This window comes from Marinifilum sp. D737 (assembly GCF_026672275.1).
Classification (GTDB): domain Bacteria; phylum Bacteroidota; class Bacteroidia; order Bacteroidales; family Marinifilaceae; genus Marinifilum.
This window is the reverse complement of sequence record NZ_JANQCD010000037.1, coordinates 1-43,415: the sequence shown is the minus strand read 5'-3', so window position 1 is coordinate 43,415 and position 43,415 is coordinate 1. Positions and strand designations below refer to the sequence as shown.

General features: G+C 35.2%; 29 protein-coding genes. 8 read left to right on the top strand and 21 right to left on the bottom strand.

What is annotated here, in order from left to right; all coding sequences use genetic code 11:
- Positions 1–192 precede the first annotated feature (192 nt).
- The gene (locus NQ163_RS17445; protein WP_268191615.1) at positions 193–744 is read right to left on the bottom strand and encodes an RNA polymerase sigma factor; all 552 of its coding nucleotides are present in this window, start codon (positions 742–744) and stop codon (positions 193–195) included.
- A gap of 396 nt (positions 745–1,140) precedes the next feature.
- On the opposite strand from NQ163_RS17445, the gene NQ163_RS17440 reads away from it, so the two are divergent.
- A complete protein-coding gene (locus tag NQ163_RS17440) occupies positions 1,141–1,842 on the top strand; it encodes a DNA-binding domain-containing protein (RefSeq protein WP_268191614.1) in 702 nt (233 codons plus the stop codon).
- Between the two features lie 575 nt (positions 1,843–2,417).
- Here NQ163_RS17440 and NQ163_RS17435 read toward each other — a convergent pair.
- The 4 genes from NQ163_RS17435 to NQ163_RS17420 all read right to left on the bottom strand — a co-directional run bounded on the left by NQ163_RS17435 (position 2,418) and on the right by NQ163_RS17420 (position 9,838).
- Positions 2,418–3,953: a RagB/SusD family nutrient uptake outer membrane protein gene (locus NQ163_RS17435; RefSeq protein ID WP_268191613.1), complete on the bottom strand. Its 1,536-nt coding sequence runs from the start codon at positions 3,951–3,953 to the stop codon at positions 2,418–2,420.
- Between the two features lie 10 nt (positions 3,954–3,963).
- A complete protein-coding gene (locus tag NQ163_RS17430) occupies positions 3,964–7,659 on the bottom strand; it encodes a SusC/RagA family TonB-linked outer membrane protein (RefSeq protein WP_268191612.1) in 3,696 nt (1,231 codons plus the stop codon).
- 177 nt (positions 7,660–7,836) lie between these two features.
- The gene (locus tag NQ163_RS17425) at positions 7,837–8,991 is read right to left on the bottom strand and encodes a FecR family protein (protein WP_268191611.1); all 1,155 of its coding nucleotides are present in this window, start codon (positions 8,989–8,991) and stop codon (positions 7,837–7,839) included.
- Positions 8,992–9,286: 295 nt separating this feature from the next.
- Entirely contained in the window at positions 9,287–9,838 is a 552-nt protein-coding gene (locus NQ163_RS17420; RefSeq protein WP_268191610.1) for an RNA polymerase sigma-70 factor, read from the bottom strand.
- A gap of 333 nt (positions 9,839–10,171) precedes the next feature.
- On the opposite strand from NQ163_RS17420, the gene NQ163_RS17415 reads away from it, so the two are divergent.
- The 5 genes from NQ163_RS17415 (at position 10,172) to NQ163_RS17395 (ending at position 18,453) form a co-directional block, all read left to right on the top strand.
- Positions 10,172–13,438, top strand: a complete 3,267-nt coding sequence (locus NQ163_RS17415; protein WP_268191609.1) for a S41 family peptidase — start codon at positions 10,172–10,174, stop codon at positions 13,436–13,438.
- A 188-nt stretch (positions 13,439–13,626) separates the two neighbouring features.
- Positions 13,627–14,694 (top strand): glycoside hydrolase family 53 protein, encoded by a 1,068-nt coding sequence (locus NQ163_RS17410; protein WP_268191608.1) that lies wholly within the window; start codon positions 13,627–13,629, stop codon positions 14,692–14,694.
- Positions 14,695–14,831: 137 nt separating this feature from the next.
- Positions 14,832–16,322, top strand: a complete 1,491-nt coding sequence (locus tag NQ163_RS17405; protein ID WP_268191607.1) for an acyl-CoA dehydrogenase family protein — start codon at positions 14,832–14,834, stop codon at positions 16,320–16,322.
- Positions 16,323–16,504: 182 nt separating this feature from the next.
- On the top strand, positions 16,505–17,596 hold the full coding sequence (locus NQ163_RS17400; protein ID WP_268191606.1) for a carboxypeptidase-like regulatory domain-containing protein: 1,092 nt from the start codon (positions 16,505–16,507) through the stop codon (positions 17,594–17,596).
- A 41-nt stretch (positions 17,597–17,637) separates the two neighbouring features.
- On the top strand, positions 17,638–18,453 hold the full coding sequence (locus NQ163_RS17395) for a peroxiredoxin family protein (protein WP_268191605.1): 816 nt from the start codon (positions 17,638–17,640) through the stop codon (positions 18,451–18,453).
- A gap of 281 nt (positions 18,454–18,734) precedes the next feature.
- Here NQ163_RS17395 and NQ163_RS17390 read toward each other — a convergent pair whose 3' ends face one another.
- Entirely contained in the window at positions 18,735–20,075 is a 1,341-nt protein-coding gene (locus tag NQ163_RS17390; protein WP_268191604.1) for a hypothetical protein, read from the bottom strand.
- Positions 20,069–20,638, bottom strand: coding sequence for an RNA polymerase sigma factor (locus NQ163_RS17385; RefSeq protein WP_268191603.1), 570 nt, complete (start codon positions 20,636–20,638; stop codon positions 20,069–20,071). Before NQ163_RS17385 ends, NQ163_RS17390 begins: the two co-directional genes overlap by 7 nt.
- A 278-nt stretch (positions 20,639–20,916) precedes the next feature.
- On the opposite strand from NQ163_RS17385, the gene NQ163_RS17380 reads away from it, so the two are divergent.
- Complete coding sequence (locus NQ163_RS17380) at positions 20,917–21,627, top strand: hypothetical protein (RefSeq protein ID WP_268191602.1); 711 nt, start codon at positions 20,917–20,919, stop codon at positions 21,625–21,627.
- 195 nt (positions 21,628–21,822) lie between these two features.
- Here the strand turns inward: NQ163_RS17380 and NQ163_RS17375 are convergent, their stop codons facing one another.
- The 14 genes from NQ163_RS17375 to NQ163_RS17310 form a co-directional block, all read right to left on the bottom strand.
- A complete protein-coding gene (locus tag NQ163_RS17375) occupies positions 21,823–22,545 on the bottom strand; it encodes a hypothetical protein (RefSeq protein ID WP_147375976.1) in 723 nt (240 codons plus the stop codon).
- Positions 22,546–22,710: 165 nt separating this feature from the next.
- Positions 22,711–23,445, bottom strand: coding sequence for an MIP/aquaporin family protein (locus tag NQ163_RS17370; RefSeq protein ID WP_268191601.1), 735 nt, complete (start codon positions 23,443–23,445; stop codon positions 22,711–22,713).
- Positions 23,446–23,864: 419 nt separating this feature from the next.
- Positions 23,865–25,364 carry a glycerol kinase GlpK gene (glpK, locus tag NQ163_RS17365; protein ID WP_120240152.1) on the bottom strand — a complete coding sequence of 500 codons (1,500 nt, stop codon included), beginning with the start codon at positions 25,362–25,364 and terminating at the stop codon, positions 23,865–23,867.
- Between the two features lie 345 nt (positions 25,365–25,709).
- Positions 25,710–27,272, bottom strand: coding sequence for a glycerol-3-phosphate dehydrogenase/oxidase (locus NQ163_RS17360; protein WP_268191600.1), 1,563 nt, complete (start codon positions 27,270–27,272; stop codon positions 25,710–25,712).
- A 23-nt stretch (positions 27,273–27,295) separates the two neighbouring features.
- Positions 27,296–27,472, bottom strand: coding sequence for a hypothetical protein (locus NQ163_RS17355; protein ID WP_165836001.1), 177 nt, complete (start codon positions 27,470–27,472; stop codon positions 27,296–27,298).
- A gap of 392 nt (positions 27,473–27,864) precedes the next feature.
- Positions 27,865–29,205 (bottom strand): OprO/OprP family phosphate-selective porin, encoded by a 1,341-nt coding sequence (locus NQ163_RS17350; protein ID WP_268191598.1) that lies wholly within the window; start codon positions 29,203–29,205, stop codon positions 27,865–27,867.
- A gap of 36 nt (positions 29,206–29,241) precedes the next feature.
- Positions 29,242–30,552 (bottom strand): glycerophosphodiester phosphodiesterase family protein, encoded by a 1,311-nt coding sequence (locus NQ163_RS17345; protein ID WP_268191597.1) that lies wholly within the window; start codon positions 30,550–30,552, stop codon positions 29,242–29,244.
- A 57-nt stretch (positions 30,553–30,609) separates the two neighbouring features.
- Entirely contained in the window at positions 30,610–31,947 is a 1,338-nt protein-coding gene (gene glpT / locus NQ163_RS17340) for a glycerol-3-phosphate transporter (protein ID WP_120240156.1), read from the bottom strand.
- Between the two features lie 524 nt (positions 31,948–32,471).
- On the bottom strand, positions 32,472–33,968 hold the full coding sequence (glpK, locus tag NQ163_RS17335; RefSeq protein ID WP_268191596.1) for a glycerol kinase GlpK: 1,497 nt from the start codon (positions 33,966–33,968) through the stop codon (positions 32,472–32,474).
- A gap of 30 nt (positions 33,969–33,998) precedes the next feature.
- On the bottom strand, positions 33,999–34,352 hold the full coding sequence (locus NQ163_RS17330) for a PadR family transcriptional regulator (RefSeq protein WP_207784624.1): 354 nt from the start codon (positions 34,350–34,352) through the stop codon (positions 33,999–34,001).
- A 96-nt stretch (positions 34,353–34,448) separates the two neighbouring features.
- Positions 34,449–36,641: an AsmA family protein gene (locus NQ163_RS17325; protein ID WP_268191594.1), complete on the bottom strand. Its 2,193-nt coding sequence runs from the start codon at positions 36,639–36,641 to the stop codon at positions 34,449–34,451.
- A 167-nt stretch (positions 36,642–36,808) separates the two neighbouring features.
- Positions 36,809–37,624, bottom strand: a complete 816-nt coding sequence (locus NQ163_RS17320) for a mechanosensitive ion channel family protein (protein WP_268191593.1) — start codon at positions 37,622–37,624, stop codon at positions 36,809–36,811.
- Positions 37,625–37,645: 21 nt separating this feature from the next.
- A complete protein-coding gene (locus NQ163_RS17315; RefSeq protein WP_268191592.1) occupies positions 37,646–39,163 on the bottom strand; it encodes an OmpA family protein in 1,518 nt (505 codons plus the stop codon).
- A gap of 600 nt (positions 39,164–39,763) precedes the next feature.
- Positions 39,764–41,545, bottom strand: coding sequence for a DEAD/DEAH box helicase (locus NQ163_RS17310; RefSeq protein WP_268191591.1), 1,782 nt, complete (start codon positions 41,543–41,545; stop codon positions 39,764–39,766).
- 1,202 nt (positions 41,546–42,747) lie between these two features.
- On the opposite strand from NQ163_RS17310, the gene NQ163_RS17305 reads away from it, so the two are divergent.
- Positions 42,748–43,415: hypothetical protein (locus NQ163_RS17305; protein ID WP_268191590.1), on the top strand; the 668-nt coding region annotated here is incomplete at its 3' end.

The following is a 43,415-nucleotide window of genomic DNA, read 5'->3' as shown; positions in this document are numbered from 1 at the left end:
GAATGAGTGAATGAGTGAATGAGTGAATGAGTATGCAAAGTTCGAAAATTGAATTTACAAAACGTAATTCGTAATTGACAATTCGTAATTTTATTTCTATTGAATGTAGAAGCTGACAGGTTCACAAATGCTTTCAAGTAAAACAACTTGAATCATTCAGCTATCCGCTGATAACTTATAACTGATAACTGATTAAGGTAGTAGAATCATCACCAATACATCCAAATTGCTTCGCAACTGCTTTAAAGCTCTGGAGTAATGTGTTTTTACTGTATTGATGGAAATATCCATTTCTTCAGCAACTTCGGCATATTTCATTTTCTCGAAAGCGATGGCTTCGAAAACGACTTTGCATTGGTCGGGCAAAAGAGCAATCTCTTTATATAGGCTTTCTTTTCTTTCTTCCAATTGCTGACTTTCGTATTTGTCTTCGATGATATTGTAGGCCTTATTCTCCATTTCTTCGAATCGAAATTTTAGATCTTTCTTTATCTGATTGATGGAATTGTTGCGAACAATACTAAAAAGGTAAGATTTAATAGAACCAGTAAAATTGATCATTCGATTTTTCTCCCATAGGGTAATAAAAGCTTCCTGTACAATGTCTTCTGCTTTCTCGTAGGAATCGAAATATTTATAGGCAAATACACAAAGGGGTGTATAATACAAATCGAACAACATGCGAAGACCAGATTGATCTCCATTCTTGAATTTTTGAATGATATCTTGTTCGTGTTGCTCCATATTTACTGCGGTAAAAGTAAAAAAGCTTGTGGAAAATACAAAAGTCTGTAAGTTTCAAGTCATGCTTAAACATGATCCTGATCAATTAATCTACACACCAGTAAAAATTGCATCTGTTAAATTAAAGTTAAATCTACTGAGTTTAAAAAAACTTAACACACTTGATAAGTGGAATTGTCATAACATTTATTTAACTTGGCTTGTTCTTAGTGAACAAAAGACATACAATGTCTTTTTTATTAGTTAACGAGATACCCTGGATCTTTTAAAAACAGGTGAAACTTTGGCGAGCCGATCCTGTGAACAAAAGCTCCGAGGGTATTCTCTAGTTTTAAACCATCGCAATTGTAACACAAATTACTTTAAAAAGCAATTGTGATAAAAACTTATCTTATCATGACAGTACGTTATGGATTAGGTTTGAATTATCTGACTGAAGATCCAGATGATTACCTGGCAGTTGTTACAGAGTGTACAACTTCGAATGTTAAAAAAATCATGGAACGCATGATTGGCAAGGGTTCAACCGTAACCAAAGCCGAAGGCTTATCGGTTATTGAAGAATTTGAATATGCCGTTGTGGAAGAAGTGAAAAATGGAAATATTGTATCCACTGATCTGTTCAGGATTAGTCCAAGTATTTCCGGAGTTTTTAAAGATGAGAATGACTCCTTTGATCCTTCTCGCCACACCATTAAGCTGAATATCAGTGCAGGGCCGAGATTACAGGAAATCATCTCAAAAATTGAGTTGAAGAAAGTGGCATTAAGCACTGCTGAACCTGTGATTGAGAAATTTGTGGATTTAAAAGGCAAAGCTGTGAACGAATCCTTCACTCCCGGACAGATGGCATCCATTCAAGGCTCATTGCTTAAGTTCGATGAAGAAGATACCAACCAGGGTGTGTTCTTTATTGCTGCCAATGGTACTGAAACCAGAGTGACAGATTTTGTGAAGAACAAACCTTCTGAATTGATGTTCTTCGTTCCTGATGGTTTAACTAGCGGAAGTTTTCAGCTTGAGGTTAGAAATACACCTCATAAGCTAAAAAACATTAAAAAAGCTAGATTATCCGTTGAATTGGTTCCTGCAAGTTAAGTTGTAGGAATGCTCAAAGGGAACTCTTTCGAGTTCCCTTTTCTGTATTATTTTTTCCAAACAGTTTGGAAAGCTAGTTCCAAGGTGTTTGGAACGGTAATTCCAAGATACTTGGAACACTAATTCCAAAACGCATGGAAAGGTAATTCCAAGACAGTTGGAAAGCTAATTCCAAACAAATTGGAATAAAAAAGCACAAGCTCTATCCTAATATTCTATATCACTCAAAAATATTGATTGTAATAAAGGAAGACAGGCCTAATTCTGTCTCTACTATTCTACTATCTCATAAAAAAAAGAGCAAGCCATCACAGCTTGCTCCATCAACTAATCTAATGAAATACTTCCTGTATTCAATTTTTATCCGAATATTACACAAGTATTATAGTACCTTTAAACAATCAAACTTGTAGTTCTTTAAGATATTCTTTTCTACAAGAAATAACTTAACAACAGAGGTTTAAATTAAAAAGATTGAACTCAATAATCAGAGTTCAACTCTTTAATTATTAGACCTTATATAAGTTCTATTTGAATATATAAATATTTTTATAGCATTTTAGATTAGGACATAGTTATTGCTTTACAATTCCAGCATAATCATTTTGCTTCCACCCTAATATTCTAATCTCTTTTTCTGGAATTGGCAATGCATATGCCGATGCTTGAGGCTCTAAAATGTAAGTTTTCAAAGATGATGCTGTATTGTATACATCATCAAAAGACTTTTTAGTTACCGTAATTTGTTCGTTTGCATATTGATTATATCTTTTCAAATCATACCATCTTATAACAAAAGGCAATTCTCTACGTCTCTCATTTTTCACATCTGCAACAGTTCCTCCAATGTTGTTAACAATGCTAATATCTTCAGCTTCGAATCTATTAGCTCGCAAAATACGCAATTCAGAAATGGCCTTTGCAGCCTCACCCTTACGAGCAAAAGCTTCTGCTTTTATTAAGTGCATCTCCGATACGGTAGGTCCAATAAGAAATGCTATTCCTCCATGATTAAAACGATAAAAACTATGAGCATCAATATCTTTAATTCCTTCAGCTGTTAAATCAAATGGCAGGCCATTAACGGAAATGTAATTATAGTTATTTTGTATAAACTTCAACTTTCTTAAATCCTTTTCAGAATACAAATTATATAATGATTCAGATACAGGACAAACTTCAGTATAATAAGATGGCATTGACACTGTGTAAGGAAAATAGCACTCTTTATATTCTCCTGTATTAGATCCATTCTTAACAAAGTTAAGTTCTTTCCAAAATTTAGAACTGCCTACAATTTCCTTCTCTTCGACTGAGAAAAGAGGATCTGTAGCAATATTTACCATTTTATTATAACCTTTCAAGGCTTTATCTGCATAAGCAGCTGCCTTATCAAAATCGTCTTGATTTTTTGCAATATACATTTCTACCCTAGCACGAAAGGCTTGAACTGCCGGTACGGTAATTCTCCAGTTGGTTGAAATATCGAAATTATTTAAACCAATCTCTTGTAATTCCACTTCGGCTTCTGTTAAATCCTGAATAATCTTATCAATAGTATACCTAACTGTTTTTCTAGAAAGGTCAGCTTCTCCATTAGTATTATCTCGATAACCAATACCAGGTGTTTCTCCGTTATCAACAGAAGGATGTAAACAAAATTCTACAACACCTAAAAAATGTAGAAATGCACGATGAAACTTAGCCTCTGCAGCTACTTTCTTACGTTCCACTTCGTTACCATTAACTTTTGGGGCAGATTCAATAATAGTATTAATTCGGAACATCTCGCGCCATAAGCTTTCCCAACCAACAGAAAATAAATTTTCATACGTCTCTTTATTCCATATTCCCAATGCAACGCGAGTACTAAGTGATGTATGAATTTTATACAATTCTGGCCTAATATCAGAATCATCACTGGCAAAAAAAGTAGCCATCCAAGCAGATCCAGCACTTTTCGATAAGGAAATACTATTTAATAAAGCATCCAATTGTTCCACTTCCAATATGGGATCATTTCCGCTTTTATTAGGGTTCTCTTCTAAAAAGTCATCACAAGAATAACATAGTAATAGTAATAATATATTTAGGAAAGTTATTTTTTTCATATCAAAAAAATTAAAATTTCATTTTTACTCCAAAAGCATAAGTACGAACAGGCTTAAAAGCAAATCCAGGCAAAAACTCAGGATCAATTCCTTTTTTATTAGCAGTCCACAAAAGTCCAACATTTTTAACTTGACCAAAAAGATTTACAGACATTACATTCCCTTTAGCTGACAATTTCACATCAGGAAGTTTATACCCTAGGTATACTTCATCAAATCTAATATGACCAGCATTTTCTGTCATATGAGAACTATTTACAAGAACATTATTATACCATGCATACACGTAAGATCCTCGTAAAGTAGGCGCCGATTCATTATTAGGTATTGGTTTACCTACAAATTTATCAAGAGCATCGCCCTTATCCCAAGCTGTTTCTAATGATTTAGAATAATTTAAGGAGTTAATATTTCGAACAATAAAATCATCATTTCTTCTAAAAATGTGCCCAAATTTACCACTAAACATCATTCTTAAATCGAAATTCTTGTACGTAAAAGATGTTGTAAAATTAACCAATGACGATGGCGTTAATTTTCCTTGATAAAACAAATACTGATTATCGTCTGCAGTTTCGCCTGGATTTAATAAAGTAAAACTCTGAATTGGATTCTGAGAAGGACTATTTAAAATTTGTTCACTTCCATCCTTTTTTCTAATTTTCATAAAACCTTCCGGACTGTATCCTACTAAATTCAAGCCATATACACCATCAAGAGGTCTTCCTACATTATAAGTTCCATTAATATAACTGGTTAAATTCGTAGCTTTACTATTGTATGCCAATACCTCATTCTTATTGTATGAATAATGTAAGCTTCCATACCAATTTATATCCTTAGTTATCTTAAGCTTAGACGATAAGGACACCTCTATACCTTTATTTAAAATTTCGCCGTTGTTTAATGTTATTTTAGACGTTGATTGATTTACGTATGAAGTTTCAGTATCAGATAGAACATCATAGGTATAATTCCTATAACAATCAATAGAACCATATAGCAATCCATTTTTTACAGAGAAATCGACACCTACATTAAAGGCTTTTGTTTTTTCCCAAGTTAAAGAAGGATTTCCACGAGTATTGATATCGTTTACTGGCAAATACCCTGTGTAAGAAGATGGTGAACTAACCCGAATTGTAGTAAGAGTAGAATTTCCTTTTTTCCCTGCCGACAATCCACTTTCTCCAACAGAAGAACGAACAATCAATCTATCGATCCAATTTACATCAGCCATAAAACCTTCCGATTTGATATTCCAGTTAAAACCCAGAGACCAAAATGGAGAAACTTTATTCTTTACTTCATCAGAAACAAAGTTTGATGCATCAGCTCTTAAGCTAAGAGTAGCAGTATATCTATCATCGTAGGTATAAGCTGAGTTAAAAAATGCCGAAACATATCTATCTTCATAGGTTCTATCCGAAAACATCTTACTATCCTGAAAGTAATAAGATGACCAACTATTATCTTCATAAGGGTAATAACCCCAAAAAGTATATTTTGTATCAAAATATTTATATGTTCCTGAAGCGGGTGCATAATTAAAAGCAGGAGCAGATTGAGATCTTTCATTATATCCAAATCTCAAACCATCTTTAAAGGCAGTGCGCCTTTGCAAAAGAGCTTCTCCCCCAAGAAGAGTCACAAGATTATGCTTGTTGGCAAATGTTTTATTAAAATTCATTTGTACTTTACCATGATGTGATAAATACAATGAACTCTGATCTTTTATTATTGCTCCTTTAGGAAATTGTGAAACATATTTTTCGGTATCCGAATTGTATGTAGAAAACACATTTATAAAATTTCGAGTAAAGAAAGTATTCTCATTATACAATTGCTCATTGCGACTACTACTTCTTTCGTACTGATAAAACGCACTTACGTTTAACGATTTCGTAATCTTATAATTTAGGGAATTTTGAATTCTTAAATCAAAACTATTCGAAGTATACTCTCTCTCTCTAGACTCCTGTAATAAATTATATCCCATATCATTATAAGGCATTTTACCTTCTAATTGAGACATATAAGGAATATAAATAGAACCTGGAGCAGACATCTTGGTATAATTTCCATTGTCATCTACTAAACGAGAGTACGCAGAGGTGACAGCCTTAAGAGATGCTAATGTTGGGGAATTATTCTCACCCGATTTAAAATTCGCATTTACATTAACATTGTAACTAAATTTATCTGAGAATATAAATTTGTTGTTTAGGTTCAATAAAATCTTGTCATTGTTATTAAACTCGAACGAAGTTTTATCGTTCTCATACATTATACTCAATTTTACCGCATTACGCTCTGTTGCATTAGAAAGAACAAGATTGTGTTGTTGAACAATTAGATTTCGCAACAAGTATTTTTTGTAGTCGTCCTTGTAATCTTTACTAATTAAATCTGCTCTTCGAGAATCATATTCTGCTTGTGAAATAGCCCCCCTTTTTAATTCGGCTATATTTTGCATCGATTCGCTTAATTGAAATCTATAGCGTCCTTGAGAATTCACGACTCTTTCTCCAGCATTAAAGTTAGGCTCAAACAAATCATAATATCTCTCATCAAATTCAATCTGATTCTTGGAGTTTGCAATATTAAGACCATAATCTAAGTCAAGTTTTTCACCAATCTTTATAAAAGAATTTACTTCAACATTTAACTTGTTACTTTTCTTAGGCGCTTTGGTAGTTACAACAATAACACCATTGGCAGCTCGAGCCCCATAAATCGAAGTTGCCGAAGCATCTTTCAAAACATCAATACTTGCAACATCGTTAGGATTAATGGTAGAAAAATCTCCATCAATAGGGAAGCCATCAACAACAACTAAAGGAGACGTTTCTTCTGAAAATGTACTAACACCTCTAATTATTAATTTTCCATCTGATTTTCTTTCCACTCCTGTACTAGCACCCGAAAATACCTCTGACAAATCAGTAGTAACTCGCTTCGAAATATCATCTTCTGATATTTTATCATAAGCTCCTGTAACTCTCTCTCTCGAAATCGTTTGATATCCAGTAACCACAACCTCATTTAAGGTGGCTGCATCTTCTTTTAAAACCACATTTATCTGAGATTGGCCTTCATATTTAATCTCCTGTGGCTCCATACCAACAAAAGTAAACACCAACACCTCTTTATCGCCACCTATCTCAAGAGAATACTCTCCATCAATATTCGTAGCCACACCGATATTGGTTCCTTTGATCACAACAGACACACCTGGCAATGGAATACCCTGATCATCGGTGACTTTACCTTTCAGTTCTTTCTTTTCTTGCTGAACGGAAGTATCTACTTTTTCTTCAACTTTTGGTTTCACTACCTCACGTGGAAACAAAACGATCATTTTGTCCTCAACACGGTAGTCTAAATTTGTATTTTTCAATACTTCGAACAATACTTCGTCTAAGGATGCTTTATTAAAATCAACAGTAACATCCTCTAATTCCTTCACATACTCGTAGTCATAAATAAAATCATAATCGCACTGTTGCTTGATCTCTTCCAGAACTTGTTCAAGGCTGGCTGAGTTCATTTGTATACTCAATGAGGTTTGCGAGAACAACTCATTGGCTTGCACACTAATGATTCCGAGTAAAAATAGAAATACACTTAGTTTCATGGTTAAGAGTATTTTTCGCAGCGGAGTGAATGCACGCTCTCTACTGCCGGTAACACAATTTTTTTTCATACATTTGAAATTGGGTTAGACATTTAGTTTAACTTGTCACATTTGAGTCGTGAGACTCTGGTTTGCGGGGAACGGTCCAGGTTCCCCGTTTTTTTATCCACCTGCTAAAGTAGGTGGTAATTGATGTTTTTATCTATTAGCCGCAAGGCCTTGCGGCTCTACTTTTCTACTTTTCTACTATTTTACTTTTCGACTTACTAATAAGTGATCATCCTCCAGTTCTAAGTCGATTGGCGATATTTCTTCAATCAAATTAATCAGCTTGTCAATATCTTCATACCTGTCGGTTACTCCTGATATTCTTCTTTTCAGCACTGCTTCATCATCACAAATCACCTTTACGCCGTACCAACGAGACATTTTTCTCAATACACTCTCCATGGGTTCACGGTTAAATACAAACTTTCCGTCTTTCCATGCGGTGTAGATACTAGTTCTCACCTCTCTTACTTCCATTTTATTTGAGGCAAGGTTTAATCCCACTTGTTCACCGGGCTTAAGAATCACATCTTTTGATTCTTTTGAAAACTGCACACTACCTTCAACCAGCGTGGTCTGTATTTCGGATTCATCCTGATAAGCCATCACATTAAACTCAGTTCCCAATACTTCCACTTTCGAACCATCATTCAGATATACATCAAAAGGTCTTTCCTTTTCTTTGGCTACTGCAAAATATGCTTCTCCACTTATCAACTTCACCTCTCGTTTGCCTTTGCCAAACTTTTCAGGAAACTGAATTTCCGTTTGGGCATTCAACCAAATCCTGGTTCCATCGGACAATTGCATATAATACTCTCCTTGAATTGGTGTTTTAATGGTGTTGTACTTTAACACTTTCTCTATCGCATCTCCTTGTTGATACACCAACTCGTTATTTGTATTACTTGCCAGTTTTTCCTTACCTGATGTAATATCTTTTCCCTGATAATCTTCCAGGTAAATGGTTTTTCCATTCGATAACTCAAGAGTTGCCTTAGAACTTCCGGCTTCCACGATTGCAGAGTCTTTAGTCCAATACACCTCATTAAGCATATAAGTAGTCGCCAATAATGGCAGCATGATGATAGCGGCCCATTTCATAACAGTTCTTAGCCTGATTACTTTCGTTTTCAATTCCGGAACTTGACTGGCTATCTTCTCCCAGGATTTCTCCTGATCAATTCTACCGTATAGTTCATGCTTCTTCTGAATTTGCTTCAAATCAGAAGCCAGCATGTAACTGCTTTCGTTTTTCAATTTCCATTCAGCAAGTTCTTGCTGTTCGTCAACAGTCAAGTCCCCCACTTTCTCTTTGGAAATTAGTTTTGCAATGTAGTATATCTCTTTCATAGCTATGGTGTAATTCTTTTTTCAAGACAGAGTGATCAATTCCATCTTTCTTAAATCTTTTTATAAGTCAAGCATTAATCTTGTATTTAAAATACCGTTCTTTTTACCTTATTTTATTAAGAGACCACTAAGTTGAAAAAGGGTGTTAGTGGATTTTTGTATTTTTTTGAAAAAAGTAGAATGGTAGAAAAGTAGAATAGTAGAAAAGTTAATAATTTATGCAAAGTTCGGAGTTTCTGTACATTCTTGCAACCAGAGGCTTGAAGCTTGATCTTGAAAGCTGACTGCTTGTAACTTATAAATTTATCTCCAACAAAATCGCTACCAGGTAGGCATGCTTGCCTAATTTTTCACGAAGTTCTTTGTAGGCATGCATTTTATGAGACTTCACAGTATTAACGGTTAATCCCATTATATCCGCAATTTCCGGGTTCTTTAATCCCAATAGACTGTAACGAATAATCTGCTGACGTTGTTTGGGCAATTCACCAATGAATCTGTAAAGTAATCGGGATACTTCTTCTGACAAAACCTGATCCAGAAAAAACTCCTCAGTTTCCAATTTGGGTATGGATTCAGCAATGTACTTGTTCTTCACTTGTTCATGTTTGATGTTGTTCAAGCACTTGTTACGAACCGCACGGTACAAATACACTTTCAGGCTAACTTCATTCTGATACTCATCCTGTTTTTCCCACAAGCTAACAAACACCTCCTGCACCAAATCTTCACTCAGTTCGATGTCAGAAACAAAAGTATTGGCAAAACCAACAAGGCTTGCAAAATACTGATCGAATATTTTGCGAAAATTATCTCTGGTAAGTTTTATTTTATCGGGTGCGGTCAATGGTTGTGGGTTAAGAATTCGGCACTAAAATAAATAGTTTTATTTGAATCGGAAAAACTTTATATGATTTCCTTTTATCCAAATCAATTTATCTCAACACGGGTATTGTGTAACATACCAACATTCATTTCACAATTATTTTCAATATCAACAATTATACTTATGTTTGTGAAGTGCATACACCAGCACAACTTTTACACAAAGGAAAACCTCTAATATTTCTGTAAAGATCAAATCTCAGGTATAATTTTTTACCTATTTTTACCACCCCTAAGAAAATTTAACAATACCGATGCTTTTGCATCATTTTTTAAACAACAAGTACATTAACTAATGAAGAGATTATTTATTTTCTTAATGGCTGTGTTATGTAATGCTTATGCATTTGCCAATGGCAATTCTGAATGGATTCGTTACGCAGCAATTTCACCAGATGGAAAACAAATTGTTTTCACCAACAGAGGAGATTTGTATCTGGTATCGAGTAAAGGTGGCGAAGCTCGCCCACTAACCTTCCATAAGGCTCACGATTATATGCCTGTTTGGAGCCACGATGGAAGCAAAATTGCATTCGCGTCAAACCGCTTTGGAAACTTTGATGTGTACATTATGGATGCCAAAGGTGGTGCAGCTACACGTTTGACTTATCATTCGAACAAGGAAGTGCCTTACACATTTACCCGCGACAATAAAAACATCTTATTTGGAGGTATTCGTTTGGATGATGCAAATCACAGACAGTATCCACATCGTTCGCAAACAGAATTGTACCAGGTTCCTGTAAATGGAGGTCGTGTTGATCAAGTTTTTACAATTCCTGCTGAAGATATAAAAATCAGCAAAGATGGAAAACAGATGATTTATCATGATGTTAAAGGTGGCGAAGATGAATTTCGCAAGCACCATGTTTCATCAGTAACAAGAGATATCTGGACCTATGATGTGGTAAGTGACAAACACCAAATGATTAGCTCATTTAAAGGTGAAGACAGAAATCCTGTTTACAGTACTGATGAAAAAAGCATTTACTACCTAAGCGAAGAAAGTGGGTGTTTTAATGTGCACAAAATGGACCTTGCTACACCTAAGAAAAACACTCAGGTTACAAGCTTCAAAATGCACCCGGTTCGTTACCTAAGCATGGCTAAGAATGGAATACTTTGCTATACTCACAATGGAGAATTGTTTACCATGACCAATGGCAAACAAGAAAAAGTGAATGTAAATGTTCGTACTGAAGACAAAGCCAATAACGAGCAAATTATTTCGGTTCGTGGTAATGTAAAAGAAATGGCTATCTCGCCTGACGGAAAAGAAGTTGCCTATATTGTTAGAGGTGAGGTTTTTGTTTCTTCGGTTGAAGGTAAAATGACCAAAAGAATTACAACAACTCCTGCTCAGGAAAGATTTGTAAGCTTCTCGCCTGACGGAAAAAGCATTCTTTATGCAAGCGAAAGAAATGCAAAATGGGGAATCTACGCAAGTAAAAAAGTAAGCGATACAGAACCTTATTTCTATGCTTCAACTCTAATTAAAGAAGAGCCAGTAATTGTTAATAACAACGACAACTACGAGCCTGAATATTCTCCTGACGGAAAAGAGATTGCTTTTATTGAAAACAGAAGTTCATTGAAGATTTTCAATATCAAAAGCAAAAAGATCCGTACCATTATGAATGGCGATCAATTGTTTTATATGGGTGAAGGAGATCAGTATTTTACCTGGAGTCCTGATAGCAAATGGTTGTTGGTTGATTACTCTCCTGTATTGGCAAATGGCGAAGTTGTAATGATTTCGGCTGATGGCAAACAGAAAATGATTAACCTTACCGAAAGTGGTTATGGCGACAGCTACGCCAAATGGGTAAACAAAGGGAAGCAAATGTTGTGGTTTAGTGATCGTCATGGATTACGTTCATATGCCAACAGCGGTTCTCGCCAGATGGATGTATATACCATGTTCTTCACAAAAGATTCATGGGATCGTTTCAACATGAGCAAAGATGACTACGCTCTTCTGAAGGAAATTGAAAAGAAGGAAAAAGAAGAGAAAGAAAAAGCTAAAAAAGAAGCCGATAAGAAAGACAAGAAAAAATCGAAGAAGGACAAATCTAAAAAGGAAGAAGCTAAAAAAGACAGCTTGCTGACTTTTGATTGGGATGGCATGAAAGATCGCAAGAAAAGATTGACCATTCACTCTTCCAGATTGAGTGATGCTGTTCTTTCTAAAGATGGTGAGACTTTATATTACATTGCAAAATTCGATAAAGGATATAGCATTTGGAGTACCAAACTACGTACAAAAGAAACCAAGAAATTAATTCCTATCGGATCCAGAGGTGGAAGCTTGCTTTGGGATAAAGAGATGAAAAAGTTGTTCTTGTTATCAGGGGGAACAATGTCGAAAGTTGACTTGGCAGGAAAATCTACAAAAGCAATTTCTGTAAATAGCGAAATGATTTTGGATGTTGCTGCAGAACGTCAGCAGATGTTCGATCATGTTTATGCTCGAAACAAAGGCATGTTCTACATTTCGGATTACCACGGAGTTGATTGGGATGCTTTAAGAGATAATTATGAGCCTAAACTAAAATCGCTTAGTAACGATTTTGAATTTGCTCAATTGCTTTCTGAAATGTTAGGTGAATTGAATGTTTCACACTCTGGTGCACGTTACTACGGAGGAATTTACAATGGTGACAAAACCGCTTCTTTGGGAATCTTTATCGATTACAAACACAAAGGAGATGGTATCAAGATTGCTGAAATCATTAAGAATGGTCCATTGGATAAGAAAAAATTCAATGTAAAAGCAGGTATGATTATCGAGCAAATTGATGGAATCAAAATTGGTAAGGATGTTGATTTTGCGAAATTCTTAAATCGTAAAGCTGGTAAATTTACTGCTCTTCACATTTTCGATCCTTCTGCAAAAAAATATCAAGACATTACGGTAAAACCTGTTTCATTAGGTACCGAGTCAGACTTGATCTACAAGCGTTGGGTGAAAAAGAATGAGGAGGAAGTTGACCGTTTGAGTAATGGTAAACTTGCCTATGTTCACATTCCTGGAATGAACGATGGTGCTTACCGTAACACTTACGAAAAAGTAATGGGAAAATACTACGACCGCGATGGTATCATTATCGATACTCGTTTTAATGGTGGTGGTGATTTGGTTGGTGACATTACCATGTTCCTGACTGGTGAAACTTTTATGGAATATGCCATTGAAGATCGTACAGTTGGCTACGAACCTGGTTACCGTTGGACCAAGCCTTCTGTAGCGATGATCAATGAATCAAACTACAGTGATGGTCACTGTTTCTCATGCGCTTACAAAGACTTAGGTATTGGTAAACTAATTGGTATGCCTGTTCCTGGAACTTGTAGTTTTGCTGGTTGGGAAATGCTTCAGAACGATCGCGTACTATGGGGATCAATTCCTGTAAGTGCGAAGAACAAAGCAGGAGAATGGTTGGAAAACAATCAGACTGTTCCTGATATTCAGGTTAAAAACATGCCTAAAACCATTACCAAAGGTGAAGACGAACAGCTGGAAGCAGCTGTTAAAGCCTTAATGGAAGAATGTGCTGAATAAGCAATATAAGATAAAAGTAAAGCCGCTGAATGTTCAGCGGCTTTTTTTATACCACATATATGGCTCTCCAAGAAAAACAAACATTTAATAAAAACTTTGGTTCCCGCATGCATTTGGTATTAATCTAACTGATATTAAAGATGAAAAACAATTCTTTATAGATTTGTACAGATCAAATTTCAACTTCGATGAAACAGGTAACATTCCAAATAATTTTTTTAATCATGCTTTTCTCATCCTGCAGCAAAAATGAGAATGAAACAAATTTTCCAATACAGGAAGATGATTTTATAAAAGGAGCAGATTTGTCTTTTTTACCACAATTGGAAGGTCTATCTATTCCATTCTATGATGAAGGAATACAATCAGACGTTGTGAGCATCCTTAAAAAACATGGTATGAATACAGTTCGAATAAGATTATGGCATACTCCTAATACCCAAAGCTCTTCCTTTAATGAAGTTAAGAAGTTTGCAGAACAAATTAAAAAGCAAAAGCTTAAAGTTTGGTTAAGTATTCATTACTCTGATACTTGGGCAGATCCTGCACATCAACAAATACCTGAAGCTTGGAAAAACTTAAGCTTCGAGAAACTTAAGGATAGTGTATATAATTACACTTCAAAAATAGTTAGAGAAATAGAACCTAAATACGTGCAAATTGGAAATGAAATTAATCCCGGCTTCCTACTTCCCAAAGGAGATCGCTTCGATAATCCTAATCAGTTTATCGAACTATTATACACAGGAATTAAAGCTGTTCGTGATACCGATCCCAATTGCAAAATTATGATTCATCATGCCGGTTATTCCAATGCTTTATCTTTTTTTAATGATTTAAAACAACTTGATTTTGATATTATGGCCCTCTCCTACTATCCAATTTGGCACGGGAAAAGCCTTTCTGAATTGAAATCCAGTATAAGAAATTTACAAATTAAATTTTCCAAACCAGTTGTTATTGCCGAGACAGCCTATCCTTTTACTCTTGATTGGAACGATTGGACCAATAATATTGTTGGTCAGGATAATCAACTAATTCTGCCTGATTATCCGGCAACACCTGAAGGACAAAAGAATTTTCTACTCAAAATAAAAGATATTTGTAATGAAGTAGATGCTTTAGGATTTTGCTACTGGGGTGCAGATTTTGTCGCATTTGAAGGGAATGAGTCAAAAAATGGATCAAGTTGGGAAAATCAAGCCTTATTCGATTTTAACAATGAATTACTACCTACAGCTAACGCGTTCAATTGAAAATAATAAAACTCCATATTCAGGTTTAGCATTCTAAATAAGGAATAAAACACAAATAAAGACTTATTTGTCTTATTTAAGAGCTATTTTTATCGTGTCTAAATTAAATTAGATCAATAAAAAGAAGATTGAATAAGATGATTAAGAATTTTTCTGAGTACCTGAAAGAGTTTGAGCAAACCCTTAAGTCAGTATTTTACGAACGAGACGACATTAACAAATTCAGCCTGAATAGAGGTTTCCCTCCATTGGTAATGCGTGAGATAATGGCCGGAGCTCCTTTATCGGTTGCCATTCCAGAGAACTATGGAGGAAGAGGAACTAAAGTGAAGGAATGTTTAGGCATACTCTCTTCTGCTGCATATGAATCGTTGCCATTGGCATTAACATTAGGAATTAATATCGCACTATTCCTTGAGCCTGTTGCAAAATATGCGAACAACACAGTAAAGGGAGGTATCTTCAAACGCTTTTTGGAAAAACAACAAATGGGTGGTTTAATGATTACCGAACCTGATTTTGGCAGCGATGCTTTAAACATGCAAACTCATTATACGCAAAAAGATGACCTATACCATATTAAAGGAACTAAGCATTGGCAAGGTTTAACCGGATTGGCAGATTTTTGGCTGATTACTTCAAGACAGAAAGATGAGCAAGGCAAGTTGGATCGTGATATCGATTTTTTTATTTGCGATGTAACTCAAAAAAACCAAAAGGTTGTGGTCGAAGAGTATTTCGATAATCTGGGCCTATACATGATTCCTTATGGCACGAATAAACTTGATGTGCAAATACCAAAGGAATATAAATTAACTCCTGAAAGTACCGGAGTTAAAATGATGCTTGACATTCTTCACCGTAGCAGAATGCAGTTCCCAGGCATGGGATTGGGCTTTATCAAGCGACTAATGGATGAAGCAATTGACCAATGTAAAACCAGAATTGTAGGAGGAAAAAATTTACTCTCGTTTGATCAGGTTCAGCACCAAATTTCTAAAATGCAGAGTGCTTACACCATATGTTCTGCTCTTTGCGTTAGAAGTAGCGATAAAAGTGGATTGGAAAACAATTTGGCAAGCGATGGTGTTGAGGCCAACAGCATAAAAACTGTGGTTACCGATTTAATGCAAGAATCGGCTCAAACCCTTGTTCAATTATCTGGAGCTAAAGGATACCGCCTAAGCCATATTGGAGGGCGTGGAATTGTGGATAGTCGTCCATTCCAAATATTCGAAGGAGCAAATGAAATGCTTTATACTCAAATTTCGGATATGATTCTGAAATTGATGAAAAAGAAAAAAGAAAGCAACCTCTTTCAATTTTTGAAAGATTTTAATCTAACAGAGAAAGCATCCGAATATTTCAAGAAGGAAATTAATTTCACAATTGATTTTAACCTTCCGCAGCGCAAACAAGTTGATTTGGGAAAAGCTTTAAGTAGAATTGTATCGGCTGGTTTCGTTCTAAACCTGGAAGAAAAAGGTTTTAGAAAAGATTTGATAAGCAACTGCATCAAGTCTTTACAACATGATATCAGCAACCTGATTAACTCCTTTCAAATCAACAAAGGAGTATCAAGCATTGAAGATTATCAGGACGGAAGCTCTTGGTTAGAAATGGCATAGGATGTACCAAATATTACTTCAAAACCACCTTCATTGTAAGGTGGTTTATTTTATCCCTCTATTTACATTCATTATATTTTACGAAATAAATCGTACTTTATATAAATATATCATAAGTATTATTTAAATTTGATAGGATTCATATTCAAAAAGAATAAATTACCAATTGCCACCTATTCATCATGAAGAATCTTATCTGTATCATATCCTGTTTATTAGTAATTATCACAAGCATTCATGCTCAAAATAAACAACAACAAATATCAGGAAAAGTGGTCGACTCAAAAACAAAAACACCACTAATAAATGTCGAAGTTTTTGTTTCGGGAACTACCATTGGAACCACAACGAACGATAAAGGAGAATTTAAACTGAATTCACCTGTAGTTCCATGTCATATCGGCTTGTTACATGTTGCCTATCAACCATTAGTCTTAACCATTTCAGATAATTCGTTTTTAAATATTGAACTCACTAAAAAAACAAGAAATATTCATGAAGTTCAGGTAAAGGCAAAAAACAAGCGACGCGCAAACCTCAGAATATTTAATAAGTACTTCTTGTACCATGCCGAAAAATCGCAGGTAAAGATTTTAAACGATAGTGTTCTTCGGTTTAAAAAAGATGAATATGATTTTCATGCTTTCTGCAACTCACCACTTATTATCGAAAACAAACATTTGGGCTATCAGATTAAAATACTGATTAAAGATTTTCATGTTTGTAAAAAAGATAAGGTTGGAGGCAAAAAAATTAGTTTAAATAAATTTACCGAGAATGCTCTTTTTAAACTACAAGCCTTTTATTACTATCAGGATATAAATACAAGAGATACAATTGAACGAACTTTAATTAAAAAGAATCGTCGTAAACATTATTATGGTTCATTAAGACATTTCCTTGGTTCTCTTTACTCTAACGAACTTGGGAAAAACGGATTTAGCCTACAAAGTATTCCAAATTCTGGTAAAGATGCATTCACTCTAACATCGGGAAGTGATCAAATGAAGCGATTTAAATTCATGGCAGAGAAGGTAAAGGTAACCTATCATGAAGATTTTGCGCATCGCCCAGTACATCCGGAACAAATTCAAGGAAGCTATGCAACTTGGCCAACCACTTTTATTTCTTTGGGTCACGAGTTTGAAATACTTCCTAATGGCACATCAACCAATTTGAACTTTGAAATTCATGGTTCAATGGGACAAAAATCCTTAGCTAATACATTGCCAGATAACTACATTCCAGAATCGAATCCAGACTTTAACTTATAACAACAATTCAATTATAAATATGAACCTTTAAAAATCCTAAAATGAAATTCAAAATTACAATCCTATTAATCCTTTCTTTTCTAACAGTATTTGGAACTTTTGCTCAACAGAAAAAAGTAATCAAGCCTGAAACCATTTATATCGTAGATAACGAGATCGTGAGCCTAGAGTTTGTAAAAAAACTAAATACTTCTCACATTAAGGAAATGAAAATGGGAGTATCAGGTAAAGAAAAGGAAGCACTTAAAAAAAAGTATGGCGAATCAATAGAGGATAACCAAATTATTGTTTTTGTAATGAAAACAGAGAAGGAAATCAAAAACACCAATGACTCCAAAACAATAACACCTGAAGAGACTGCAGAAATAAATCGCAAAAATGCTGAAGAGCGTGCTAAAAAAATAAAAGAATCTACCTTGGTAAATAGCGGCGATATGTCTAAAGATTTCTCCTTAGAAATGCTTGATGGATCAAAGGTTAAATTATCCGATTTTAAAGGTAAAGTAGTTTTAATCAACTTTTGGGCAACCTGGTGTGCTCCTTGCATGAAAGAACTTTATGAATTTCCAGAAAGAATTATCGAACCATTTGCTGACAAGGATTTTGTTTTGCTGGCAATCTCTCGAGGGGAAAAAGAAGAGGTAGTTCGTAAAAAAATGGATAAGCTAAAAAGTAGAGGCGTTGAGTTTAATGCCGGATTAGATCCAAAGGAAGAAATTTACAAACTATATGCTACCAACTTAATTCCTCGCAACTTCTTGATCGATCAAAATGGGAAAGTGGTGTATACCTCGGTTGGTTACTCGGATGAAAAATTAAACGAATTGGTAAATAAGATTGAGGAATTATTGAAATAGAAATACAATCGTATGTCCATGTGACTATTGAAAGAAAATATAAATAGCTAAAAACAGGACCTTAAAGAGGTTCTGTTTTTGTTTTAACAGCATGTTATACAACACACAAATGTTTGTGGAACTTACTCGAGACACTTATCTAACTACCTAAAACAAGTTAGTAGACCTACTTAAGGCACTTAACCAAGTTAACACCCCACTCAAAATAATAATATGATGCCTTAAAAGGAATGATTGTTTTGTACAAAGCACTACAAGATGAAAGATTCCATAAAATGCACCTAAAAATTATAGCGAATCCCAGTGTGTACACCAATTGAGTATGGTTTATAATCAAATCGTCCACTCTTGTTAATGGAATTCAGGTAATATTTAAAACTAGGTTCAAGACCAATTCTTACTTTCGGACTTAACTGATATTCGAATCCCAAACCAAATAAGGAGCTAAAATTGGTAGTTCTTAAATTCTCTATTTCACCAATTTTTTGTCTAGACCCTGAAGTTCGATAAACACCATTCTCAACAATCCAGTTGGCACCAATACCTCCACTAAAATAAACGCCCAATCTCTTTTGTGTTAAATTGTATCGTAGTAAAATTGGTACCTCTATGGTTTCGAAGCTTTGCATTAAATCATCCGATGAACTGTAAGTAGAAGCAACCATATATTCAGCATTGGTTTTATCTTCTATATTCCCTCCTGTATACCTAATGTTCCCGGCAGATGTATGCGATGGTAGAAATGTTCTCTCTTGTCTGTTAATATCATTTGTTTCACCTTCTCCTATAGGATCTGCAAATGCCATGCTCATACTTGAACCACCCATATCCTGACCAACACGATTATACATGAATCCGGTTTGCAAAGCCAACTTCTCACCCAAAGCATAGTTCACTTTTACTCCTCCTCCAAAACTTACAATTCCGCTATTTGCACTTGAAGCCGATTCTTCGTTAGAGTAAGCTGAAGAGATTTGCCCAATAATGGCCCAACGATTCTTTCTTAACTCATCCTTTTTAGATTGTTCCATTGCCAGAAGATTATTCATAACAATCAAATCTTCGGCACTTAATTGGATGGCTTTTGATTTTTCAGCCTGTTGATATTGCAATCTCTCAGGAACTTGATTGGCCCCGTTAAGCAATAGTTTAATTCCTTCTGGTATGCTATTCAATAAAGATTCTTTCTCAAACTTGTTCTCTTTGCTGGTTATTGCTGGTTGAACGATATTCTTTGCAAAATTTGATGCATTTTCAGCAATAAATACACCATTCCCCTTCTTCTCGCTAATTATTTTATTTTCAGTAGCATTGTTTTCCCTAATATCACCCAATGTTTCTGTCTGATTCAATTGATTAACTGATGAAGTATTATCGCTCAATTGTTCGATATGAACACTTCCGGGTTGAGAATTAAACAAGCTACGATTTGCAATTCCAAAAAATAACAGCACCGAAGCCGCTAATGCAGTAGAAACAAAAATGATTACTCCTCTCCTTTTTCTACGAGCAGCTGCCATCTTTCCATTAATTGCATTCCAGACTTCAGGATTTGGTTCAACACTCATTCCTTTCAACCCATCGGCAAACAGACTATCGATATGTTTGTTCTCGTCTAGCATATTTTCAGCTTGTTCTCTTTTTCACTTAAATAATCATTCACTTTTTGTTTTAAAATTGCTCTTCCCCGAGCCAGATTCGATTTTGAAGTTCCTACGGAAATATCCATTACCTCAGAAATTTCGTTATGGGTGTATCCATCTAAAACATATAAACTAAACACCATTTGGTACCTATCGGGCAAGCCCTGAATCATCTGCAAAAGAACTTCCAATGGAATGTCTGAGTTTTGAATTGATTCATCGGCTTCTGAATCAGGATCAGGTTCCCAAACCTCATCAACCACTTGCATATTTTTCGATTTGCGGAACTTTTCCAAAGCCGTATTAACCATTATTCTACGTATCCAACCTTCGAATGATCCTTTGAACTGATAAGATTTAATACTTTGAAAAACCTTTATAAATCCATCCTGCAAAGTATCCTCGGCCTCACTTAAATCATTGGAATACCTCAAGCACACCCCTAACATTTTGGGTGCAAACTCCCGATAAAGCAATTCTTGCGCTTTAGATTTACCTTTCGAGCAGTCTTTTACTATTTGTTCTAATTCTCGGTTTTCCAAAGTGGTTAACGTCTTTTACGATCCTGATTTATTAAATAGTTGTACAAAGTGCGATAAGGTTGCGCTAAAATTACAACTTTTTTATTTGACATTTAAAATACACTGGTTCTAAGACAAATAGAAAATTCATTATTTAAAATTTATAAAATTAAAGCAACCATTTCAAAGTTTCATCATCAAGCAATTGTAAAAACTTTTAAAAGAGACATACCCGGGATTTTGTCTCTACAATTTATTAAAACAGAAAAATCAGTATTACTGATAAAAACTAAAAACAAATGAAGAATTTAAAAAGCATAGGGGCATTGCTAATTATAGCAGCAAGTATTGTGGCATGTGATAGTAGTGTTGACAACACACCAAATTTACAAGCAATTGGTGATGTATATGTAAGAGTGAAAAAAAGTGGTGATGAAACAGTTTATGCACCAGTATTTTACACCTATTCAAATTTCTCGATGAGTAAAGTTAATGTAGAAGGCCCAACCGATAGCAATATTGAAAAGGATTTAAGCGATTACAATAATAAAATGGCTTTTAGAGCAGTTCCTTCCGAAGATGATTTTACAACAGAGGACATAGAGAATGGAATTTATCAATTTGACATTACTGCCGAAGATCTTGAAACCTACACCGTAAGCGATAAATTACTAGAAGCTAGACTTGAACCAGTTAAAATTACAGAATTTAACTACGATAAGACAACACACACTATCGATATTAACTGGGATGATGTAGATGACAAAGATGTTTATGTAGTAAAAATTCACAATGAAATGGATGGAGAAATCATTTATGTTTCTGATAGAATGCTTTCATCAAATCATAAAGTAATTGAAGATGATACTAACAACTGGTCTGATTTTGAGACTATAGAAGGTGCAACTTATGTTGTTGGGGTTTATGCCTACAAATTTGAACTTCCTTCCGCAACATCTGGCTACGATATCAACTGTGAATCGGTTGAGTACCGCGAGATTGAATGGTAATTAAAGTTGTTTACTAAATGATTAAGATACAAGCATTATTAATGCTGAAAACTTACTATCTGGCAGATAGCTACAGAACAATTTTCAACGAAAAAACTCGCTCTTCTTTCGAAGAGCGAGTTTAATCGCTAATAATAGAACTAGATGTTCTGCTTTTATGGAAATTAATGCAAAGGTTTAATCAAACATTGATGATTAAAAACCAATACCTAAAATTAGGTTCGCAGTTTCTGCTTGTGGGTTAATCGCAACTTTAGCCCAAGCATTTAAAGAAAAACTCTCTGTAATTTTAATCTCTCTGGTAGCTGTAGCTCCGATATTTACAAAACCAAAACTCTCACCATAAACCTGGTCTTCGAAAGCGTTTAAGCCTGCGAATAAAGAAATCTTTTCTCCACCAATGGTTACTGGATATCCAAACTCAACGTAAGTTGAATAGTTTTGGTCACCATTCTCATCTAAATCGCGACCATAAAGCATAGTGCTTACCGAAAGACTTAAAGGAAATTTCTCAGTAAAATAGAAGTTAAAACTTGCATCAATCAAGTGATTCGTTGTAGCTCTATCTAAATCAAGATAGTTGTAATCGTCAATTGAAGCTCTATCGCGGTTTGCAAATAAGTCCCAAACTGCTATGTTAAAATGATCGTTAAACTTATATCCTACATGAAAATCGAATTCTGAATATGTATTATCGAATGCATATCCACCCCATGCACCAAAAGTAAAGTTGTTATTGGTATAAGCAAGGTCCATTTCGAAATTGGCAGTATTACTTACCATGATACCTCTCCAGTAATGGCGAGTAGTTACCGATGGACTAACTGTTACTTTTCCTTGTGCATTTACGTTCATATTCGACGCAAATAATATTATAAGAGTAAATAATACTGATAGCTTTAAAACTGATTTTTTCATTAGATTAATATTTTATGGGCTGTAGAGATCCTGAAGGTCTCAATTTCAAGATCTCCACAGGGTTTAAAAATGTAGTCGTGTTATTTAATTCTAAGCGTAGCTTAGATCTACTATCGAAAACCTTTCAAGCATAAACTTGTTATTGGCAGATAGCTTTAGGTTTATTTATAAGCTCATAAACAAGAATGCTGCAACTGCTGCTCCTACGATAGGAGCAATAACCGGAACCAAAGAGTATCCCCAGTCGCTACCACCTTTATTGTTCATAGGAAGAATAGCATGCATAATTCTTGGACCAAGATCTCTTGCAGGGTTAATTGCATAACCAGTAGTTCCTCCTAAAGAAAGTCCGATAGCAACTACTAACAGAGCAACTGGCAAAGCACCTAAAGTACCCAATCCAACCTTGGCACCCTCAACACCAGCAGCTTCGAAAGAAGGACCTGCCAAATAGAAGATTACAAACATCAATACAAATGTTCCGATAACTTCACTGATAACATTGCTTCCAAAGTTACGGATAGCAGGACCAGTAGAGAAACATGCTAATTTCGCTCCACCATCTTCAGTAGAATTAAAGTGATCGCGATACATTAACCACACAAGGAATGCTCCGAATGCAGCTCCTGCCATTTGAGCAACGATAAAAAGACCTACTTTTGACCATGCAAACATACCTGCTACAGCCAAACCTACGGTTACAGCCGGGTTAATATGTGCTCCGGAAATTGGGCCTGCAACAGCTACTGCTGTAAATACTGCTAATCCCCATCCCATTGTGATTACGATCCAACCACTGTTATTTCCTTTGGTATTATTCAATACAACGTTTGCAACTACTCCATTACCTAAAAGGATTAGTAACATTGTTCCTATAAATTCTGCAATAAATTCACTCATGACTTTATGGTTTTATTAATGTGAGTTCGACGTAAAATTCTATCCACAGAAAGTTATATTTGCGATAGATTTGCATTAAAAATTTTGAAAAAATAGTGGACTATTTTAAGGAATTTTTAATGTGAAGATGTCGTAAAGAGAACTCTCCCTTATTGGTTCGCCTGCTTTTGGCATAAATCCCCCAAATCCATTTAAAATATCCCGATATTTCTTCACGAATTTGTGAAAATTTCTACTCAAAATCAGGTCAAACTGTGACCGAATTCTACATCGATCTCACGTTATTTAGTAATTGTTAATAAAAGAATGCCGGAATCCATTCTCCTTCCGTTCCTTCATCTCATTTCCGGCATTGGTTTAAAAATATTAAACCCGAGATCAATCCTACCAACCAATCTCAGGTTGTTAGATGTTGAAAATTAAGCTTCTGTATCCCAATCTTTCGAACGACCAAGGGCTTTATCCCAACCTTTAATCATCTTCTCAGATTTTTCTTTAGGCATTTCTGGCTCGAACTTGCGATCCATTGCCCACTGGCTTTTAATTTCATCAACACTATCCCAATATCCAACTGCTAAACCTGCCAAGTATGCAGCACCTAGTGCAGTAGTTTCAAGAGTTTTCGGGCGATAAACTGGTGCGTCTAATACATCCGACTGGAATTGCATTAATAAGTTGTTAATTGCAGCACCACCATCAACACGTAATTCGTTAATTTCTATTCCAGCATCAGCTTCCATAGCTTTCAATACGTCTCTGGTTTGGAAAGCGATACCTTCTAAAGCAGCTCTTGCGATGTGAGCAGAAGTTGATCCTCTTGTTAAACCAACAATTGTACCTCTTGCATACTGATCCCAATGTGGAGCTCCTAAACCTGTTAATGCAGGCACAAGGAATACACCTCCATTATCTTCTACCGAACCAGCCAATTCTTCTACTTCCGGAGACGACTTGATAATTCCTAATCCATCGCGTAACCATTGTACGATAGCTCCTCCCATGAAAATACTTCCTTCCAGGCAGTAAGTAGTTTCACCATTAATTTGCCATCCAATGGTAGTTAATAAGTTGTTGTTTGATTTTACTGGCGTAGTTCCGGTATTACAAAGCATGAAACATCCTGTTCCATATGTGTTCTTCACCGAACCTGGCTTAATACACATCTGGCCGAAAGTAGCAGCTTGCTGGTCACCTGCAATACCCGCGATAGGTACCTCGTGAGCGAAAAGAGTAGTTACCGTATGTCCATATACTTCTGAAGAAGATTTAACTTCTGGAAGAATACTGGCAGGAATGTCAAGAAGTTCCAACATGTCCTTATCCCACTCCAAAGTTTTGATGTTGTAAAGTAAAGTTCTACTTGCGTTGGTAACATCTGTTACGTGTACTTTTCCTTGAGTCAATTTCCAGATTAACCAGCTATCGATAGTACCAAATGCCAATTTACCTGCTTCTGCTTTTTCGCGAGCACCTTCAACATTATCAAGAATCCACTTTACTTTAGTTCCCGAGAAGTAAGAATCGATAATCAAACCAGTCTTATCCTGAATCATATCAGCATGACCTTGTGCTTTTAATTCATCGCAGTATTTAGATGTACGACGATCTTGCCAAACGATTGCGTTGTAAATTGGTTCGTTGGTTTCGCGGTCCCAAACAACGGTTGTCTCTCTCTGGTTAGTGATACCAATCCCCGCGATGTTTTTACCGTTAGCTCCAGCCTGAGTAATCGCTTCAGCTGCTACACCTGCTTGTGTAGACCAAATCTCATTCGCATCATGCTCTACCCATCCTGGCTGAGGGAATATTTGGGTAAATTCCTTCTGTGCCACGCTCACCATCTCGCCTTTTTTGTTGAAAACGATTGCTCTCGAACTTGTAGTTCCCTGGTCTAAAGCTAAAATAAACTTGTCTTCCATAATTCAATTAATTTGGGTTATTGTGTTATTAAAATTATAGTCTTTCCGAGTACTCAATTGCTATTATTTACAAATTGTAAACGATTGCAATTTTGCGATAAAAAATTTTTAATCCTTCGGATTAAACGCACAAATCCATATTTATACAGATTTGATTAGGGTTTTAGGTAGTATTTAACACATCACATTCAATAGAAAATGTAGGACTATGCGAGCAAGGCAATATCGTGCCAAAACTAACAAATTGATTAATAATATTGTAACAATTAATAAAATCAGTAGTTATAAATAACAGACTAAGAACTACCTTTAATAAAACTCTTGCTCAATTTGTCCTACATTTCTTTATTTCAATATGTACTGGGCTGCCAAATCATTAAATTTCTTTATTTGATCATCCTCCCATACTTTATCGTATTTAAGCTCTTTTGCCATTAATTCAGCAACTTTTGGAGCCATTCTAACACTTTCTTTTGCATCAAGAAGTAAAGCCCTGGTTCTACGCGATAAAAAATCTTCTACCGTTCTGGCCATTTCATTTCTGACTGCCCAAACAACCTGTGCGTTCAATACTTGAAGCTCTTCACTTAAATATTCGTTTAAGCCATTTTCTTGCTTTGCCAAATCCAAAATCTTCTCCTCATCGGAGCCATAGAAATACATCGGATTGCTTAAATCCGGATTTTCTTTATATCCGTGAATTCGTAAGTTTCTTGTTACTGATTTTTTTTGTTCCAAACCGGCAGTCTTAGCAACAGTATTCATTACATCTTCAGCCATTTGGCGATAGGTTGTCCATTTTCCACCTGTTAAAGTCACCATACCTGATTCAGATACAACAATCTTATGGCCTCTTGAAATCTCTTTGGTCTTCGCCCCATCTTGAGTTGGAGCTGCTAAAGGTCTTAATCCAGCAAATACACTTCTTACATCTGATCTTTTAGGTGGTTTTTCAAGGAACCTACCTGCAGTTTCCAATATAAAATCAACTTCCTCTTCCAACGCCTTCGGTTCTAGTTCTGCTTTATCTTTGTGTACATCAGTAGTACCAACCACTACTTTGTTGTGCCATGGTACTGCAAATAACACACGGCCATCACTTGTTTTAGGAATCATTACAGCATAGTCGCCAGGAACAAATTCCTTATCCAATACCAAGTGAACACCCTGACTCACCCTTACGATATCTTTCGCTTTAGGTTCGTCCATTTTGATAATTTCATCAACAAAAACGCCTGTGGCATTTAAAACAGCCTCTCCTTCAATGGTATAAGTTTCATTATTTTCAAGGTCAGTAGCCTTTACTGCAGTGATTTTGCCATTATTTTTAACCACTCCTGTAACTTTCATATAATTGATAGCCACTCCTCCATTTTCTACAAATGTTTGACACATGTTTATTGCCAATCGGGAGTCATCAAACTGTCCATCATGATAAACTACTCCACCACTAAGCTTTTCACTTTTAAGAGTTGGTATGTATTTAAGTGTTCTTTTCTTTGAAAATGGTAAAGATCTTCCATAACCTAACTTTCCTGCCATTAAATCATAGAGAGTTAATCCTAAAGTATAATATGGAGTTCCCCACCAAGTATAATTTGGAATAATAAAGGATTGATCTTTTACCAAGTGAGGAGCATTCTTTTTTAATAAGCCTCTCTCACGTAAAGCTTCAAGAACCAATGAGATATTTCCTTGAGCAAGATATCTTACGCCACCATGAACCAATTTTGTACTTCTGCTTGAAGTACCTTTAGCGAAATCATCCTGTTCAAGAAGAAGGGTTTTGTAACCACGTGTCGAAGACTCAATGGCTGCGCCCAACCCCGATGCACCACCACCAACAATAATCACATCCCATTTCTGTTTTGCACTCTTAACTTCTCTAAGCATCTTTCCTCTATCCATGACTGCACAACCTATTGATTCTTCTACAATTCTTTTTCCCAATACTCCCAAATACTTCCTTTCGCTTCTTCTTCATCCTGAGTAGCCAATTCTTTTTGTCCAGACAAAATGTCTAAGAAAAAAGAATAAAGGCGATTTCCCATTTGCATATCAAATCTTACATCTTCCATAGTAGTATTAAAATATAAATCTGAATACACAGTACATTGCTTTACTATGTACCTTTATCAAAAAAAACGGAAGCATTCTTCCTATCAATTACCAAGTTTAATAAAGTTGTTTCAAACTTGATACTTACAAAGCTAAATAAAATACTTAGTATTGCAAGGTGCTTTGCAAAGAAATAGTCTGTTTTAATTTAGTCTAAAATACAAAAACCTCACACAAAGACTATTTTTACTGATAAAGGAGAGTATCAGTATTTTTGAAAGATCAAAGAAAAAAAATAAAAAAAGAGACCTATTTCACTTAGAAATGGTCTCTTTTAATTAAAAAAATCTATTTAAACAGGTCTGATATTTCCCTTAGATTTTATACAGAAAAACTTGCTTAGTTATAGCAAGCAAGTTTTTCCTATATAATATGTAATCTCTTAAAAATTAACTTGAATTCTTCCTTTAAGAACTCCAATGTTTTTATCTAATGGGTGTTTCTGATTATCAACATCCATATAGTCATAATTCAAGCGGAACATTACATTAGAACTTACGTAGTAATTTACAGCCAAGCTATAAGTATCAGCTTTTCCACCTTGAATACTCATGTTACCAGCTCCACCCAAAGCAGCATTTAAATCTGCAGGACCATAAGCTCCGTTAAAATAAGTACCATCAATATCGTTCAAATCTGTATGATCGTAACGAACAAGGAATTCAAAAGCACCAGCTTTAGGTCTTTTAATGTATGCAGTTGATGAGTTGTACTTGTAGTTGTCTCCTAATAAGAACCCAGCTTGTACATAGTATGCTTTGGTTTCGATATCACGAAGCTCACCATACCAATCAGGATAATCCTGAGGTTTTACAGGCCATGCATAAGTAACGTAATACAATGGACCGTCTTTCATTAATCTTGACACATAATCATCATCACGAGTTACTTTTGCTTGAGTATATTCAGCTTGTAACATGAAAGGGCCTTTCAATGCCAAAGTTTGGAAGTTAAATCTCATATCAGACTGTGCTCCATTCATTGTAGCATTTAAAAATTTGTGCTCAGGACCAGCTGCAAATTCAACTACACGATTGTAATCATCATCGTTGAAACTATCGCTAAAACCATTAGCTTCAGGCTTTCTATAGGTAAATGATCCTCCTACCTGGAATACGAAATCATCGTTTTGAATTGGAGTATAAGCAACTTTAGAAGTCGTAGAAAAACCTTGATCACCCTTACTGTTATTATCAACAGAACCAGCAAAAATACCAGTTGAACCATAGAATTTCTGAGTATAGTAGGTATATCCCAAACCGACTCCACGGCCAATACCCATAGCCTGAGTTGTATTGGAAGCGCCAATAAATCTTAGGTTTTTGCTTGATTCAGCAGCCTCAATTCCGAATGGTTCAAAGAAGTTACCTACAGTAAAAGTACTGTTCTTTTTGTGGTGATATCTTAAGAAAGCATCCTTAATCTTCACCTCATCGTTACCAAAACCAACATTCACTTTAGCGCTCCACTTTCCCCATCTTACACTTGTTCCGAAGCGAATATCACTTACTGAAACATCAGAACTTAAATCAGTAACATCATCAAAATAATGAACACCATCCATGTAAATTCTACCATTAATACTTACCTGGTATTCTTTATCAGCAGAAGTCAATTTAATTCCTCCGTTCGGATTATCTACTGAAATTTTATTTTCCTGAGCATTTGCTCCTAAAGCTAACACTCCTGTTAATAAGGCAGCTATATATAATTTTTTAAACATATTACTTTTGCTTAATAATTTGTAAATAGAAATTGATTAGTATCCTAAAGCGTCTAATACTTCTTGAGCAGTTCCCACTACTACACGCTTCTGGTAATTCATAGAAAGATCTGTTAGGTTAGTAAATCCACCATCGATAAACATGTTTGAATTTACATCGTAATTAAAGTTTCCTTGTACAGTTCTATTTGGGTCTTCGAAACGTGATACTCCACCGTAGAAGTAATCTCCATTATACTTTCTTAACTGATCTTCAGTATCGAATGAGTATGCATGAACAAGCATTCCTGCTCTGTGATACATTTCACACATCCATGGTTCTGTAAGGTCTGGATATTTATTAGGCTTACCTTCGATTGAAGGACCTGCAATATGACAATTGTATTCTACTGAGAAATTAATGAATTCAGCTAAAGACTCAATTGTATTAGATGGTCTTACATATGAAGCACTTTCATCTTCCCATAATAACATACATTTTGGTACTCCTGGTAATTCTCTTTCAAGATTAACGATTGATTGTCTTGAGAAAGACTGTAAAATGAATCGTCCATTTGTGTTCGCTACATCAACTTTTCCTGGGGTTGTAGGAATTGTTTTTGGAGAAGCAGTAACATTCCAACCTTCAGCAGTTAAGAATGTTGCCAAGTCAGCTTCCATTCCTGAGAATAGGTAAGGCTCTTTGGTTTCTGCATAAACACCTGGGCGGTTACCATTGTCTTGTGGATCCACTTCAAATTCATAATATCCTACCCATTCACCAGCGTCATTAAGTCTGGTCATATCTTTTACAGGCTCACCATTTACATCTCTTTTGATTCTGTATCCTTCTGCAATTTTCATTACTTCTTCAAGAGTAGAAATTTTCTCTCCTACAAATGACTCTCTTGCATTTTCAGGTACATCAACATTAAACCAAGCACCTGCATCAAGTTTTCTCAATTCAGCCAATGTAAAGTAACTTACTGGATAATCTTCTTTACCTGGGAAAACACTCTCAATATTTGATGTTCTTCTTAAGTTATTATCATGAAGAGCTAACAAAACACCATCTTTTGTTCTTTGTAAATCAATTTCAAGATAATCTGCACCCATATTTCTTGCCCAACGGAAAGCTGCTTCTGTTTCTTCCGGAGCCCAGAAAGTTGACCCTCTGTGTGCAATCACGATATCTTTCTTAACGTAATCTCTAACTATCTTAGCTTCTGCACTTAATTCTTTAAGTGGATAAGTTTTGTAGTAGTTAAATTCATTGTAATCTGGTGTATCATCTTCACACCCTGCTAAGCCTATAGAACATAAGGCCATCGCACCTAATAATAGGTTCTTAAGATTAAATTTTTCCATATGATTTAAATTTTGAAGGTTAATTTCTATTTATGATTAAATCTTTACTTCCGAATTTTAATGATGAATTCCATTGTGTCCTCTTATTTCTTGTATCCACGAAACGGCAATAAAAAGAATCGATAACACACAAGCTCCAAGAAGAACCATAAATCCACCTGTCCAACTCCATTTGTCAACAACCGCGCCCATTGCAATATTTGCAAAAAGAGCACCTCCCATATATCCAAACAAGCCAGTTAAACCAGCAGCTGTACCAGCAGCTTTTTTAGGTACCAAATCAAGAGCATGAACACCAATAAGCATTACCGGACCATAGATTAAGAAACCAATACATACTAATGCGATTGAATTTGCTACAATAGAGTCACTAGTCCAGTACATGAATACTGAGACAGTTACAAGCACCATATAAATAATACTTACAGGAGCACGTTTCCCCTTAAATACACTATCACTTAAATATCCACACAAAAGAGTTCCAGGTATTCCTGCCCATTCGTAAGCAAAATATGCCCAACCAGTTTCTTCAATAGAGAAGCCTTTAGCCTCTTCAAGGTATAATGGAGCCCAATCTAAAACACCGTAACGTACCAGATAAACAAAAGCATTTGCGATTGCAATCATCCACAAAAGTCTGTTCTTAAGAATGTATTCAAGAAAAATTTGCTTTGCAGACATTTCTTCTTCAAACTTTTCTGAATATGAATCCGGATAATCGTCTTTATATTTTTCGATGTTTGGTAAACCACATGATTGAGGTGTATCTCTTATTAATAGCCAGGCTATAAATGCAACAAGCAATGCTACCAAGCCAGGGAAATACAATTTGGCCTGCCAGTCAACAAAAATTGCTACACCTAAAATTGCCAAAGGACCAATAATACCTCCACCAACATTATGAGCTACATTCCAAACAGACATTTTTGTTCCACGCTCTCGAATAGAGAACCAATGCACCATTACACGGCCACAAGGAGGCCATCCCATTCCCTGAAACCATCCGTTCAATAATAAAAGAACAAACATGATGGCTATTGACGATGTTGCAACTGGCAGTATCCCCATAGCAATCATTGTAATTGCTGACAATACCAACCCAAGAGTTAAGAAACGACGAGCATTACTTCTATCCGAAACATTACCCATTATGAACTTACTCAATCCATATGCAATAGATACTCCTGATAATGCAAATCCTAACTCAGTTTTAGAATATCCCAAATTCACCAAATCAGGCATTGCTAATGAGAATACCTTTCTAACAAGGTAATAACCTGCATACCCCAAGAATATCCCTAAAAACACTTGCAGACGCAATCGTTTGTAAACTGGGTCAATTTTGTTCTCAGGCAGCATCTCTTTATGAGCAGCTGGCTTTAAAAATCCAATCATTTTAAAATAAATTTATGGTTATTGTAATTTTGAATATTATTATTTCCTACACGTGTATTATTTATAACTCACACTCCCAGAAATCCCAAATACTTTTATAAACAGCATTTTCATGTTTTATTGATATACTTTTATTCGAGTCAATTATCTCTGAAAAAAATGTATATAAACAATCCTCTAGTTGTTCATCAAATTTGACATCTTTCATAGTAGCATTGAAAAATAAATCCTAATACAAAGCACATTGCTTAACTATGTATATAGTGTAAAAAAAATGTTCACTCTAAATCTCTAAATTAACTTTTATTACCCGTATGTTAATTTTAATACTATGTGAATGCGACAAAACTAAATAAAATACTTAGCAATGCAATGTGCATAGTTAAAAAAGATACTATTTATAACTATTCCAAAATACCTTTCCACCCTAACAACCTATACTACAAATAAATACATGTATCTAGAAAAATAAAAAGGGTCATTTCAAATATGAAATAACCCTTTTTATTTTTAATTATACTTTTTTATTCATCCGCATCTATCCAATTTTGAGATCTGCTAACAGCCTTCTCCCAATATTTTTTATGATGCTTCACTATTTCTTCATCCATTTTCACTTCATATTCTTTGTCCAGTTTCCAATGATCTTGGATCTCTTCTACACTATTCCAAAATCCTACACCTAAACCAGCCAAATAAGCTGCTCCAACAGCGGTAATTTCTTTAATTTCCGGTCGTACAATTGGTATACCTAAAAAATCGGCTTGATATTGAAGCAAGGTATCGTTTGCCATTAATCCTCCACCCCTTAATTGCTCTACTTTTATACCAGAGTCAGCCTCCATGGTTTTCAAAACATCAGATGATCGATGAGCAATACATTCTAACGATGCACGCGCAATATGTCCAATGCTAGTGCCCATATTTAATCCCCAGAAAGTACCTCTTGCATATTGATCCCAGTAAGGTGCGCCTAATCCAGTAAAAGAAGGAACAATGTAAACTCCTCCATTATCTTTTTCCGTTAGTGCAAGTAATTCAATTTCCTCAATGGAGTGTATTAGGTTTAAACTATCGCGTAACCATTGCACTACAGCTCCTCCTATAAAAACACTCCCTTCCAATGCATAGGTAGGTTTATCACCAATTCCCCAGGCTATTGTTGTAATCAAATCGTTTTTTGACTCTACAGGCTCATTGCCTGTATTCATCAACATAAAACATCCTGTATTGTAGGTGTTCTTCACCATCCCTTTCTCGAAACAAGCTTGTCCAAAAAGTGCTGCCTGCTGATCACCACAAATCCCGGAAATTGGAATCTCCTCACCAAACATTGACCTGCGGGTATGTCCATAAATCTCACTAGATGAGCAAACTTTTGGAAGAATTGATTCCGGAATATCAAGTAATTCCAACAATTCTTTATCCCAACACAAGTCATAGATATTATAAAGCATTGTACGACTGGCATTCGAAACATCTGTAATGTGAAGCTCTCCTTTGGTCAACTTCCAAATCAACCAGCTATCAACAGTTCCAAATGCAAGCTTACCCTGCTCTGCTTTTTCTCTGGCACCTTCAATATTATTTAGTAACCACTGTATTTTAGTTGCAGAAAAGAAAGCATCCAAAATCAGTCCAGTCTTTTCTTTGATCTTTTGTGAATACCCCTGCTCCTTTAATTTATCACAAAGGTGTGATGTTCTTCTATCCTGCCAAACTATTGCATTGTTAATTGGTTCTCCTGTTTCTCTATCCCAAATAATTGTTGTTTCTCTTTGGTTGGTGATCCCAATACCTGCAATATCTTTTCCTGTCAGTCCGGTTTTTGTCAATACCTCCTCAGCCACTGATGCCTGTGAATACCAAATTTCCTTGGCATCTTGCTCAATCCAACCTGGCTTAGGATAATACTGCTCATATTCTTTCTGAACTTGAGCAACTATTTCGCCTTTCTTATTAAATAAAATAGCTTTTGAAATTGACGTCCCTTGATCTAAGGATAAAATATAATCTCTCATTCCTCTGGTAATTAATTGCATTTAACAGTTTTACGCATTCTCCTTTATCCTTGTAATAGATAGATTTAAGGAATCCACATACTCTCGCATAATTTCCAAGTGCGAAGCACCTTCATCGGTAAGTTTGTAGTATTTTCTTGGAATACCAGTATCCATTTCTGCCCACTCCGAAGTAACCAACTTCTCTTTCTTAAGTCGGTTCAAAAGCGGATAAATTGTACCTTCCGCAATTTCAAGGGAAGTAAATTGATTCATTTCACTAATTAATTCGTAACCATAACATGGCTTCGATCTTAGCAACAGGAGGATAATGTATTCCAACAGTCCCTTTTTAAATTGAGACTTCCATTTTGTTATAAAGTATTCGTTGATTTCGTGATTCATGGTGTAACAAACATATAAAAAAATACATAGTTTTACAAGATATCTTGCAAGAGTATAGTCTTAAAATGTACAATGATTTTCCAAATTATATGCTAACTACTTAATAGATACCTCTACTCTGAATTTTGGCTTTTTTTGTTGATCTGAAAGATTTCTTAAGTCCGCGGTTTTCACAATAAAATTATCCTGAGGGATTTGCAAACTATCCAATAAGTAACTCGTTATTTCTTTGTTCCTCTCTTTAATCAGTGAATCAAGCATTTGATTGGCCTTCACATTGCCTGTTTTTTCAAAACAAAGCTCTATCAAGCTTTTTGACACTTCTGTACTATCCTTCACCAGATAATTTCTAAACTCTAAAGATTGGTTTGCCCAATTCTCCAATTTCTTACTTTTCAAATTTGGCATTTCTTCAGACCTTGATTTAAAATAATCATTAACACAATCTTTAAGAATCAAATAATTCCGTTCTTGTTTGGTATCTGTTTCTTGTGTAAAAGAGAAGACCAATTCCTTCTTCTTCTGTAGGATCTCTGAAATATCTTTTAAAGTTGACTTTTCTTTGTCATCAAGTGAAACACTCGAATAATTCAATTGAATTGTTTCAATATCTTCAGGGTTTGTACCTGTGATACTTCCAAGAATACCAAATGGTTTAGCTGCAGTCTTTACCAGGAAATTCATTAAGGTTTTCCAGATAATCCTACCCAGCTTAAAATCTGGTTCATTTGGGTTACCTGATACTGGTAAATCGAATTGAATGATATCATTTTGATCCTTTAGCAAATACAGTGCTAATCTAACCGGTGCCTTTATGGTATTTGGATCCTTAGTTTTCTTACCAAAATCAAACTCAGAAATTTTAATATTATTTTGATTATCCATATGATCTGGCTTCATATCAATACTGCAGTGATAGTTAAAGGTTCCCTGGGTTATTGGTCTTGCGATGTAGAACTCTGTATATGGAGAAAAACTCATCAATTCCAATCCGGTAAGTCTTGCTCTTAAATTAAAATCGTGAACTTCCTGCAAATTGAAATTCAAGCTTCCTTTCAACTTTCCTCCTCCATTTAAGTTCATCGAATAACTTAAAGGCACATGATTTGAAGTTTCCGTTATTCTACCAAGATTCAGAGCAATGTCTTTAATATCATAAACAAAGTCACGATTTAAAGTTTTATCGGAAAATTGCAACAAACCACCTTTAACAATTACACTATCAATAGCATAAAATAAGGCCTGATCCTGCTTTAAAGAATCTTGCTCAACTTTTTCTAATTCAGCTGTATCAACAGTCATTACAGGTTCAAATATCCTTTCAAAATTGGTATTCTCTTTAAAAAGAGTAGCATAAATTTCAGGCTCTTCCATTACAATCTTTCCAATTTCGTAATGTGATGTACCAATGTTTAATGAATCGAGATTTACGTTTGTTGATTTTGCAGCAAGAAATCTTTTGCCTTCCAAATCATTTAATGAAAAATCCTGCAAGCTTGTATTTCCTTTAACAAATACATCCATAAAATCGGTCATACTCCCATTAATTTTTAGAGAGGTATTCATTTTCCCATCCATACTAGAGATCTTCATATAATCCTTGGCATAAGCCATAAAAGGTTTAATATTGATATCCGTAACCTTTAAATCAACCATATACCTTTCGGTAGCATGATCTACATTTGCATTGATTCCAACATTACCTTCTCCTCCTATAGAAAAGTCCACTCCCATTTCTGATTTTTTATTGTCCCAGGCAATCAATGGCAGGTCCAGATTTATATCTTTTAAATCAAGTAAATTATCCTTCTGCTTATCGAAGTATGCGATATAGCCATTTTTTATTTCAATATCGTAAATGGAAAATTTAGTGGTGCCCTCTTGATTCTCCTGAATTGTATCAGTTGTTACTTCTTCACTTACCAATAAATCATCAAAATTGAATCCAACACCATCCTGAATAACAGACACATTTAATCCATCCAAGTAAATTTGTGAAACCGAATATTCTCCGGAAATCAACTTCCAGGGTGAAACATTAACATACAATTCATTGAAAGATAAAAACTGATCTGCATCATTACTTTCGTACAAACACAAACCATTTACCCGAACCGATACTTTTGCGTAATTAAAGTGTAATTCTGCAATTTCGAGTTTTCTTCCGATAAGCTCTTCCGAATGATTAACAAGGTAATTTTTCACTATTGTTGACAGGAAAAAGAATAACAAGATAAGTGCTGTCAGTATCGACAATAATATGATCTTCTTTTTGGATAATCTCTTCATTTACTTCAATTTTTCTTTCATTTGTCAGATGGTCCCGATAACTATCAGGATTATCATGATTAATTGATATCAAAACTAACAATTAGTTTATGATTTAATATGCCTCCTTTAAATTTTCGATAAAAAAAAGGAGGCCATCGCCTCCCTCTAATTTAATTTCCATATCATTAATGATTATAAACATGAATGTCTCTTTGTGGGAAAGGAATTCCAACTTCGTTTTTATCGAATTCCTTCTTCACTGTTTCTTGCATGTAAAAGAATACTTCCCAGTAATCAGCTGCGTTCACCCAGGCTCTTACCGTAAAATTCACCGAACTATCAGCTAATTCTGAAACTGCAATAAAATGTGCAGGATCTTTTAGAACCTTTGGGTGATTGACTAATAATCCTTCAAGAATTCCCTTAGCTTTATCGATATCATCAGCATAACCAATTCCGAAAGTCATATCAACTCTTCGGGTAGGTTGAGTTGAATAATTAATCATCGATCCGGTAGACAAACCTCCATTAGGAATAATAATGGTTTTATTATCGAGCGAAAGCAAAATGGTGTTAAATAACTGAATTTCCTTAACTACTCCAAGGTAGCCTTGGGCCTCTAACAAATCACCAACCTTAAACGGCTTAAATATAAGGATCATCACTCCTCCTGCAAAGTTTTGCAATGTTCCCGATAAAGCCATACCTACTGCCAAACCTGCAGCACCTAATATGGCAATAAAGGAGGTCATTTGAACCCCTATCATACCAATAACCGAAATAACCAGCATTACCTTCAATAGAATACTGAACAAACTAATGATGAATGGCTTTAAGGTTTCATCCATTTCTTTCTTGTCCATCAGTTTTTTTACCCCTTTTGTTATTGCCTTGATGATCCACAATCCGACTATGAGTGTGAGAATGGCAAGTAGTAATTTTGGCGCATAAGCTAACGCCATAGACCAGAGCTGATCTGATTTAGCAAAAATTTCATCCATTTTTCAATTTTTTAAGGTTTCTTATTTAATAAACAATACAAATTCAACCCTACGGTTCAAGGCTCTACCAGCTGCTGTTTTATTATCAGCAACAGGATTTGCTTCACCATAACCTTTTGCAGTAATATTACTCTCCAAAATCCCCTTGGATATAAGATATGACTTTGTTGCTAAAGCTCTTTTTTCACTAAGTTTCAAGTTCATATCATCTCTTCCAATACTGTCAGTATAACCGGAAATCTTTAAAGAATAAGCAGGATTCTCATCCATAATTTTTACAACCTCATCCAGTATTTTCATCGATTCAGCTGTTAAAATATCTCTACCCAAAGCAAAATTAACATTCCTGGCTGCCAGCTCAAGTTGCTTTTTCACTTCAACTTTAATTTCCGGACATCCATAATTTTCAGGTAAACCAGCCTGTTCAGGACACTTGTCTTCTTCATTTACAACACCATCCTTGTCATTATCAAAAGCACAACCTGATTCATCCACACGATATCCCGGTTTCGTATCAGGACATTTATCCAGCGCATCAGCAACACCATCCCCATCAGAATCAGGGCAACCATTCAATTCTTTCAATCCTTTTTCCTCAGGACAATGATCTTCTGAATCCTGCACTCCATCTCCATCAGTATCAGGACAACCATTAAAATGAATTTCGCCTTTAACATCAGGACACATATCATCTTTATCGGAAACGCCATCTCCATCTTTGTCGGGACAACCTTTCAACAGTTTATCTCCTGCAAGCATCGGACATTCATCCTCATAATCAGCAACACCATCACCGTCAGAGTCCAATGGACACCCATGTTTATCTACAACAATTCCTTCCGGAGTATTTGGACAATCATCTCGTCTATCACTCACACCATCACCATCGGTATCCTTTGATTTTCCAAAATTGTAAACTACACCTATGGTATTGTGCAAGAATTTATCGTTATACTTTTCAGTATTTCCGGTTTTACTTTTAATACCATCATACCTGTCACTAAGAGGATAATAAATCCCGGATTCCAAAGCAACACTCCATCTGTCATCAATACGAACAGTTAATCCAGCACCATAATAAAAGTTAACATTGTCATATTTCTTATTGAAATCAATCTCCTTAACCCTTCCTTTCGCTTTTGCATGTGTATATCCAAGACCAGCAATTAAAAAAGGTGAAATTCGGGATTCCTCATTCAACAAGTAACCGTTATTAAATTTATACTTTAGGTTTAAGTTAGCATTTTTCAACCAGTCATCAAAATGGCCTATAGCACTTTCCGTTTCGATATTAAAAATACTTAAACGCAAAACGCCATCAAATGAACGATTCAAATATCGTCCTAAAGTTGCGGACCCAATAAGAGGATCGGCATTACTAAACTCCCAAAAATCATTGGTAATATCTCCCTTATAATCGTTAAAATTAAGATAAATACCAACTCCCCATTTTTGATCACCATTTTGCGCCTTTACAGCATAAGAAAAAGATATTGTCAATAAAATAAACAATATCGCTTTTACATTCATTTTTTTCATAGCATGAATTTTAAGTGAATAATTCAAAAATTACATATCTCTGAAAAGAGATTGAAAGAATTAAACTAAATAAAAGTCAGCTTACACTAAAACCCATACTAAACTATTTATCAACACATTGGGTAATTTTATGGTATTATGTATGGTTTTATTAAGGTATTATTTAACATGTATGTGGTTTTTATATGGTTAACACGCTACATTTGTTCAAAATATTGAAGCGGATTCTGCATCATACTTTCACATGTTTGACACATCACCTATTGAATTACAGTCAAATTTTCATCCTTACTTCTTTAGATGCAACTGCTGAAATTAGCGTACTATACTCAGAAAGGAAATGAGCTTACAGGAAATTGTGCAAGAAATTCTTTTTGAAACCGGTGAACTTATCTACCAGCATTAAAGCCTTATTGTCCTTTTATGTAATTCACACTCTATCCCAACAGGGATAGCAACAAAATAACAATTCTCTTGTTGGTTCCAAGGAACCGGAAAGTCAGAGGCTTTATATTTTTCATGTAAACTTATTTGGTTCATTGAAATAATCTGGGGTATAGTCAAGATGTACTCAGCTTGTTAAAGCAAAAAAAAGGAAGCTTATGCTTCCTTTCTATTTCTGTCCGAAAATCTTTTCCCATCGCTTTTTCCTCTGCGATCTTTGAAAGAATCTTTTCTACCATATCCTCTATCTCTGCGATCTCCTCTATCTCTGCGATCTCCTCTATCACGATCTCCACCTCTCGAACGTCCTTTTCGAGGACCTCTATCTGAGGTAGGTCGATCACCCGACACTTCGATTCTGATTTTTCTGCCACCAATTACAGCGCCAGCAAAACCTTTAATAATATCATCGGTAAATCCTTTATCAACATCAAAGAATGAGAAAACACCTTTTAAATCAACTCTACCAACGTTTTTACCACGAACACCACATTGTTTGTGAATCAGATTTAACAAACGAGGTACATCAATCCCGTCTTTCTTACCAATATTGATAAACATACGGTCTTCGCCCTTGTTGTCTTCTTTTTTATTTCTGCGTTGAGTAGTTGATTTCAGATTCAAATCATCTGCATTTTTGTAATACTCCCAAAAACGGTTGAATTCCAATGAAACAAAACGCTTGATTAAATCTTCGCGACTTAATTCTTCGAGCTCTTCGTTAATTCCATCGATAAATGGAGCAATTTCTTCCTCTTCAACCTCAACCTGGTTTACTCGCTGCATGAAATTCATCAATTGTCTTTCGCAAACCTCTTTACCTATAGGAATTTTCACCTGTTCGAAATCAGTTTTTAATCTTCTCGAAAGATCTTTTACTTTACGCTCCTCTCTTGGAGTAACCAAAGCAATGGAGATTCCTTTCTTTCCTGCACGAGCCGTACGACCGCTTCGGTGAGTATAGAACTCCAACTCATCAGGCAAGTTGTAGTGAATTACGTGAGAAAGATCATCCACATCAATACCACGAGCAGCAACATCAGTAGCAACCAATAGCTGCAGCGAGCGGTTTTTGAAGTTACGCATTACCCTGTCGCGCTGTACTTGTGTTAAATCACCATGTAAAGCGTCGGCATTGTAACCATCTTTCATTAACAATTCGGCAACTTCCTGAGTTTCCTTTCGGGTTCTACAGAAAATAATACCGTAAATGTCTGGAAAAAAATCAACAACACGTTTCAACACATTGTAACGGTCGCGATTGTTCAACATGTAATATTGATGAGAAATATTCTTGTTGGTTGTATTTGCTTTTCCTACAGTTACCTCAGTAGGATCTGTCATGTAATTTTTAGAGATTCGTCGAACTTCTGGTGGCATAGTTGCTGAGAACAACCAAGTCACTTTTTCTTCGGATGTAGCAGACAAGATGGCATCAATGTCTTCTTTAAATCCCATGTTCAACATTTCATCTGCCTCATCAAGAATTAAATATTCAACAGCAGATAAATTAACAGCCTTCCTTCTAATTAAATCAAGAAGACGCCCTGGGGTAGCCACAATTACGTGTGCTCCTCTTTTCAGTTTTCGAATTTGCTCTTCGATACTTGCACCCCCGTACACATTCACAACGTTCAGGTTTAAGATATTCTTTGAGAATGTCTTAAGATCGTCTGCAATTTGGATTCCCAATTCTCTTGTTGGAGATAGAATCAAAGCTTGCGGTATTTTTACCTGTGGCTCGATAAGCTCAAGCAAAGGTAAACCGAAAGCCGCCGTTTTTCCTGTTCCGGTCTGAGCCAATCCCACAAAGTCAGATCTTCCGTCGAGAAGAACCGGGATAGCTTGTTCTTGGATAGGAGTTGGGGTTTCGAAGCCTAATTCGGAAATAGCTTCTAGTATGGCCTTTGATAGACCAAGATTTTCAAATGAATTCATTCTATAATTTTTATGAGCCGCAAAGGTAGCAATTAAAATAGGAAGTAAAGCTTATTTTGAATAGAATGATACAAATTAAATTTTAAGAGTTAATTTTCTGATTTTTAAAGAGAAAGAATCAAATCAATTACTCTATTTTTTCTTTAATTAATATGATGTGTAATTGTGATGATTTTAAAAGGAAAAAGAGAGTTAAAATCTCTCCGGCTTGTTAATGAAAAACAGAAATGAAAGATTCCAATTAATATCCTTAGCCATTTCACATCGGACTCAGCTTATTTATGCAATTTAATGAAACAACACCTCTTGTTTTAGAGTGTACAGTACGTGCTAATATGGTATGTATTGCACAACTTTTACTTACCAGAATTACAGAACTGTACTCTTTTCGGCAAAGCAATCCGTTATTATTTTACAGGTAACAATAGACTAAGCAAATAAAAGACAATATTAACTTATAGGTTTGAAAAGAGAATATAAATCGTTCTGTGAACAGGTATTAAATATCAAGAAACAAATATTAAGATTCAAGATATTATCTTAATACTTCAATATAAAGACATATAATTCCAATAATTAGGCTCGATTTTTCAATTTACGGATATATAGCCTTAAAAGATTGTATTACTTATTCAATCTTAAGACTTGCTTCTTCAATAAATAGACTTAATAACTCAATCTTAAGACATGCAACTTTAATAAATAGACTTATTTATTCAATCTATAGATGTTTTACTACAATAAATAGACTTGATTATTCAATATATAGGTATCTAATTATAAGAAATAGATTTTAAATTTTCATCTGCTGACTCATATTATTAAGAAACTAACTTGATTATTTAATCTTTATTATTACACCCACAATATATTAACATATATTTTCCATCTGCAATATCCATGCTTCAATAAATATACTTACCTACACAATACAATATCTAAATCAACTTATCAATCTTTTATGTATTTTGGTAAATAGATATCATACATACACAGAATAACAAACACTATCGATCCAAATACATATATTTATACACAAGACAGTTAGAGCGCTTCAAACAAGTTACCTTTGTAACAAAAACGACACATTCCACTTGCTTTTAATTGTTTTTTATTCGTTGTTTTCGGTTAATAAAAAAATATCTTTATTTTTGAATTACATACCAAGTTAATCAATCATAACAATTTAATCTCAACTCAAAATGAAAAAAACAATTACAGCAAGGCACAATGCCAATCAGCAAGTTTTATTTTTCTTAAACAACAATCAATCGAAATTTGCCCACATACCGGCAATGGTAAAAATGCTTTCAAACCTGGATACCTTAATTGAAGAAACGAACAGCTTGATTACCAAGGTAGGCAGCATTCCGGGCAAAACTGCGGGCAATAAAAACTTAGCCCGTGCCGAGTTAACAGCTATCGTTTTAAAAATCAGCAATATTATAAGGGTTTACGCCTTTATCAGCCAGAACAAAAACCTGAACAATTTTGTGGGCAATATCCACAATACTTTTCTGATAAAGATGAGAGACCAGGAGTTTTTAGACTTTTCTAAAAACTTACTTGTAATAATTACGCCACTTGCAACAGATCTTGCCGATTTTGGTTTAAGCGAAAAGATGATTGCCGAATTGGATACCGAAACCAAAGCCTACAAAAAGGTATTGACAGAACCCCGCCAATTAATTAACGAGCGCAAGACCACCAACGAATTGATTGAAGACAATATTGATAAAATCCACAGCTTGCTGAACAACCAGATCGATCCGATGATGGAACTGTTTATTGACGACAGGGAATTTTACCTGGCTTATAAATCGGCAAGAATGATTGTAGATCCTGCTAGTCGTAAAAAGACTGAAGAAAG

Excerpts from the sequence above, each read along its gene's own strand:
- NQ163_RS17415 (WP_268191609.1), top strand. The coding sequence starts at position 10,172 with ATGAAGAGATTATTTATTTTCTTAATGGCTGTGTTATGTAATGCTTAT.
- NQ163_RS17310 (WP_268191591.1), bottom strand. The coding sequence starts at position 41,545 with ATGAATTCATTTGAAAATCTTGGTCTATCAAAGGCCATACTAGAAGCT.
- NQ163_RS17315 (WP_268191592.1), bottom strand. The coding sequence starts at position 39,163 with ATGAAAAAAATGAATGTAAAAGCGATATTGTTTATTTTATTGACAATA.
- NQ163_RS17360 (WP_268191600.1), bottom strand. The coding sequence starts at position 27,272 with ATGGATAGAGGAAAGATGCTTAGAGAAGTTAAGAGTGCAAAACAGAAA.
- NQ163_RS17430 (WP_268191612.1), bottom strand. The coding sequence starts at position 7,659 with ATGAAAAAAAATTGTGTTACCGGCAGTAGAGAGCGTGCATTCACTCCG.
- NQ163_RS17375 (WP_147375976.1), bottom strand. The coding sequence starts at position 22,545 with ATGAAAAAATCAGTTTTAAAGCTATCAGTATTATTTACTCTTATAATA.
- glpT (WP_120240156.1), bottom strand. The coding sequence starts at position 31,947 with ATGATTGGATTTTTAAAGCCAGCTGCTCATAAAGAGATGCTGCCTGAG.
- NQ163_RS17345 (WP_268191597.1), bottom strand. The coding sequence starts at position 30,552 with ATGGAAAAATTTAATCTTAAGAACCTATTATTAGGTGCGATGGCCTTA.
- NQ163_RS17325 (WP_268191594.1), bottom strand. The coding sequence starts at position 36,641 with ATGAAGAGATTATCCAAAAAGAAGATCATATTATTGTCGATACTGACA.
- glpK (WP_120240152.1), bottom strand. The coding sequence starts at position 25,364 with ATGGAAGACAAGTTTATTTTAGCTTTAGACCAGGGAACTACAAGTTCG.
- NQ163_RS17380 (WP_268191602.1), top strand. The coding sequence starts at position 20,917 with ATGAAGAATTTAAAAAGCATAGGGGCATTGCTAATTATAGCAGCAAGT.
- glpK (WP_268191596.1), bottom strand. The coding sequence starts at position 33,968 with ATGAGAGATTATATTTTATCCTTAGATCAAGGGACGTCAATTTCAAAA.
- NQ163_RS17405 (WP_268191607.1), top strand. The coding sequence starts at position 14,832 with ATGATTAAGAATTTTTCTGAGTACCTGAAAGAGTTTGAGCAAACCCTT.
- NQ163_RS17425 (WP_268191611.1), bottom strand. The coding sequence starts at position 8,991 with ATGAAAGAGATATACTACATTGCAAAACTAATTTCCAAAGAGAAAGTG.
- NQ163_RS17390 (WP_268191604.1), bottom strand. The coding sequence starts at position 20,075 with ATGCTAGACGAGAACAAACATATCGATAGTCTGTTTGCCGATGGGTTG.
- NQ163_RS17400 (WP_268191606.1), top strand. The coding sequence starts at position 16,505 with ATGAAGAATCTTATCTGTATCATATCCTGTTTATTAGTAATTATCACA.
- NQ163_RS17440 (WP_268191614.1), top strand. The coding sequence starts at position 1,141 with ATGACAGTACGTTATGGATTAGGTTTGAATTATCTGACTGAAGATCCA.
- NQ163_RS17320 (WP_268191593.1), bottom strand. The coding sequence starts at position 37,624 with ATGGATGAAATTTTTGCTAAATCAGATCAGCTCTGGTCTATGGCGTTA.
- NQ163_RS17445 (WP_268191615.1), bottom strand. The coding sequence starts at position 744 with ATGGAGCAACACGAACAAGATATCATTCAAAAATTCAAGAATGGAGAT.
- NQ163_RS17435 (WP_268191613.1), bottom strand. The coding sequence starts at position 3,953 with ATGAAAAAAATAACTTTCCTAAATATATTATTACTATTACTATGTTAT.
- NQ163_RS17350 (WP_268191598.1), bottom strand. The coding sequence starts at position 29,205 with ATGTTTAAAAAATTATATATAGCTGCCTTATTAACAGGAGTGTTAGCT.
- NQ163_RS17410 (WP_268191608.1), top strand. The coding sequence starts at position 13,627 with ATGAAACAGGTAACATTCCAAATAATTTTTTTAATCATGCTTTTCTCA.
- NQ163_RS17330 (WP_207784624.1), bottom strand. The coding sequence starts at position 34,352 with ATGAATCACGAAATCAACGAATACTTTATAACAAAATGGAAGTCTCAA.
- NQ163_RS17370 (WP_268191601.1), bottom strand. The coding sequence starts at position 23,445 with ATGAGTGAATTTATTGCAGAATTTATAGGAACAATGTTACTAATCCTT.
- NQ163_RS17395 (WP_268191605.1), top strand. The coding sequence starts at position 17,638 with ATGAAATTCAAAATTACAATCCTATTAATCCTTTCTTTTCTAACAGTA.